Source organism: Faecalibacterium sp. Marseille-Q0746, from assembly GCF_017377595.1.
Lineage (GTDB): Bacteria > Bacillota > Clostridia > Oscillospirales > Ruminococcaceae > Faecalibacterium > Faecalibacterium duncaniae.
This window is the reverse complement of the sequence record NZ_JAFREI010000007.1, coordinates 1-55,391: the sequence shown is the minus strand read 5'-3', so window position 1 is coordinate 55,391 and position 55,391 is coordinate 1. Positions and strand designations below refer to the sequence as shown.

The following is a 55,391-nucleotide window of genomic DNA, read 5'->3' as shown; positions in this document are numbered from 1 at the left end:
GGTGTACTCCTGGCCAAAGATGTAAATGTTGCGGAAATAGCCCAGGAACGGGTCGGTGATGACGTTCAGCAGCAGGCCGGAGCCGCCTGCCACGATGACCTTGAGCAGGTAGCCCTTGCTGTGGCGGTCGAGATCGCGCAGCTTGAACACCTTGTGAGCCACGGCACCGCAGGTGATGCCGATGATGAACTTCAGCACAAAGGTGGTCACGGCATAGCCCGGGTCACCGGCCAGGATATCGGCCAGAGCCAGACCGATCGCACCGGCCAGGCCGCCGGAAACGCCGTCCAGCAGCAGGGCGGTCAGGGCGGTGAAGGTGTTGCCCAGATGGAACGAGGAGCCGCCGTAGAACGGCACGCGGAAGAACAGGTATGCCACCAGGCTCAGCGCGGCCATAACGCCGGTCAGGGCCAGCTCCTTGGTGGTAAAGGTGCGCTTGTACAGCACACTGCCGAACAGGATGACAACGATCACCACGGCCAGCAGCAGCCACATTGCAGTTGTAGACATGATTTTTCCCTCCAAATTTTTTCGGGGCAAACCCCCTCTATCCTGCTCTGCAGGATCGTTCGCCCGTTTCAAAGCCACTTACCCATAAAACTACTTGACATTTGGGTGTGTGGTTGGTATGCTCCTATTATACGCAAAACTGGCACCATGAAAATACCCAGAATAAAGTTTTTTTATGGGGTCAGTTCGACAAAGCACCCAAAAAGGGGAGGGGTCTTATGTTTCATCTGACAACTGCACTGGATGCCGCCAGCGGGGTGCCGCTGTACGAGCAGCTCTATGAGAGCCTTGCCGCCGAGATGCGCAGCGGGGCCATTCCGGCGGGCACCCGGATGCCCGGCAAGCGGCGGCTGGCGGCAGAGCTGTCGGTTTCTGTCAACACGGTGGACGCGGCCTATCAGATCCTGGCGACCGAGGGCTACATGGAGCCGCGGGAGCGCAGCGGCTTTTATGTACAGGAATATCTTGCCCTGCCCACCCGGCCCGAGGAAGTGCCGCCCCCGGCATCTGCCGCTCCGCCGGAAGCAGCCGAGCCGCCCGTCCGGTTCGATCTGTCCACCCGGGGCGTGGACCCGGGGCTGTTCCCGTTCCGCACCTGGGCCCGGCTGCAGAAAGAGCTGCTCTATTCCTCGCCCCAGCTGCTGACCCATGGCGATGCGCAGGGGGATGTGGAGCTGCGGCAGGCGCTGGCGGACTATCTGGAGGAATACCGGGGCGTGCGGTGCACCGCCGAGCAGGTGGTGGTGGGTGCCGGTATGGAGTATCTGCTGAGCCTGCTGGCCCCGCTCCTGCCCGGCAAAACGGCGGTGGAAAACCCCGGCTACCAGCGCGCGAAGCAGGTGCTGGAAAACAACGGCGTGGCGTGCTGCTGCCTGCCTGTGGATGCGGACGGCCTTTCTGTTGAGGCATTGTCCGGCTCGGGTGCGGCGGTGTGCTATGTCACGCCCAGCCACCAGTTCCCCACGGGCGTGACCATGCCGGCGGGCCGCCGAACGGAGCTGCTCCACTGGGCCTCCCGCTGCCCGGGCCAGCGGTATATCATAGAGGACGATTACGATTCGGAGTTCCGCTTTGATACCCGCCCCCTGCCCAGCCTGCAGGGCATGGCCGGGGCCGACGGCCCGGTGGTCTACCTCTCCACCTGCTCCCGCAGTCTGGCCCCCGGCATCCGCATCGCCTACATGGTGCTGCCCCGGCAGCTGCTGCCCGCCTGGCGGGCAAAGTACCGGATCTATTCCGGCACCGTCAGCCGGTTTGAACAGCAGACCCTGGCCCGCTTCATCCGTGAGGGCTACTTTACCCGGCACCTTGCCCGGGAGCGCGTGGCCTACAAGGCCCGGCGGGATGCTCTGGCTGCCTCTCTGCGCGCTGCTTTTGCGCTGGATGAGCTGACCCTGACTGGCCTGCATACCGGCCTGCATCTGTTGGCAAGGCTGAAAAATGCCCCGCCGGATGCCGCCCTTCACGCCGCCGCAAAGGCGCAGGGCGTGGCCCTGAGTCTGCTGAGCGATTATGACCTGACCGGCGGGGAACAGGATTTTTCCGGTACGTTTGTACTGGGCTATGGCTCCCTGAGCGAGGCGTCATTCCCCGAGGCGGGTGAAACGCTGAGGAAGGTCTGCACCGCCGCCCGGGAAGCGTCTGTGACCGTGTAAGTGCCCGCCTTTGCATCCCACGCCCCGGGCAGGGCCTCGGCGTGGGGGAGGGCGCTGTTGTTGGCCAGAAACTCCAGGACCGTGCCCAGCAGGGTGTAATCTTGCGCCGCAAAGTCGGTGAGCAGGGCCGTGCTGCTGGCCCGCAGGGCATCCGGCAGGGTGGCGGGCAGCAGGGCGAGGTCCTGCCGGAAAAAGGCTTCCCACACTGCCGCCCGGGCAGCGGCCCGGCGGGCAGGCGGCAGGGTGCCGTCCGCATCCCAGCCGGAGAGCAGAGCGTGGGCCTCCTTGGCTGAAATGCTCTGCACGGCGGCGGAAAGCCCGGTTTCGGCCAGCTCATCGGCAGTCAGTGCCCCCGAAAACCCCACCCGCACCGGCCCGTAACGGGAAGCGGTCTTTTCCAGCACGGCGGGGGACAGCGCCAGATAAAGCATATCCTCCGGCAGGCCCAGCACCTCCAGAAGCGCCTGACGGCACCGGGCGGGCCCCGCCGCTCCGTAGCAGTGGGCAAGACTGGCAGTCTCTCCGTTGAAGGGCACGGTCAGCTCCCCCGGCACGGCCAGCAGGTTCAGACTGTTCTGGGCGGCGTTCAGGTAGACCAGCAAAAAGCCCGGCTGCTCCCCGGCGGTGCAGAGAAGCAGGGTCATCCGGTGCTCGGCCCGGGGCAGCTGGATGGGCACCCCGCTCTGGGGCTGGGCGGTCTGGATGCGGGTACGCACCATCTGCCGGGTGAGCAGGACTGTGCCGCCCACCAGCGGCAGCAGCACCAGAAGTGCCGCCCCCAAAGCAGCCCAGAAGGGCCTCCAACCGTTCTTGTGCATCCCGTGTTCCTCCGTTCCGTTTTGGAACAGGGTGGGCCGGGATGCGCTTTTTTATACAGAAACCGCTGCCCGGGCATGAAAACGCCCCCTGTGCCATACAGTAGAGCACAGGGGGCGTTTGTGTATGTGGGAGAGCTTGGCGCGGGTGAATGCGGTGGTCGGCGGTGTGGTATGGGGGCCGGTGGGGCTGGCGCTGCTGTTTGGCACCGGCTGCCTGCTGACAGTGCGCACCGGATTTTTCCAGCTGCGGTATTTCGGGTACTGGATGCGGCACACCATCGGGGCCATCTTCCTGGACCGGAATGTGACCGCCCACACGGACGATGAAGCCATCAGCCAGTTTCAGAGCCTTTGCACAGCGCTGGCGGCGACCATCGGCACCGGCAACATCGTGGGTGTGGCGGCAGCCATTCTGGCAGGCGGGCCGGGGGCTGTGTTCTGGATGTGGGTCATGGCCCTGCTGGGGATGATGACCAGTTATGCCGAGAACGTGCTGGGCATCTGCTACCGCCGCCGGGATGCCGCCGGAAGATGGTGCGGCGGGCCCATGTACTATCTGGCCGAGGGGCTGGGCGGCGGCTTTGGCCGGGCACTGGCGGTGCTGTTTGCCTGCTTTTGCGTGCTGGCCAGCTTCGGCATGGGGAACATGAGCCAGATCAACTCCATTGCGGGCAATCTGCAGGCGGTGTTCCGGGTGCCGCCGGTGGCAACGGGCATCGTACTGGCCCTGCTCACCGGGCGGGTCATACTGGGCGGGCTGAAGCGGGTGGCCGCAGTCACGGAGGCCATCGTCCCGCTCATGGCCCTGTTCTACCTGTTCGGGGCGCTGACCGTGGTCTGTGTCCATGGGGCGGCTGTCCCGGCGGCATTCGCGGCCATCTTCCGGGGGGCGTTTGGCTTGCAGGCCGCCGGGGGCGGGGTGCTGGGCTACGGCATGGCCCGGGCCATCAGCTGGGGATTCAAGCGGGGAGCCTTTTCCAACGAAGCAGGACTGGGCGCGTCGGTGCTGGTGCACTGCGCGGCCAATGTGGAGGAGCCTGTCCAGCAGGGAATGTGGGGCATGTTCGAGGTGTTTGCAGATACCATGGTGGTCTGCACCCTCACGGCCCTTGTGGTACTCACCAGCGGCCTTGTGGATCTGGACACCGGTGCGGCCCTGACCGGCGTGGAGGGCTCCGCACTGGTGGGGCAGGCCTTTTCCACGGTGTTTGGGGCGTTCGGGCCGCAGTTCATCGCGGTGTCGGTCCTGTTGTTTGCCTATTCCACTACGCTGGGGTGGAGCCATTACGGCACCCGGGCAGTGGTGTATCTGCTGGGGGAGCGTGCCGCCGCAGGATATAAACTGGTGTTTGCGGCCATGGTGCTGGTGGGTGCTGTGATGAAGCTGGATCTGGCCTGGGCGCTCTCCGATACCTTCAACGGCCTGATGATGCTGCCCAATCTTGTGGGCGTGGTGGGGCTTTCGGGAGTGGTGGTCCGGGAGACACAAGCGTATCTGAAACGAAAATGACCCTCTCCGTCCCTGCAGTCTGTCTGTCAGATGCGGGATGGAGAGGGTCATTCTTTATCGCTTCTTTTTATTCGGCTTCGGGGCAGGCCGCTTCAGGCTCCGCACCGCGTCACGCCCGGCGGCGATGCCGCTGCCAAAGGCCCAGTGCAGGTTGAAGCCGCCGCAGCTGCCGGCGCAGTCCAGCGTTTCACCCACAAAGTAAAGGCCGGGGCAGCCCTTGAACTGGAAGCTGGGGGTCACTTCGGTCAGGCTCAGGCCGCCGCCGGTGGTCTGGGCCTGCTTCCAGCCGCAGGGGGTCAGACCCTCGAACAGCCAGTGCTTGGCCGCGTTGGCCAACACCTGCCAGGCGGCATCCGGCAGGGTGTCCACCGGTTTTTCAGGCAGCTTTGCCGCTGCCCACAGGGCGCGGCCCAGCTTGGGATTGAGCAGACCTGTCCAGAAATCCGCAGGTGCCTTGCCCGGCAGCAGGGGCACCCGGGCCGCAAACAGGGCGGTCAGGGCAGTCTCATCCAGCATGGGGAAGAGGTCCAGCTCAACGGCCGGGCGCTTTGGCCCCCGCCCCGGGGCCAGATGGCCGGACAGCTGCATGATGCAGATGCCCGAAAGCCCGTAGTCCGTGAACTGCACCTCGCCGTTTTCCACAGCCACGGTGCAGTGGCGGTCGAGGTCCAGCAGGGTGGCAGCGGCCTTGGCCCGGATGCCGGCCAGAGATCGGTTGGGCTTTGCTGTCTGCAGGGCGGTCAGGCAGGGGTACAGCGGCTCCAGCTTTCCGCCGCACTGGGCGGCGAATCGGGTGCCGAAGCCGTCGGTGCCGAACTGCGGCCCGGCATTGCCGCCCATGGCGCAGATGACGGCATCGGCCCGCAGGGTCTGGTCCTGACCCTCGGCATCCTCGCACAGGATGGTGTAGCCGCTGCGGTTCTGGCTCAGGGTCTGCACAGTGCAGCCGGTACGCACCTCCACGCCCAGCCGGGCAAGGTGGCCTTCCAGCAGGGCCAGCACGTCTGCGGCCTGGTTGGAGTAGGGGTACACCCGCCCGGCCTCATCGGTGCGGGTGTACAGGCCCAGCGCCGCGAACCATTCCAGCGGTGCGGCGGCATCCACCGCGGCCAGCAGGGGCCGCAGGGCGGCGGGATCAGCGGTGAAATACTGCTCCGGTGCAATGCCGGTGTTGTCCAAATTGCAGCGGCCGTTGCCGGTGGCCAACAGCTTTTTGCCGCACCTGGGGTTGCGGTCCAGCACCGTCACCCGCACTGCCCCTGCCGGGGCAGACTGGGCGGCGGCCAATGCGGCGGCAAGGCCCGCTGCACCGCCGCCCAATATCACGATCTGCTGCATAAGAGCACCCCCTCAGAAATCCATACATTTTATTATAACATACACAGCAGCAAAAGGATAGAAGAATGCCCCAAATTTGCAGCGAATAATCTTTGACGAAAGCCTTGACAGAAAAAGCAGAATTTGGTAGTGTTGATTCGACGGAATTGCGTGGTTTCGCAGGCTGTGGAAATGCGGCCGGAAAAGGGCAGAGAGTTGGGACTCTGCTGAGGAGAAGCTGAATATGTGGAAGAAAAAAGAAAGATGGACGGCAGCTGCGCTGCTGCTGGCGATGGTCGTGGTGACAGGTCTGTGCTGGTACGTCCTGTACATCCGGCAGCAGTTCTATGACGAAGGCACCCGCAACCTGCTGGAGACCTATGAGCAGGTGGATAAGGCGTTTACCATCTTCAGCCGGAGCAACTGGAACATGCTGAACGAGTGGGGCAAGAGCCTGCAGGCTGCCAATGAGGAGGGCCTGGCGGAGGAACGCCTGCGCAGCTATGAGGCCGAGCGGGAGATCTGGCGGTACAGCAGCGTGTATCTGTTCAATGAAAACTGCGAATATTGGAGCATCCGGGGCAAGCATGAAAAAGTGGATCACCTCTGGACAGCCTTTGAGGAGATGTACCGCACCGGCAAGCCTACGGTGTCCAGCTACATCATGCGGAGCGGGGAGCGCCGGGTGGTATACTCTGCGCCCATTGCGCCGGTGGAGATCGACGGCACCACCTACACCAGCCTTGCCGTGAGCTATCGGAATAAGACCATAGAGGAATTGATCGGCGGCAGTGCTTACGGCGGCCAGAGCGACTGCTACATCATCCATCCCGATGGCGATGTGATGCTCTCGGAGGAGCCCAAGAGCGAGATCGAGGACTGGATGGACAACCTGTTCGACTACCTGCAGAAGCATGCGCAGGTGGATGCGGGCACACTGACCCGAGCCCGGCAGGACGTGGCAGAGGGCCGCAGCGGCAGCCTTTCCTGCTGGCTTGAGGGCAAGAGCTATTATCTGGTCTACCAGCCTGTGGGCTTTCAGGATCTGTCCATTGTGGGCATCGTCGGCCGTGACGTGGTGGACAGTGGAATGCGGAAGATCCAGAACGCCACCATCCTGCTGCTGGCTGGGCTGTTCTTTTGCGCAGGCATCGTGCTGGTGCACGGGGTCCGCATCGATGCCCGTCTGCGCGTGGAGGAAAAGGAGCGCGCCCTCCGGCAGGAAGAGGAGGCCCGCCAGCAGATGGAGGACCTGGCCAACACCGACGGCCTGACCGGACTGTATAATGAACGCTATTTTGACGCATTGTTGAAAGAAAACGAGCTGAACAGGACACCGTTTGTCCTGTTCTACCTCGACCTTGACCGTTTCAAGCCTGTGAACGACCGTTACGGCCACGATGTGGGCGACCAGCTGCTCAAGGAGGTGGCCAGCCGCCTGCGGGGCTGCGTGCGGGAGAGCGATGCGGTGTTCCGCATCGGCGGGGATGAGTTCGCCCTCATCGTCAACGGAGCCGTAACGGAGGGGTTCTGCAAGAGCCGGGTGGAAAAGATCAAGGCAGCCATCCGGGAGCCTTACCGCCTGAAGGATGCAGAGGTGCAGGTCGGCACCAGCTGCGGCTGTGCGGTCTACCCCTGCGACAGCGACGATGTGCGCACCATCCGCATCCTGGCCGACCACCGGATGTATGAGGATAAGCAGCGCTCCGGCAGGGGCTGCGAGTGACGAGAACGATAAAAGATTTCTCCCAGTTTCTTGTGCTTTCTCCCAAAATGAGCGTATAATTGGGAGAAGGAAGAACGGGCTGGGAGAAGGAATGGGTGAATCATGCGTACATTTGATTATAAAAAGATTGCAGAATACTCCTGGGATAATGAGGTCTTGTCTTATGTTGCGAAGATCCATGAATGCAAGGGGCGGCAGGAACTATATCTGAAACAAAGGCCCGCTGAATTGGAGCGGCTGGTGGAGATCGCAAAGATCCAAAGTACAGAGTCCTCCAATCGGATCGAAGGGATCATCACGACCAATGCGCGCCTGAAACAGCTGGTTGAAGATAAAACGACTCCACATAACCGGGACGAAATGGAGATATTGGGATATCGGAATGTTTTAAATCTCATCCACGAGAACTATGCCTATATTCCGGTAGAGCCGGGGTACATCCTGCAACTGCACCGTGATCTGCTGAAATATACGAATTTGACCTATCGAGGACATTTTAAGACTACACCCAATGAGATCGATATGACCCTGCCCAGCGGGGAACGCCGCGTGCTGTTCCGCCCGCTGGAACCATACGAGACACCGGGTGCTGTGGAAGCACTTTGCTGCACTTATCAGGATGTGCTGCACAGAGAACTCGTTGATCCCCTGCTTTTGATCCCCTGTTTTATCTTGGATTTTCTCTGTATCCATCCTTTCAATGATGGTAACGGCAGAATGAGCCGGCTGCTGACCCTTTTGATGCTGTATCAGAATGGATATGTTGTGGGGCAGTACATCAGCATTGAAAAAGCAATTGCAGAGACTAAGGATGAGTACTATGCAGCATTGGCGCAGGCTGATCAGCACTGGCATGAGGAGGAAAATGACCCGACACCGTTCATCAAATATATGCTGGCGGTGATCTGCTCCTGTTATCAGGATTTTGAGCAGCGGGTCGATCTGGTTGGCGGGGGACAGAAGCGCGTGACGGCGTACGAACGAGTGCGCAGTTATGCGATGGAAAAGCTGGGAGCCTTTACAAAACAGGAGGCCGCAGAGGCCTGCCCGGGCTTTGGTACAAGCTCGATTGAAAGCGCGCTGAAAAAACTGACAGAGGAGGGCGTTCTGGAGAGGATCGGCGCGGGTAGAAAGACGCAGTATGTGCGCAGGTAAGGCTCCGGCAGGAGCTGAATGAATAATTCCCTTCCTGTTTCCACAGAATAACCATACTTCACAGAAATCTGGAAGCAAAACCGGAACATGGAAAGGAAGGGAACCTTATGAAAGCAACCGGCATCGTGCGCCGCATCGATGAGCTGGGGCGGGTGGTCATCCCCAAGGAAATCCGCCGCACCCAGCGCATCCGCAGGGGAGACCCGCTGGAGATCTTCACAACAGGGGACGGCGAGGTCATCTTCAAAAAGTATTCGCCCATGGGGGAACTGAGCGGGGTGACGGCCCAGTATGTGGATGTGCTGAGCAAGTGCTTTGCCCTGACGGCCTTTGTCTCAGACCGGGACCGCATTCTGGCGGCATCCGGTGCGGGCAGGCGGGATCTGGCAGACCGCAGCGTGAGCCAGCCGCTGGAAAAGCTGATGGACAGCCGCAAGCCCTACCAGAGCGATGGCAGCCCCGAAAAGGCATTGCTGCCCTGTGAGGGCTCGCCCCGGGCGCTGTTGTGTGCCGTGCCCATCATTGCGGCGGGAGATGTCACCGGCAGTGTGGGCCTGCTTACGGAGGACCGCACTGCCCAGCCCGATGCCGCCCAGCTCAAGGCGGTGAACGTGGCGGCGGCATTTCTGGCAAAGCAGATGGAGGAATGATCTATTATATAGGAGAGCCGCCGCAGGGCGGCTCTTTTTTGTGCGGCCTTTATGACAGAATTATGAATCTTTCAAAACTTTTCTGAGAAGCTATTGACAGCGCCGCAAAATTGGATATAATGGTCTTAGCACTCAGGAAGAAGGAGTGCTAAAGAACAAAAAGCGAACAAAGGAGGCAGGCGCTATGACGATGGATGCACGCAAACAGCGTGTCTTGCAGGCGATCGTTGCGCTGTATGGCCTCGAGGGCGAGCCCGTGGGCAGCAGTGTGCTGGCAAACTACTTTGATATGGCAGTCTCCAGTGCCACGCTGCGCAACGAGATGGCCGCGCTGACCAAGCTGGGTCTGCTGGAGCAGCCCCACACCAGCGCAGGCCGTGTCCCCAGTGCCAAGGGCTACCGTTATTATCTGGATCATCTTCTCACCGATGACCAGCCGCTGGACCGTGTGACCCGCGCCCGTGTGGACGCGGTGTTCGCAAGCCTTGACCACGAGCCGGAAAAGCTGGCACAGGGTGCCGCCAAGGCGCTGGCCGCCATCAGCGGCTGCACCGCCGCCGTCAGCACCCCCTGTGCTGAGGATCTCTGCATCGCCCACTATGAGGTGGTGCAGGTGGGCCGCAGCGCTGCAGCAGTGCTGGCTGTGACCACTGCCGGTTATGTCCGCACCCGTGTTGCGCGGGTCCGCACCGGTCTTTCCCGGGAAAATGCAGCGGCGCTTGCCGCCCTGCTCAACCGGAACCTGACCTTTGTGGCTCCTGTTGATCTGTCGCCCCGGCTCCTTGCAGAGCTGTGCAGCCAGATCAGCCCGGAGCTGGTGCCGGTGATCAGCGCCGCCGCCGCCATCCTGCAGGATTCCACCCAGCCCCATGTGTATCTGGGTGGTGAGCAGTACCTGCTGGACTGGCCCCAGCTGGACGGCAAGGTGGGCAGCATCCTGAGCCTGCTGAACGACGAAGAGCAGGCTGCCGCCCTCATTGCACCCCCGGCAGAGCAGAGCGAAAGCATCCTGCTGGGCGAGGATCTGGAACCTCAGATCCCCGGCCTGTGCATCGTGAGTGACCGGTATCTGGTGGGCGGAGGCCTCTGGGGCTCCGTGGCCCTCATCGGCCCCACCCGGATGCCCTTCCAGAAGCTGATGCCGCTGCTCCACACCTTTGCCGATCAGCTTGGCGAAGGAATGAGCGGCAAACGAAAAGATACCCCGCAGGCAGCCGCACCCCGGCGGACTGTGATCTATAAGGAGGACCTGGAATGAGCGAAGAAACAAAAAAGACCCCGCAGGCAGAAGAACCTGCCGTGGAGCCCAACACCGCCGAGCAGGCCGCCCCGGAAACTGCACCTGAGCAGGCAGCGGCTCCCGAGACGAACGCTGAAGCGGCAGACCCCAAGAAAAAGGATGGCTTCTTCAACAAGAAGGCCCGGGAGCTGGAGGCCGTGAAGGCAAAGCTGGACGCGGCTGAGAAGAATGCCAATCAGGCCAAGGATCAGCTGCTGCGGATGGCCGCCGAGTATGAGAACTACCGCAAGCGCTCCACCCGTGAGGCTGACCAGAAGTTCAACGACGGCGTGTCCTTTGCCGTGAACCAGATCATCCCCATTCTGGATACGCTGGAGATGGCGGCCAACGCCCCCACCACCGACGAGAATTACAAGAAGGGCGTGACCATGACGCTGGACAAAGCCGCCAAGGCGCTGAATGCCCTCCATGTGGAGGAGATCGAGGCGCTGGGCAAGCCCTTTGACCCCAACTTTATGAATGCCGTGCAGCAGATCCCCGCCCCCGATGGACAGGAGAGCGGCACCGTGATCACGGTTTACCAGAAGGGCTACAAGCTGGGCGATAAGATCGTCCGCCATGCCACCGTTGTTGTGGCAGAGTGATTTTGCAAGACCCCGCAAGGGTTTTCAAATATAACATCCGCTTGGTAACATTTGAGCATCATATAAACAAAAAACGTTCTGAATTTGAGAGGAGCTTTCATTATGAGTAAGATCATTGGTATCGACCTTGGTACTACCAACAGCTGCGTGGCTGTTATGGAGGGCGGCGAGCCCGTTGTTATCGCAAACTCTGAGGGTGCACGCACCACCCCGTCTGTTGTCGGCTTCACCAAGACCGGCGACCGTCTGGTGGGTCAGGTCGCAAAGCGCCAGGCCATCACCAACCCTGAGAACACGGTGGCTTCCATCAAGCGTTATATGGGCACCGACCACAAGGTGACCCTGAACGGCAAGGAGTACACTCCCCAGCAGGTCAGCGCTATGATCCTGCAGAAGCTGAAGGCAGATGCTGAGGCTTATCTGGGCGAGACTGTCACCGATGCAGTCATCACCGTTCCTGCATACTTCAACGACAGCCAGCGTCAGGCAACCAAGGACGCAGGCACCATTGCCGGCCTGAACGTCAAGCGTATCATCAACGAGCCCACTGCCGCGTCTCTGGCATACGGCATCGATAAGGAAGAGGACCAGAAGATCATGGTCTACGACCTGGGTGGCGGCACCTTCGATGTCTCCATCATCGAGATGGGCGACGGCGTGACCGAGGTTCTGGCCACCAACGGTGATACCCACCTGGGCGGCGATGACTTCGACCAGCGCATCATCGACTGGATGGCAGATGCGTTCCAGAACGAGAACGGCATCGACCTGCGCAAGGATAAGATGGCTGCACAGCGCTTGAAGGAAGCTGCTGAGAAGGCAAAGATCGAGCTGTCCAGCGCAATGAGCAGCCAGATCAACCTGCCCTTCATCACTGCTGACGCTACCGGCCCCAAGCATCTGGATATGACCCTGACCCGCGCAAAGTTCAATGAGCTGACCGCTGATCTGGTCGACCGCACCATGACCCCTGTCCGCAAGGCTCTGCAGGATGCAGGCCTGCGTCCCTCTGACCTGAAGAAGGTCCTGATGGTCGGTGGTTCCACCCGTATCCCCGCTGTCTACGATGCAGTCAAGAAGGAACTGAACTGCGAGCCCTTCAAGGGCATCAACCCCGATGAGTGCGTGGCTGTGGGCGCTGCCATCCAGGGCGGCGTTCTGCAGGGCGATGTCAAGGGCCTGCTGCTGCTGGATGTCACCCCGCTGAGCCTGGGCATTGAGACCCTGGGCGGCGTGTGCACCAAGATCATCGACCGCAACACCACCATCCCCACCCACAAGAGCCAGGTGTTCTCCACTGCTGCTGATAACCAGCCCTCTGTTGAGATCAATGTTCTGCAGGGCGAGCGTGAGTTTGCCCGCGACAACAAGAGCCTGGGTGTGTTCCACCTGGATGGCATTGCCCCGGCTCCCCGTGGTGTGCCTCAGATCGAAGTCACCTTCGATATCGATGCAAACGGCATCGTGAAGGTCAGCGCGAAGGATCTGGGCACCGGCAAGGAGCAGAACATCACCATCACCGCTTCCACCAATATGTCCAAGGAAGATATCGACAAGGCTGTGAAGGAAGCTGAGCAGTTTGCTGCCGATGATAAGAAGAAGCGTGAAGAGGTCGATATCCGCAACGGCGCTGATCAGATGGTGTTCCAGACTGAGAAGATGCTGAAGGAGAACGGCGACAAGATGCCCGCTGACGTGAAGAGCGAAGCTGAGGCAAAGCTGGCCGACCTCAAGACCGCTGTTCAGTCCGGCTCCATCGATGAGATCAAGGCAAAGCAGGATGAGCTGAGCCATGTCTTTGAGAAGATGTATCAGGCTGCCGCTGCTGCCCAGCAGGCTGCAGGCGCACAGCCCGGCCCCGATGCTGGCGCAAACAACCAGCAGAAGCCCAACGATGACGGCGTTGTGGACGCTGACTTCAAGGAAGTCTAAGTTCTGACACAAACGGCAGATGCCCGGCCAAACCGGCGGGCAGGCGTGCCGGATAAAAGCAAAAGCCGCTCCGGTTTTGCCGGGGCGGCCTTTGCTGGTTTTATAGAGGTATGGTTATGGCACAGGAAAAGCGCGATTACTACGAAGTGCTGGGAGTATCCAAAACGGCCACCGATGCGGAGATCAAAAAGGCTTACCGCAAGCTGGCCATGAAGTACCACCCGGACTACAACCCCGGCGATAAGGATGCCGAGGAAAAGTTCAAGGAAGTTAATGAAGCCAACGAGGTGCTTTCGGACCCGAAGAAGCGCCAGCTGTACGATCAGTACGGCTTTGCCGGTGTGGACCCCAGCTATGCAGCCCAGAACGGCGGCGGCGCGGGTGGCTTCAGCGGCTTTGGCGGCGATGGGGTCGATCTGGGCGATATCTTCGGTGATATCTTTGGCGGCGGTTTCGGCGGCTTTGGCGGCTCTGCCCGTCAGGCAAACCCCAACGCCCCCCGCAAGGGTCAGGATATCCGTGTGCGGATCACCCTGAGCTTTGATGAGGCCGTGCATGGCTGCAAGAAGAACATCACCATCACCCGCCAGCAGGAGTGCACGGAGTGCCATGGCAGCGGCTGCGCCGCCGGCAGCAGCCCCGAGACCTGCCCGGACTGCGGCGGCCGCGGCTATGTCATCCGGCAGCAGCGCACTCCCTTTGGCGTGATGCAGACCCAGCAGCCCTGCTCCCGCTGCGGCGGCAAGGGCAAGCTGGTCAAGAACCCCTGCAAGGTCTGCCACGGCAGCGGAAAAACTGCCGCCAGGAAAACGCTGGAGGTGTCCATCCCCATGGGCATCGACGACGATCAGAGCTTTGCACTGCGCGGCATGGGCGATGCCGGTGCCAACGGCGGCCCTGCCGGTGATGTGATCGTGATGGTCACGGTCCGGCCCAGCGAGGTGTTCCAGCGCGACGGCTATGATGTCTGGGTCACGGTGCCCATCACCTACAGCCAGGCGGTTCTGGGCGACAGCATCACCGTGCCCTCCATTGACGGCAAGGTGGAGTACACCGTGCCCGAAGGCACCCAGAGCGGCACCACATTCCGTCTGCGCGGCAAGGGCATCCAGTATCTGAACGGCCGCGGCCGGGGCGATATGTACGTCAAGTGCGAGGTGGAGATCCCCAAGAAGCTGAACAAGGCCCAGCGCGATGCCCTGAAGAAGTTTGAGGGCACCCTGAAAGAGGAGAACTACGAAAAGCGCAAGGGCTTCTTCAAGAAGTTGAAGGATATGTTTGCTTAAAAACATAAGGCGTATCAAAAAAGAGCGAAGATTCGGTTGAATCTTCGCTCTTTTTGTTTGCAGTCTGATCAGCCCATATAGCTGATGTTCACATCGATCTGGCCGCCGTAGCCGGGGATGCGGGCGGTGCAGGTGCCCTGCCACATGTTGCAGGCAATGGGGCTGGAGGCCACGTTGTAGTGGGCGTTCCAGATGTAGTAGTTGGACAGCTGGCTCATATCCAGCCGCTTGCGGAACCAGGTGGTGGAGGCGTACACGCCGGGCTTGTAGCCCAGTGCCTTGACCTCTTCGCAGAAAGCCACAGCACACTTGGTGCGGTCTTCCACGCCCAGACCATCGGCACGACCGTTGCCTGCACCGGAAGCCTCAGTATCAAAGTAGATGGGGTAATCGAGCTGGCGGCCATTCAGCACATAGGCGCAGGCCTGTGCTTCCTCGCGGGCCTCGTTCTCGTTGACAGCCTGGCTGAAGCAGTAGATGCCCACCCGCAGCCCGGCGTTGCGGGCGTTGGTGAAGTGCTCCTCAAACTTGGGATCCTGCACCAGGGCACCGGAGCCGTAGCCGCGGTAGCCGATACGGATGATGGCAAACTCCACACCTGCCGTTTTCACCTTGTCCCAATCGATGCTGCTCTGGTACTTGGAAACATCGATGCCGAAAGTGGCGGGCTGCTGCACGCCGGAGGCATCAAAATAATAGAGCTTGTTGTCGATGCTCTGGATGCCGGTGACGGGCTGGTGGGTGTTCTGGTCGTAATAATAGGTCTTGCCGTTTTCGGTGCGCCAGCCGGAATACTGGGGCGTTTCTTCCTCATCCTTGCCGAAGAAGAATTCCCACAGCCACTGCAGCAGGCCGTTTTCACCGGTCAGGCAGGTGGGGTCGATGCTCTCCTCGTCCAGCGTGCCGCTGTCCAGTGCCTCCCGGATCTCCTCAGGGGTCAGCAGAACGGTGCCGTTGATATCCTTGATCTGGGCTTCGGCCAGCACATCCTCGCCGTTCTCGGAAGCGGCAGGCGCTTCCTCGGCTACGGGGACGGTCTCCTCCGTTTCGGGCAGGATGGCGGCCTCTTCAGGAGCGGCCATCGGGTCTTCGGCAGCCAGCGCCTCGGTCTCTGTCAGGAAGTGGGGGAAGGAGTTCTCGTTCTCGATTTCCGAAGCATCCCCGGCCATGGGGTCGGCGGGTGCGGCCTCCGGCTGCACAGCGGGCTCCGCAGCGGGGGCGGTGCTCTCTGCCGGGGCGGCGGTGTTCTCTGCCTTGGTCACGGGTGCGGCAGGGGTGCTGGCTGCGGCCTGCTCCTGAGAAGAAGCGCTCTCCTCCGGCTGGGTGCTCTCGGCCTTTGCCTCGCTCCTGTCACTCTTATGATCGAACCTGGGCAGAGTCACTCTGCCCTCAGTCTGCAGGGCGGCGGGCTCGACCGTCAGGCCCGCAGGCTGGGATGCCAGCAGGAAGGTGGTGCCCGCACCGCCAATGGTGATGGCTGCCGCCATCACAAGGCACGCAACAGCCTGGCCGATGCTGCGGCCGGTGCCGTTCTTGCTTGATTTTTTGAAAGATGTTGGTTTCATGCCGCTTGCTCTGCCTCCAAGCTGGACCGGGCAGGATACACGAACTGCACCGGCCCGCCAATATAGTCTCGCATAATTGCGGATAAAGCTATTTTTACTCTCCCAGTATACACCCAAACCCGTGTCGCCGTCAATCAGTTCGCTGTGCTCCGGCATCGCGTCAGGCAGAAAAAGCGGAGAGAAAAACACGCTCCACAGTAAAAACGAGCAGGAAAGCAGAATCATTGCATCCAAAGCTGTGAAATTTGTCGCTTTGGACGAAAAACGCGGCTTCCTCTTGCTGTCTTGACAGGTGTATGGTATGATACTTGACACGGAAAGCTCCCGCGCAATGGGCCGGGAGAGAAAGGTTAGGAAGAGTCTATGTCAAGTGTAAAGGACTTTTTGAAGCGGAAGGATATCGTTATCACTCCGCAGCGTTATCTCATCGAGGCTCTGGGTGCCATGGCACAGGGCCTGTTCGCCAGCCTGCTGATCGGCACCATCATCAAAACGCTGGGCCAGCAGACCGGGCTGGAGGTGCTGGTCGATCTGGGCGGCTATGCCTCGGCCATGAGCGGTCCGGCCATGGCCTGTGCCATCGGTTGGGCACTGCACTGCCCCCCGCTGGTGCTGTTCAGCCTGATCACCGTGGGCTACTCGGCCAATGCGCTGGGCGGCGCCGGCGGCCCGCTGGCTGTCCTGATCATTGCCATTGTGGCTGCTGAGATGGGCAAGGCCGTGAGCAAGGAGACCAAGGTCGATATCCTTGTCACCCCGCTGGTGACCATTTTTGTGGGCGTGGGCCTTTCCATGCTCATCGCGGCTCCCATCGGTGCTGCCGCCAGCCAGGTGGGCACCCTGATCATGTGGGCCACTGAGCAGGCCCCGCTGGTCATGGGCATTCTGGTGTCTGTCATTGTGGGTGTGGCGCTGACCCTGCCCATCTCCTCTGCCGCCATCTGCGCGGCTCTGGGCCTGACCGGTCTGGCGGGCGGCGCTGCTGTGGCAGGCTGCTGCGCCCAGATGGTCGGCTTTGCCGTGATGAGCTATAAGGAGAACGGTGTGGGCGGCCTGGTCAGCCAGGGCCTGGGCACCAGTATGCTCCAGATGGGCAATATCATCAGGAACCCCCGCATCTGGATCGCCCCCACGCTGGCCTCGGCCATCACCGGCCCGCTGGCGACCTGCCTGTTCCACTTTGAGATGAACGGCGCGGCGGTCTCCTCCGGCATGGGCACCTGCGGTCTGGTGGGCCAGATCGGCGTGTACACCGGTTGGGTGAACGATATCGCCGCCGGCACCAAGGCCGCCATCACCCCCATGGACTGGGCTGCCATGGCCCTCATCTGCTTTGTTCTGCCCGCAGTCCTGAGCGTTCTCTTCTGCGAGATCGAGCGCAAGCTGGGCTGGATCAAAGAGGGCGATCTGAAGCTGAATTAAACTCCCTCCGTCATCGCTTACGCGATGCCACCTCCCTCAATGAGGGAGTTATAAAGGTTTCCCGTCCAACACGGCTTCAGCCAGCGTATCATCTTCATATCGGAGTTTGAGCGAGAAAAAGGGTCTGTTCTCCTCGAGCAGGCGGAAGAAGATCTTGTCGCCCTCCCAGATGGGCAGCTGCTCCACCTGCTCCTTGGGCACCCATTCCAGAATGCCCTCGTTCCGGGCGGCATCCTTTACCAGTGTGCCTGTCCAGGCATCGGCGGTGTAAAGGAACATGTATTCGGTCAGCTCGCCCAGAAGAAAGGTCACTACGCCCCGGCAGCGGTAGGAGGTCAGGGTGAGGCCGGTCTCCTCCTGCACTTCCCGCAGCAGGCAGTCCTCCGGGCTTTCAAACGGCTCAAACTTGCCGCCCACGCCGATCCATTTGTCGTGGTTCAGGTCGTTCTTCTTGGTCACGCGGTGGAGCATCAGGTAGGCATCATCCTGTTCCAGATAGCACAGGGTGGTGTTGCGCATGGGAAATTTGGGATCCATCAGCAATTCTCCGTTTCTGTCAGCATTACAAAAAGCGTCCCACAGGGAGCCCCCTGTGGGACGCTTTTATCGTTTCTTATTTCCGTGCGGCCCGGCCTTTTCCGGCGTTGTTCAGCTTCCGCACCAGATCATTCTGGTGTTTGCGCTGGGAGGGCGTGGGCTCCGGGTCCCGCTTTTCCTCGGCACGGGCGTTGGTCTGCGCGGTGTCGGGGTCAACGCGCACCAGGTTCCATTCCTGATTGCCGCCCGAGACGTAATTCCAGATCTGGGCCTGTGCACCGTTGGAGGTGTTCATGCCCACAAGGTCGATGTACTTGTCGGCCAGCACGTTGCGGATGCGGGTGCGGCCGTTCCGGGTGGACTCCAGCTCCCAGCACTGGCTCAGCCCGCTGGTGCGGCCCCACTGGTGCAGCCAGGTGCCCTCGACCACGCCGCCCAGGGCCAGATCGATGAACTTGCCTGTAAAGCGGTTCCTGATCCGCCAGCGTCCCTCGCCAGCATCCACGAACTGCCACTGCTGCCACGGATGCCCGGCGTAGTCCCACAGACGGATGGCCGCGCCGTTCTCCGTGTTGAAGTTCTTGATCTCCAACACCTTCCCATTGGGTGCCTTGATGAGGTAAAACTCATTTTCCAGTAAAACGACCTGAGATGCCTTTGCCATACGTCCGTGTCTCCTTTCCGGTAAAATCTGGTTTGACGCTTCTATTATAGCGGATTTCCCGGTGCGCAACAAGATTGATACTTGACGAATTTTTTTCTTTTTATTGTGCATTTTGCACTTTCCGCAGCTTTCGACAGAGCCACGGCCCGGCGTACCACAGCACCAGACAGACAAGCCCGATCAGCCGGATCTGCGTGTTGGTGCAGTGGGTGTTCAATTCCAGCCCGATGCCGAAGGAAAGGAGATTGGCGGTCAGCGCATAGAGGATGGGGTGAGGTTTTTTGCCCTCCGGCCAGGGCAGATACCGGTTGTAGACAAAGGCTTCCACGGAGAACACCAGCACCTCCAGTGCAAAATAAAGGAAATTGCCCCACATCGGCCCGAGATAGAGCGTGCCGTAGCACAGCCCGAGGTTCAGGATGATCTGCGTGGCAAGGTTGACCTTGCCGATGAGATCTCGCTGGGCGGGGCCGCGCAACCCGAAAAGCAGGATGCCCCACGTCAGCTCTAAAATCAGGGTGATGAGCACCCGGGCGGCAAAGGAGGAAAGGATGTCGGAATCGTTGCGGTTGTGGTAGACCCGCAGGCCGTCTTGGGAATCGAGAAGCACCTGCCACTCGCTGGAAAAGGCGTAGCGCTCCACCGGCTCCTCGCTGCGGTAGAATGTACCAGTCTCTATATTATAGAGCAGAACATAGAACTTGTTGGGCGGGTAGTAGCCCCAGACGAACTCTGCATCGGCATCGCCGGGGTATTCCTGAAAATAGCCCAGAAAGTAGTAGCCCTCGGGGGCGGGGTAGTTCCGGAAGGCCTCCCAGGCCTCCCGGGAACCCATCCGCTCCCGGTACTGGTCTGCAGAGCCCCACGGCCCGCTGACCCTGGTATTGCCCAGCAGGGTGACCGCATAGCGCTGGCCCGGGGTGTAATAGAGCTTGAGCGTGACCGAGGGCTTGGGGCCCATGTCCGCAAAAACGGGCAGAGAAAGGGCCAGCACCAGCAGGGCCGAAAGGAAAAAAGCAAAAATTTTTTTGCGAAAAATTTTCTTCATGGCGGTGTCCTCACTTCAAAAAACAAAAAATTCCGACACGTCTTTCCTTAACCTGTAAACGTATGAAAAACAGCTGTTATTGCAGGGCGCTCTGCACAAAATTGCAGAGGGAGCTTTGTGCACCGTTTCCTGTTTTTCTTACAAGTACAAAACGCCTGTTTTCGGCCTCTTTCAGGGCAGAATATGAACAATTTGTTTCCGGCTCACGGCCAATTCAGGACACTGACTTCACATTTATAAAGCAAAGCGAACTTTACTGCTTTATTTACATGAACAAAACGGCTTTCAAAAGAAACTTTAATTTGTTTCACGTTTTTGGATATTGACTTTATATCAAAACTGCGGTATAGTAAGAATGCGGAGAGCGGAAAACGCCCCGCCGACACATGAGCTTCAGGCGTAAGCCTGTGAGAAAAATATAGGAGGTTTGACTTATGTACTATTACATTCTGGGTTGCGGCATTGCTTGTCTGGTTCTGTTCGGCATCAACAGCATGGATACGGTGGATGTCAAGCCGGCCGAGATCCTGGGTAAGGTCATTCTGTGGCCCGTTGCCCTGATGGAAGCAGTTGTTCGTTACAGCTCCACGCATCACAACATCAAGACCGCGCTGTAAAACATCTCGTTCCAAACCAACGAAGAGCAATCAGGCGGCTGCGCTTTCAAAAAGGAAGGCGCGGCCGCCTTTTTGTTTTGCACTTTACGGCGTTGTATGGTACAATAACACCAGAACTTTTAGGGAGGGAAATTGCTATGACCAATGAGACCTTACATACCCTTGAGACCCGCCGCAGCTGCCGCGCCTACAAGCCGGAGCAGATCACGAAAGAGGAGCTGGAAGCCGTTCTGCGCGCAGGCACCTTTGCCCCCAGCGCTATGAACCGCCAGAGTGCAAAGATCGTGGTGGTGCAGGATGCCGAGACCCGCGCCCAGCTCACCCGGATGAATGCTGCCGTGATGGGCAACACGGGCGACCCCATGTACGGTGCCCCCACCATTCTGGTGGTGCTGGCCGATGCCAACGCCCGCTGTGGCGTGCAGGACGGCAGCCTTGTGATGGGCAACCTGATGAACGCAGCTGCCGCCATCGGGCTGGGCAGCTGCTGGATCAACCGCGCAAAGGAAGAGTTCGAGACCGAAGAGGGCAAGGCCCTGCTGAAAAAGTGGGGCATTGAGGGAGATTACGTCGGCGTGGGCCACTGCATTCTGGGCTACCCGGCAGAGGAACCCCGGCCCGCCGCCCCCCGCAAGCCGGATTATATCGTATACGCATAAGGAGCACTATGAAACCCGATTACAAGCTGGTCGCAAAGGCCAAATACATTCACGCCAACGCTGACCTTGCCAGTGAGATCTGGCACGAGGTCTACAAGCGCTATTACCCTGCAAAGCAGCTGGACACGCTGGTGGAAACACTGCAGAGCGCCGATGCCATTGAGGCAGACATCGACAACGATGTGAACTATTTCCTCGTGGTGCTGGGCGGCAAGACCATCGGCTACTTTGCCTGGAAGATGGAGAACACGGCCCTGCACCTGCTCCACCTCTACCTCAAGCCCGAGTACCGGGGCAAGGCACTGGGCCGGGATATCCTGGCTACCTGCGAGCGCCTGGCCCGGGGTGAGGGCCGGGGCCGCCTGTACTGCGAGGTGCACACCAAGTGCCTGCCGGTGCTGCAGTTCTTCAAGACCAAGGGCTACCGCGTGCTGGGCCCCGCCGAGGCAGAAGCTGCGGGCATTTCCATGCAGCTGACCACGCTGGAAAAAATGCTGTAAATTTCCCGTTGATTTTTTGCCGCGTTTGCACTACAATAAAGTAGTGTATTGAAGTGCCCCGCGCGGGCCAGACCCAACCTGAACGATAGGGGAGGAACAAGCCATGGCAAAAGATCATCCCACCGGAGAGTCCGGCCTGTATTCTGCATTGCTGGAGCTGAAAACGCCTGAGGAGTGCTACCGCTTTTTGCAGGATGTGTGCAGCTACGCCGAGCTCAGTGCAATGGAGCAGCGGTATAACATCGCGGAAAAGCTGGTCAACAAGCAGAGCTATACCAGCATCATGGGCAACATTGGTGCGTCCAGCGCCATCATCAGCCGGGTGAGCCGGGTCATCAGCAAGGATGACAGTGTGCTGCGCCGCCTGCTGGAAGAAAAGGCGGAACAGCCCGCCGAAGAATAACACGGACCGCGCGCCGCGGGGCAGGGGAGCACCCGCCCTGCGGTGCGCTTTTTTAGAAGGGAGTCTGTAAAGATGAGTAAGGCAGTTGTATTTTTTGCCGATGGCACCGAGGAGTGCGAGGCTCTGCTGGTGGTAGACCTGCTGCGCCGCGCCAAGGTGGAGGTCATCGTGGCCTCTGCCATGGGCCGCAGGGAGCTGGTGAGCAGCCATAAGATCCACCTGACCGCCGATGCGCTGGCCGAGGAAGTGGATTATTCCGATGTGGACATGGTCGTTTTGCCCGGCGGGATCCCGGGCACACCCAACCTTGCCGCCAACAAGACGGTCACCGAGACCTGTGCCGCCTTCGCCAAGGCGGGCCGGAAGGTGGCCGCCATCTGTGCCGCCCCCAGCATCCTGGCCTCTCTTGGCCTGCTGGAGGGCAGGAACGCCACCGCCCACGCTGGCTTCCAGGATCAGCTGGCCGGTGCCATCGTCCACGATGAAGAGGTCGTGGTGGATGGCAACATCACCACCAGCTATGGGCTGGGCGGTGCCATCCCCTTTGCACTGGAACTGGTGCGCCAGCTGGCCGGTCAGGCAGAGGCGGAGCGTATCCGGAACGCCATTGCGTATCGGCACTGAGAAAGGGGATACGGTATGCGCTTTATTACCTGCCGCTTGCCGGACGGCGTGGAAGACCCGGCGATTTTATCGGAGGATGGGCGGCAGGTCTGGCCGCTGAGCTGGCTGGGCCTGAGCTATGAGACCCTGAGCGAGGCCATCCCGTTTCTGACCCCGCAGGTGCGGTATGGGCTGTCGCTGGCCATTGCGGGCATTCCCGCTCTGCCTGTGGAGGCCGTCACGCTGGAAAGCCCCATCCCGGCCCCGGCACAGGATGTCATCTGCCTGGGCATCAATTATATGGCCCACTCCGATGAGGCGGAGAAATACTCTGCCGCTGCCTTTGCCACCAAGCACGAGGATGCCATCTACTTTTCCAAGCGTGTGACCCGCGCCGTGCCGGACGGCGGCCCCATCGAGGCCCACACCGATCTGGTGAAAAAGCTGGATTATGAGTGTGAGCTGGCTGTGGTGCTGGGCAGGGATGCCAGGGATGTGCCCGCCGGTCAGACCCGGGACTACATCTTCGGCTATACCATCCTGAACGATGTCTCAGCCCGGGATGTGCAGACGGCGCACAAACAGTGGTACTTTGGCAAGAGTCTGGATGGCTTTACCCCCATCGGGCCCTGCATCGTCACGGCAGATGCCTTTGCCGACTACCCGCCCAGGCTGGGCATCCGCAGCTTTGTCAACGGCGAGAAGCGGCAGGATTCCAATACCGCCCTGCAGATCTTTGACATCGACCATGTCATTGCCGAGCTTTCGCAGGGCATGACCCTGAAAGCGGGCACCATCATTGCCACCGGCACCCCGGCGGGTGTGGGCATGGGCATGGACCCGCCGCAGTTCCTCAAGCCCGGAGATGTGGTGCGGTGCGAGATCGATGGTATTGGTACGCTGACCAATCCGGTCAAGTGATTCCGAAATGCAATATCTAAGTGAAAATATCCGAGTGGTTATATAATTGATGACAAAATTGCTCTTGTTCATATACTGTTCAAAATAAGTTCATTTGAAGTTCACACACTTCCGGTATACATAGGGCAACAAAGGCGCACACCGCGCCGCATCCCCTGTGCAGTAACAGCACGGCAGGCCGCAAAGGATGCCTGTTGTGTGAGAGGAAAGGAATTGGAACGCTATGAAAATTGGTTTTACAGAGCTGATCCTGGTGGCCATCGTGGCCTTCGTGGTCATCGGCCCCGATAAGCTGCCCGAGTACGCCCGCAAGCTCGGCAAGATGCTGCGGGAGCTGAAGAAGTACACCGGTGCCGCTTCCGAGGAGATCCAGAAGAATGTGGTGGAGCCCCTGAACGAGATCCAGGCCCCCATCAAGGAAGCCGTTGCTCCCCTGACCGACATCAAGAAGGACATCGACGACAGCATGAAGGATGTCACCAAGAGCTTTACCAACATTGGTAAGACCAGCAAGGAAGAAGCCAAGAAGGCCGAAGAGGTCGAGGAAGTGGCCGAGCTGGAGGATACCGTGGAGGAGCTGCCCGAAGAGCCCGCTAAGGCGGAGGAGCCTGCTGCTGAGCCTGTGAAGGCAGAGGAAAAGGCAGAAGAGCCTGCCGCAGAGGAAAAGCCCGAGGAGGCCCCCGCTGCAAACGAAGCCCCTGCCGAGGCTGCTCCCGCTGAGGAGGCTGCCCCTGCCGAAGAGGCAAAGGTCTAAGTACATGGATACACCCGCGCCCGCGGTTGTAGGATAAAAACTGGAATCCAGCCCGCCAGAGCGGCGCGGCAAGAGTAAAAAGGAGATTATTATTATGAGAATCGGACCTCAGGAGCTTATCATTGTTCTGATCATCGTTCTGGTCATCTTTGGACCCAAGAACCTGCCGAAGCTGGGCAAGATGTTCGGCAAGACCATGAAGAACTTTAAGGAAGGTATGGAAGACGTGGATGAGAACGGCGACGCCAAGCCTGCCGAGACCAAGACCGAGGAAAAGGCTGAGAAGAAGGACGAGGAGTAATTTGTGGCTACCAACGTGAAGCGCAAAAAGAAAGCCGAAGTCATGTCGGACGACGGCAGCATGACGCTGACCGGACATCTGAAAGAGCTGCGGAACCGGCTGATCATCTGCGCGGCGGTGTTTGTAGTGGGCGTGATCGGCTTCCTGGCAATTTCGGATAAGCTGATCGACCTGCTGACGGCCATGGCAATGAATGCGAACTACACCTTCGTGTTCCTGGCCCCGCAGGAAAAGCTGATGCAGTATTTCCGGGTGTCCCTGATCGCTGCGGTGATCGTGACCATTCCGGTGGCGCTGTATCAGGTCTACGCCTTTGCAAAACCCGGCCTGAAACGGAGCGAGAGATTCTTCTTCCGGCTGGTGCTGCTGTTCGGTCTGGCTCTGTTCTGCGTGGGTGTGCTGTTCGCCTACAAGGTCACCCTGCCGTTCATGCTGAACTTCCTCGTTACGCTGGAGGGTACCGATTACATCACGGCATCCATCAGCATCGAGAGCTACATCAACCTCTGCCTGACCATGTTCATCATCTTCGGCTGTGTGTTTGAAATGCCTCTGGTCACCATCATTCTGGCCAAGATGGGCATTGCAAACCCCGAGATCATGAAGAAGGGCCGCGGCGTTGCCATTGTCCTGATCTTCCTGGTCGCAGCCATCATCACCCCGCCCGATATCGTGTCGCAGTGCTTCGTGGCTGTGCCCATGTGCCTGCTGTACTTTATCAGCATCTTCCTCAGCGGCATTTTCTATAAGCCCAAGACGGATGATGACGACGAGGATGAGGATGACGAAGAGGAATCCTCTGACGAGGAGTAAGTTCTCCCAAGGCTTTCCGGCCCTCCCACTGCGGGAGGGCCTTTTGCTTTGCCAAAAATCGAAACGGATTTTCGGCTTTTTGCATAAATCCTGTTTCAGCCTCTGTCTTTTGCAAATGGATATGCTATAATGATAACGATGAGAAAACCGGCGGCCTGACCGCCGCAAAGAAGGGGTAAATGAATATGAAAGAGTACGCATTTGGCATCGACCTGGGCGGCACCACGGCCAAGGTGGGCCTGTTCACCACGGCGGGCGCTCTGCTGGAAAAGTGGGAGGTGCCCACCGACACCTCCAATGCAGGTGAACACATCCTCGGGAACCTGGCCAAGGCCGTGAAGGACAAGATGCAGGAAAACGGCATCACTGCCGAGCAGGTGGAGGGCGTGGGTGTCGGTGTGCCCGGCCCTGTGCTGGACAGCCGCATCGTGCCCATTGTCTGCGCCAACCTCGGCGGCTGGGGTGAGCGGAACGTCTCCATCCAGCTGTCCGGCCTGCTGGACGGCATCAAGGTGCTGGTGGGCAACGATGCCGATGTGGCCGCGCTGGGCGAGATCTGGATGGGCTGTGCCAAGGGCTGCCGCAGCGCGGTGATGGTCACGCTGGGCACCGGTGTCGGCGGCGGTGTCATCGTCAATGGCAAGATCATCGAAGGTGCACACGGTGCAGGCGGCGAGATCGGCCACATCACCGTCAACCCCCACGAGACGGCGGTCTGCGGCTGCGGCAAGCACGGCTGTCTGGAGCAGTATTCCAGCGCCACCGGCGTGGTCCGCTGCATGAAGAAGCTGCTGGACGAGAACCCGGACACCCCCTGCACCCTGCGCGGCACCGACTTTGCCGCCAAGGATGTCTTTGATGCCGCCCGTGCAGGCGATGCACTGGCCGCCCGTGAGGTGGACGAGATGACCGACACCCTGGGCATGGCGCTGGCCTCTATTGCCTCCACCACCGACCCCGAGATGTTCATGGTGGGCGGCGGTGTCGCCCGTGCCGGAGATGTCCTTTTCAACCCTCTGCGGGAGCATTTCAAGACCTATGCCTTCAGCTCCTGCCGCGAGACCCCCATCGTTGCCGCTACCCTCGGCAATGATGCCGGCATCTATGGTGCTGTGCGGCTCATTGTGGGAGAATAAAACCTGATATTTCATGGCCCCATGCCTGCATCTCAATCGTGTGGGCATGGGGATTTTTATTTTATAAGAAGAAGGAGCTGAATCAATGAATTATACCCCTATTACAGAGGAAAATGTTGAAAAAGTAGCAACGCTTTATATGAACCACTACAACCAACATTCTGGCGGGTGCTGGACCTATGAAAAGGCATATAAGCGAATCCGTCAGATGGTAACGATGGAGGATTCCCTCTGCCTGATGCAAGAAGATGACAACGATATTCCAACAGGGCTTGTCATCGGCTATTTGGAAAGCTACGATGATTTTACATTCTATTATCTTGACGAGATCCTGATTTTCGGGGAGTATCAGAACAAGGGGTATGGCAGATTACTTCTCCAAGAAGTGGAACAGCGTGTGCGGGAACGTGGTGCACAGATGATTGAACTGGTCTGTCCGGATGATGCGCACCACATGCACTTTTACGGCGGCTTCGGGATGGCGGAAGCAACGAACCTGAAGCTGATGAAAAAACGATTGTAAATCTGCCGTGGTTATTTTTGAGGCAAAAACGGACGAACTGGAACAGCACTATCTCCGGGATTTTGGAGCGCGTCCGGTTGCATCCTTACATCCTGGCGGGCCGAGAACATTTATGATTGCGGATCAGGCAGCCAAGGATATATTTTCATCGTATCTTTTTGAAGAATAGGGGGAAAGCAAATGAAACCATATGATAAGGATATCGACATTGTTTTTTCTCCAATGTCTGATGAAACCATGTCGTGGTTGGATGAACTGCTTACAACCTGTAAGCGGTTCGGTGTGGATTACTACAATGCCTCTGAAAAAGACCGTGCATTTGTGGAAGCAGTGGCGCGGAAAAATTATGGAATAAAGCAGGCGAAAATGAATGGAGTATCTGTCTCCACAGTAGAGCCCTTCTTTGGGATTCATTGAGCAGTATAAAAAGAGAACAAAGGAAGCGTGACCTCATCGGGCCGGGAACGTTTTTCTGAAATCATTGCAAAGCCCCGTGCCGGTGCGATATGCCGGACACGGGGCTTTTTCTATTTTTGAAATATAAAATACAAGACAAAAAGTAAATTATACTTGACATAATGTCTGGCAAGTGCTATTCTGTATCCAGAGGGAATGAGCTTGCCCTCACAGGAAATAGACGAGGTGACAGGATGCCGAAGAATCTGAAACTGAAAGCTGCCCGCGCGGAAAAAGATATGACGCAGGGGGCATTGGCAGAAGCGGCTGGGGTCTCGCGCCAGACCATCAACGCGATTGAAAAGGGCGAGTACAACCCCACCATCAATCTCTGCCGCAGCATCTGCAAAATTCTGGGAAAAACACTGGATGAACTGTTCTGGGAGGAATGAGAAATGAAATTTTCACTGTACAGCAAGAAAAATGTTCTGGATGAGATGCAGGAGCAGACCATGTCCAAAATTGAGAGGCGTGGCTTCTGGCTGATGTGGGGCGGTCTGCTGGCCGCAATGGTGATTCAGCAGCTGACGGGCAATGCAGAGAAAGCGACCGGAGAAGGGGTCGTTTTTATGGCCGGATGTGTTTACACCGTTGCAGAGTGCGTCCGGAATGGCCTGTGGGACCGCCATCTTTCTTCCAGTATGGGAGCCAATGCGGTTTGTTCTCTGCTGGCGGCTGTGGCGGTTACGGTGCTTCATGGCCTGACCTATGGCTATTGGATGGGCGCTGCGTTTACTGGTGTTTCGACAGGTCTGCTCTGCTTTGCGCTGCTCCAATTCTGTGCACATCTGGTGCAGAAGAATCGGAAAAAGCTGGACGATGAACCGGAAGAAAAATAACACCTGATTTTCCACGAGAAAAAGCGGAACCGTTGAAAACTCAGCGGTTCCGCTTTTTGTTGTTGCAATTATTTCTGATACCGGATGCTGTCTTTTTCGGTGATAGGCCGCAGCACCTTACAGGGGTTGCCCACGGCCACCACGCCGGAGGGAATATCCTTTGTGACCACGCTGCCTGCACCGATGACCGTGTTGGAGCCGATGGTGACCCCGGGCAGGATGGTGACATCACCGCCCAGCCAGACGTTGTCCCCCAGTGTGATGGGGGCTGTGGTCTCAAGGCCGCTGTTGCGCTCTTCCGGCAGCATGGGGTGGATGGCAGTGTACATGCCGCAGTTGGGGCCGATGAAGCAGTGCCTGCCCAGTGTGATTTTTGCGCAGTCCATCAGGTAAGCACCGTGGTTGATGTAGGTGCCCGCACCGATGAAGCAGTGATAGCCGTAATCCACATACAGGTGCGGCAGAATGACCACATGTTCTTCCATGTGGGGCAGCAGCTGACGCAGAAGCTCTGCCCGCTTTGCTTTTTCAGAGGGGCGGGTCTGGTTGAACTCGGTGTAGAGCTCCTCGGCTTTCTCTCGTTCGGCACAGAGCTCCGGGGTGTAGTTTGCGTCGTACCAGAGACCTGCTTCCCATTTTTCACGTTCTGTCATAAACGTTCTCCTGTTATAAGGTGTCCTCACCGGGCAGCTGGTTCCACAGGCGGTAGTACACGCCCTGCTTTGCCAGCAGCTCTTCGTGAGTGCCGGATTCCACAATGCCCTCGGAGCCAAGCACCAGGATACGGTCGTAGTTCTTGATGGTGGTCAGGCGGTGGGCAATGGTCAGGGTGGTGCGGCCATGGGCCAGCTTTTCCAGGCTCTGCCCCACAAGGATCTCGCTCTCGTTGTCCAGTGCACTGGTGGCCTCGTCCAGGATCAGGATGGGCGGGTTCTTCAGGAAGACACGGGCAATGGCGATGCGCTGCTTCTGGCCGCCCGAGAGCTTGACACCGCGCTCGCCGACATAGGTGTCGAAGCCGTCCTTCAGGGCCATGATAAAGCGCTCTGCACCGGCCAGACGGGCAGCTTCGATGATCTCCTCCCGGGTGGCATCGGGCTTGCCGTAGGCGATGTTATCCGCCACAGAGCCGCTGAACAGGTACACGTCCTGCTGGACGATGCCGATGTCCTCGCGCAGGCTCCTGAGGGTGACCTGCTGGATGTCCTGCCCGTCGATGTAGATGTGGCCGCTGGTCACATCGTAGAAGCGGGGGATGAGGTTGCACAGGGTGGTCTTACCGCCGCCGGAGGGGCCGACCAGAGCCAGCCGCTCGCCTGCCTTGATGTCCAGACTGACATGGTGGAGCACCTTGTTGTGGTCGTCCGGGTACTCAAAGCTGACATCGTCAAAGCGGATGGCACCGGGGCCGGGCTGCAGGGGTTTTGCATCTGGAGCATCGTGGATGGGCACGGGGGTGTCCATGATCTCGGCAAAGCGCTCGATGCCGGTCATGCCGCGCTGGAACTGCTCGGCAAACTCGACGATGCGGCGGATGGTGGCGATGAGGGTGGTGACATAGAGCATGTAGGCCACCAGGTCACCGGCGGTGATCTTGCCGTTGACCAGCGACAGGCCGCCCGCCAGAATGACCACCAGATACATCAGGCCGTCGAACAGGCGGGTGGAGGTGTTGAAAGCCGCCATGGCGTAGTAGCCCAGCGTTTTGATGTGCTCAAAGTCCTTGTTGCCCTGCTCGAACTTGGCACGCTCCTGCTCCTCGGCGGCAAAGGCTTTTACCACGCCCTGACCCAGCAGGCTGTCCTCGATGGTGGCGTTCAGCTCACCGATCTGGATGCGCTGCTGCCGGAACCGGGCACGCAGACGGCCGTTCAGGTAAACGGAAACCACGCCCATCAGGGGCACGCAGGCGAACACCGCCAGCGTCAGCGGGATACTGGCCTGGCACAGGATGATGAAGGAGGCCAGGATCTTGATAAAGGCGATGAAAAATTCCTCGGGGCAGTGGTGGGCAAACTCGGTCACATCGAACAGATCGTTGGTGATGCGGCCCATGATGGTGCCGACCTTGGTGTTGTTGTAGTAGGTGTGGTCGAGCAGCAGCAGGTGGTCGAAGGCATCCCGGCGCATATCGGTCTCGATGTGCACGCCCATGATGTGGCCGATGCCGGACATGAAATACTGGGCCGCACCGTCGATGATGCGGAGCACAAAGTAGATGCCCGCCAGCTTGAGCACGATGCCAGTGGTCAGGGTGATGCCCACGCCCATGGCCGAGTTGGTGATGGTGCTCATGATCTTGGGCAGGAAGATGTCACACAGGGTGGTCAGCGCGGCACAGAACAGGTCGAGAAAGAGCACTGCCTTGTGCTTTGCCAGATAGGGTAAAAAGCGGCGGATGAGCGCGCCGCTGCTGTTGTGATGCGCACCGGGGTCTTTGATGTTTTGCTTTGCCATGGTTCCTCCTTTTTAACGGGCTCACCCTCTCCGTCATTGCTGACGCAATGCCACCTCCCCCAAAGTGGGAGGCTTTGGCAGGATTTGCAAGCTTCATCTTTATGCCAAGGGCTCTCCCTTTGGGAGAGCTGGCGAGCGAAGCGAGACTGAGAGGGCGAGCAATTTTATCTTTTCCTATAATCCCGTTCGCCGTAGATCGCAGTGCCGATACGCACCAGCGTTGCGCCTTCGCGGATGGCGTTCTCATAATCGCCGCTCATGCCCATGGAGAGGGTCTGCATCTCCACGTTGGCATAGCCGCGCTCCCCGGCCTTTACGAACAGGTCATGGACGGCGGCGAGATACCGGCGGTTCTGTGCATCGTCATCATTGACCGGGGGAATGGCCATCAGGCCCTTGACCCGGATGTGCTCCTGCGCGGCAGCGGCATCCAGCAGGGGCCAGAGCGCTTCCGGCGAAACGCCGCTCTTGCTCTCCTCTCCGCCGATGTTCACCTCCAGCAGGACGTTCTGCACGATGCCTGCTTTGGCGGCTTCCTTCTCGATGGCGGTCAGAAGGTGTTCACTGCCCACGCTCTGGATCAGGCTGGCCCGGCCCAGGACTTTTTTGATCTTGTTGGTCTGCAGGTGTCCGATGAAATGGCTGGGCTTGCCGCAGTAAGCGCCTGCGTCAAAGTTTGCGCAGAGCTCCTGCACATGGTTTTCGCCAAACACGTCAATGGGCAGGGCGGCACTTGCGGCCACGGTTTCAGCGGTGCGGGTCTTGCAGGCGGCGCACAGCTGGACCTCGGCAGGGTCACGGCCTGCCTCCCGGGCAGCGGCGGCCATCTTTTCACGGATGGCCAGCACGGCCTCCCGCATCTCTTCCGGTGTTTTTTCTGCCATAAGGCATCAGTCCTCCTCGGTATATTTTGCGCGCTCTCCGCCAATGAGCTTCGGACGGGTGCGGGCGCAGAGAATGTTTGCTTCCCCGATCCGGTTCAGGCTCAGCCGCACCGGCACGGCCACCCGGCGCAGGTGCATCCCGATCAGGGTGCCGCCGATGTCGATACCGGCGTGGGCGCGGATCTCCTCCACAGCAATGGGGTCTTTGCACTGCTTCCAGCAGGTGGTGGCCCAGCTGCCGCCCGCATGGGGCCGGGGCACGACACACACTTCCTCCCAGCCGTATTGTTCGGCGGCTTCCCGCTCAATGATAATGGCCCGGTTCAGGTGCTCGCAGCACTGTGCCGCCAGCCAGATGCCGCGCTGAGCCAGCACCGGCGCAATGCCTGCGTAGACGGCCTGTGCTGCCTCCAGACTGCTGTCCTTGCCGATGTGCCCGCCCACGATCTCGCTGGACGAGCAGCCCACCACGAACACGTCGCCTTTTTTCAGCTTTGCCTGTTCCAGCAGCTCTTCCACTGCCTGCCGGGCTTCCGCCTGGATCTGCTGTTTGAATGCGTCTGTCATATCAATTACCTCGTATCGATCGGTTGCCGCGATGACCCGATGTTCTGTGTTCGATTGGGCCCAAGCGTTTACAACAATTTTTTCAGGCTGCCAAGAGCGCCCCTGGCAGGGGAGCTGGCATGCGAAGCGTGATGGAGCGGTTCAGACCCGTACAGAATAAAGCGCTTTTTCTCCCGCAATGCCAAAATACACCCGATTCTCCACCGGGCAGAGGGCAGAGCTGCTGCCCTGAGGCTTGCCGGAAAAGCTCCACAGCCAGCTTCCGCTGGCGGTGGAAACGGCCTCGGCGCGGATGCCGTCGGCGGGCAGGGAGAACAGGTTCTCCTGCATCGATTCGCTCAGCCGCAGGGCCACGCCGCGCAGGAAGGTGCTGCCTGCATGGCGTTCCAGCCAGCTGGAGCTGGCCCAGCGGTAGCTGATGTAGAGGGTGCTGTCCTCATCCAGCGCCAGCGCGCCGGGATAGCCCGGCAGCCCGCTGAAGCTGCTCTGACAGCCCTTGCCCCCCGCAGTCAGGCCGCGGGCAGAGGTCGCCGCGCTCCAGATGCAGCGGCTGCCGAGGTCGGAGATGTAGAGGGTCTGGGTGCGCTCGTCCAGCGCAAGGCCGGACGCTCCGGCAATGCCGCCCACCACCTGCTCCACGGTGCGGGCAGCGGGATCATAAACGTATACCGCGCCTGTTCCGGTGTGGGCCAGCAGCTCGGTGCGCAGGGCACTTTCCAGCCCATGTTCCGCGCTCTCCTGCCCGACCACGGCAAAGTAGACCTTGCCGTCCGCACCGACCTCCACGGCAGAAAGGGCTCCCAGCGGGGCCCCGTCGATCTGCGTGACCACCTGCTCCACCGAAGCGCCCCAGCTGTCGTGCCGGGCGCGGCAAAGGGTGCCCCCGGCAGGGGTGAGGACTGTGAGCCACAGGTCTCCCGCAGCATCGAACGCAAAGCCGGTCAGCTCGCCCTCTACGCTCAGGATGACCGCAGCGTTGCCGCCGTCGGTGCGCACCAGATCGCTGGTGCGTTTTTTCAGGGAGGAGCCGTTCCACGCCGCCGCATAGACAAGGCCATCCCGGGTGCGGATGCAGTCCACACCCTGATACCCGCCCAGATCCCAGATCTCCCTGCGGTCGGTAGAAAGCTCTGCCTGCGCCGCGCCGGAGGCCTGCCGGTGATCCGGGGCGGTGTAGGTTTTGGGCGGGGCCTCAATGGGCCGGAGCACCAGCGCCCAGACCAGCGCAGCAACCGCGGCCAGCGTAAACACGATGCTCAATTTCTGGAACCTCTGGAGCACTTCCTCCCGCTCGGCGGCACGCTGGGCCTCCTGCACGGCCCGGCGGCGGGCAGCGGCGGCGCTGGCCCGGTTGGCGCGGCGAAGCCAGCGGTCTACCCACAGGGCCGCACTGGGCCCGATGGTCAGTGACGCGATGAGCAGGATGAGAAGCAGTTCAACGAATCCGATGCGCATAGGCAGATTTCCTTTGTTCTGATGGTTGTTTTTATCAAATCAGTATAGCACACTTTATAGCAGAGAAGCAAGCGGGCGGCAGGCTCCTGCTGTTTCTTGCAGAGCTTTTGTGGTATACTAAAAGAAATGGGGCGGCGGTTTTCCAAACCATTCACTTAAACTTCACAAAATTTTCCAATAATTATATTATGATACCCCTAGAAACTGGAGCTATTTTGATAACGAGGAGGAAACCTCAGATGGCAAAGATACTGATCGTTGATGATGAACCACGCATCCGGGAACTGATCCGGGAGCATTTACAATATGCAGGCTATGTCTGCGAGGAAGCGGGCGACGGCTCTGCCGCCCTTTCGCTGCTGAGCGGCGGCGGCTTTGATCTGGTGATCCTGGATGTGATGATGCCCTTTATGGACGGCATGACCTGCCTGCGCGAGATGCGCGCCCGCCACATCAACACGCCGGTGATCATCCTGACCGCGCGCGGCGAGGAATATGACAAGCTGGCCGGTCTGGAAGGCGGCGCGGATGACTATGTGGTCAAGCCCTTCTCCCCGCGGGAGCTGGTGGCCCGTGTCAAGGCGGTGCTCAACCGCACCATGCCCCGCTCCGAGGCATCGGACGGCACCATGACCTTCGGCGAACTGACCATCGACACGGCCAGCCACACCGTGCGGGTGGCGGGCGAGGATGTGAGCCTGACCCCCAAGGAGTTTGACCTGCTGGTGTTCCTGGCCTCCAACAAGGGCATTGCCCTGAGCCGGGAGAAGATCCTGCAGAAGGTGTGGAACTACGACTATTTTGGCGAGGACCGCACCGTGGATACCCATGTCAAGATGCTGCGCGGCCATCTGGGCAAATGCCGGGGCTATATTGCCACCGTATGGGGCATCGGCTATAAGTTCGACCCGGATGCAGCGCGTTAAACAGGAGGTTTGCGGTTGATGCGGCAACCCGAAAAAAAGCGGCGTACCGTGGGCATCCGCGGGCAGCTGATGTGGTTCCTCTGCTTCATCTGCCTGCTGCTGCTGGTGCTGTTCTGGTTTTTGTGCACCCAGCTGCTGGAGCCCCTGTACACCACCCATATCCAGAAGCAGCTGACCGAACAGGCAGATGCCATCGTGCAGAAGCTGGACGATGCCATTGCCGACGGCCAGACCCTCTCTTATTGGGGGTTCGGCAGTCAGCTCTATGTCAACAGCCAGTTTTTCAACCAGCTCAGCAGCGAGATCTACGAAAACGGCGGCATGAGCAGCTTCTGCGTGGATATCTCCGATGTCACGCTGCGGCAGATCTTCAAGGTGGAGAACCTCTCCTACTGCAACCTGCACCGCACCCGGCCCACCGATGAAAACAGCGAGCTGCCCTCTTACAGCACCGCCCGTGCCATGCGCCAGCTCTGCCGCGAGACCGGCAGCTGTGTGCGGAAGATCAACCCGCCCACGCCCTCGGGCACGGTGGAGCTGATGGTGGGCAGAACGACCTCCGACGGCAGCTATACCGTGCTGGTGACCACCAGCCTGATGCATGTCTCGGAGGCTGGCGAGGTGATGAGCACGGTGCTGCCGCTGGCGGCGGCGCTGATCTTTGCCTTTTCCATGAGCGCGGCGTGGCTGTTCAGCGAGTGGTTCACCAAGCCCCTGCGCCAGCTTTCGGGCGCGGCCCGGCAGGTGGCACAGGGCGACTACGCCGTTCAGGTGGAGACCAACCGCCGGGACGAACTGGGCGACCTGGCGCAGGAGTTCAACCACATGGCCAAGGAAGTCCAGCACGCGGCTCAGATGCAGCGCGACCTGCTGGCAAATGTCTCCCACGACCTGCGCACCCCGCTGACCCTCATCAAGGGCTATGCGGAGACGGTGCGGGACATCACCGGCGACGACAAGGCCCACCGGGACGAGCAGATGAACATCATCGTGGATGAGGCCGACCGGCTGACGGCGCTGGTCTCCAGCGTCATGGAGCTGAGCAAGGTGACCAGCGGCGCGGAAAAGTGCGAGAAGGTCCACTTTGATATGGGCCAGCTCTGCGATGAGGTCAGTGAGCGCTATGACGCGGTCTGTGCCCAAAATGGCTGGCAGCTCAAGCTGGAACTGCCGGAGGAAGAGCTGCCTGTCTATGCCGACCCCAACATGATGCAGCGCGCCCTCCACAACCTGCTGGGCAACGCCATGCACCACATCGGCGGGGACGGCATCTTCCTCCTGCGGGCCTCTAAGGTGCCCGAGGGAGTCCGGGTGGAGATCGAGGACCACGGCCCCGGCATCTGTGCCGAGGATCTGCCCTATATCTTTGACCGGTATTACCGCTCCCGCTCCGATGCGGGCAAGCAGGGCACCGGCCTGGGGCTTTCCATCACCAAGGCCATCTTCCAGCAGCACGGCTTCCGCTTCGGCGTGCAGAGTACGCTGGGCAAAGGCACGACCTTCTGGTTCATTGCAACGGATACAAAGTAAAGCGACCCTCTCCGTCATTCCGAAACAATGACGGAGAGGGTCGCTCTTTTTAAGCATCTGCTTTCCGGTAAATGCCCAGACTGTTGTCCGGTTCCGGCATCTTCACGCGGGAGGCGCGGTCGTTCACCTTGACCAGCATCCAGCCCATCAGGGCCAGCACCACCACGATAATGAGCCATTTTACGGCGTTGGGGAGTTTTTTCATATTCGTATTCCTTTGTTTTTGATCTCAGGGGCGGCAGAGCTTCCGCGCCCGGGCCAGCAAGGCGGCGGCATCGGCGGCAGAGGGCGCTGCGACCCAGTCCGGGCGCTGGCGTGCCCCCGGGCCGCTGCTTCCTGCCTCGGCAAAGCGGGCAAGGCAGGTGTCCGTGCGGTCATTCCAGCCGGAAAAGCCCTCCGGCGCAATGTGGGCTCCAAGGCGGCAGTCCAGCACGGCAGTCTTGCCGGTGGGCCGCCAAGGCCTGCCCAGATAGACCGTTCCGGCGGGGCAGTCGGAGACGAAATCGCAGTCCCAGAACACGAAGCCCAGCCCGTTGGCACTGCCCGAGGGGGCGGTGATGTAGCTGTGGGGAAGGTGGTTGTCTACCGTGCGCAGGATGCACTGCTCAAACAGGGCATCGGCCCCGCCAAAGATGAAGTCGATGTCCCCCGCGATCTCGCAGCTTTTGTAATACTGCGCCGAGGGGCGGCGGGGCGCAAACTTGCGGGGGCCCAGAAAGCCGTCCTTCTCCCGTTCAGCCTCGGGCAGGGGCGCGCAGAAGAGCGTGTCCTGGTTGCCCAACAGCCTTACCCGGCGGAACACGGCCTTTTCGGCATCCACATAGGCGGCAATGGCCTGCCCCACGGCACTGCCCGGACCGGCATCGTTGGCAATGGTCAGATCCTCCACCGTTACGCTGCCGCCGCTGAAAAAAGCGGTGTAGCTGCGGAAGGTGTGGGTGGGCCGCCCATCCGGGTGGGGCAGCTTGCCGCCGTCCCCAAAGATCAGGGTGGTGGCATCGGCTCCCGCGCCCCGCAGGGTGAGCGCCCGTTTTTCACAGACCAGCTTTTCCCGGTAGATGCCAGGCCCGATGCAGATCTCTGCTTCCAGCTCGTAGGGCACCGCCAGCACGGCCTCCGAGATGCTGGCAAAATCGCCGCTGCCATCCTGGGAAACGGTGAGTTTTAACATGGGCAGTCCTCCCTTGTAAAAGATAAGGCTATTATATGCCCCTTTTGTGAAATTTTCAATGTCCGCAGGGCTCTAACCGGAGCACGGCGGCGGTGATATCATCGGGTCGGCCGGTCTGTTCGGCGCGGGCGCGGGCGGTCTCCACAAGGATCCGGGCCACCTTCTCGGGCGGGTCGCCTGCGGCGGCGGAGAGTTCCAGCTGCTTTGCCACCCAGCCGGGGCCGTCCACCAGCAGACCGTCCGAGACCAGTACGGCATAGTCCCCGGCGGCGAGATGAACCACCCGGCTCTGGCCGTTCACACCGCCCAGAATGCCGATGGGCAGGCTGATATCGCCCACCGGACGGGCGCGGCCCCCGTGCACCAGAAAGCCCGGGGCGGCCCCGGCCTTGAAGATCCGTGCCGTGCCGGTGTAAAGATCTACGCTGATCAGGTCGAGGGTGGCCCCGCTCTCCTCATCGCTTTTCAGGGCCAGCGCCACATTGACCAGCCGCGCTGCCAGCTCAGCGGTGAAACCGGCTTTCAGCAGGCGGGCAGTGAGCTCGGCGGCAAGGCTGCCATCCACGGCGGCCGGGCGGCCTGTGCCCATGCCGTCACACAGGATCATCTGGGCAGCGGCCGGGCTGCAGAACTGCTGGACCGCATCCCCGGAGACAGTGCCCTTTGCCGCTGTGCCCGCAGTTCCGAACACGGCCCGGAGGGCGGGCTTTTCGCAGAAGAGCAGGGTGGTCATCCCTTTGCAGGAGAGCACCTGCGGCGGGTCGAAGTCCCGGCGGCAGATGCGCCCGGTCTCCTGCGCCAGCGCGGCCAGCTCGGGGGAAGAGAAGCGGGTGCGGGGCAGAGTGACCGCCGCCCGTGCCCGGCCCAGGTCGTCCAGTGCGACAGCGCATTCCAGCGGCGGCGTGCCCAGGCTGGCAAAAAACGCCGCCACCCGCCCGGATTTGTAGGGCTCCGGGTTTCCGGGGCGGCCCAGCTGCTCACTGAGCACACTCAGAGCATCGGCCATGGCGCTGTATTGTTCGGTCAGGGCGGTGCGCATGGCCTCGGCGTGGACATGGGCTTCCTTCCGGCTCCGGTAGAGCGCAAAGGAGCGGTTTACCGCCGCGCAGAGCGCTGCCGGGTGGATGCATCTGGACAGCTGGCCGGGCAGGTCGCTGGCCTGCAGGTGTCCCTGCTGTTCCAGAATGGGCCGCAGGGCGTTCATCCCCTCCAGCGTGGCGGTGTATTCCTGCTTCCAGCAGGTTTCCCGCCGCCCGCAGTTGAAGCACAGGCTGTCGTGGGTGTTGTCGATGACCCAGCGGAAGGTGTCGCACCGGCGGGGAAACGCATCGTACACAGCGTTCACCGTCTCGGCCAGCGAGGAAAGGCTCTCGGCCACTGCTTCCAGCCGGGTGGCGGCGGCAGAAAGCCGGGGCGGCTCCTCGGGCGGCGCTGGGGCTTCCGGCACCGGTGTCAGCCAATGTTTTGGGAAAAAGGCGGGGGCCGCAAAGCCCAGCCCGGCGCTGAGGAGCAGGGGCAGAGCCGTGCCGGGGGCGGGAACACAGAGCACCCCCAGCACACACCCGCCCGCACAGGCGGCAAGGGTCTCAGCCCGCCGCCCGGGGGCCAGCAGGACCGCTGCCGCCGTGCCGCAGCAGAGCCCCACTGCGGCCGGGGCAAGGGAAGGGTCTGCGGCGCAGAGCGCGGCTCCGGTGAAGGCAGCAAAGGCCAGCGCGGGCTTTTCCTGACCACGACAGCAGAGGGCGGCATCCACCATGGCGCAGGCTGCTGCCCCGGGGCAGAGGGGGCCGAAGCGCAGCCCGCCCAGCGCTGCCGCCACGGCAGAAGCAGCCAGCAGGGTGCCAAAACCGGGCTTTTCGGGCGGGAAGCGCTGCAGTGCATAGCCGAAGCCGCCCGCCAGCAGGGCATCTGCCCCGCAGAAGAACACCAGCGTGAAGCCTGCCCCGCCGGGCCCCAGCGCAAAGCAGACACCTCCCAGCACCAGCGCCCCGCACCCGGCCAGAAATGCCGGGCGGAGCCTGCCGGGCCAGAGCCATCGGGCGGCCACAGCTGCCCCCACGGCGCAGAGCAGGCAGAGGCTGTCCAGTGAAAACGCCCCGAACCCGTGGAACAGGATGCTCAGTGCGGCCCCGGCTGCGCAGGCGGCAAAGCAGTCCGCAGGCAGGCCCAGTGTCAGCCCCAGCCCAAAGGGGAGCAGGGCCCCGTAGAGAACGGCCCAGCCCCCGGCAAGGCCCAGCGCAAAGGCCCCGCCCTGCCGCAGGGCCGGGCGTACCGCCGCCCGGGAGGCCAACGCGGCGGCAACAGGCTGCTTCGGGTGCAGTTTTGTGGTTTCCGGCATGAAAAAATCCCCGCTTTCCGGCGGGGATCTTTTGCAATGTTCTGTTTCCCGCGCCCTTTGCATATACTGTAGCGCGGGCGCGCGGCGTTTTATGGGGTCATGCGGGGAAGCGGCTCAAATCAGCAGAAATAGCGCACTTCACCAAAGAAATTCATCCATTTGGCAATCACTTCATCGCTTCGTGCTTCGATGATAGCCATGATGTTTCGCAGAACACGGGGCGGAATGTTGGAATTGTTGTGGCACAGATAGCATTTCCCGGCCCGCGTGATCCAGATCTTGGTCGCGTTGCTGCTGGGAGCACCCTGTGAAACATGGACATGAATGGGTTCCAGCGGATCATTTTCGTTGGCCCAGAAGTAGACCCAGTAGGAGCCGATCTTAAAAACCTGCGGCATTTTCTACCCCTCCTTCCTGGGAAAACTGCAGGATCAGATGTGCAGTGGATTCCAGGAACTTCTGGTAGCGGTCGATCTCAGCAGGGGTGAAGCCGCTGACAGCCTCCCAGGTATAATCCGGCAGATAGCAGACCGCAGAGTGGAAACAATCCTTCTCGTCGGGCTTTTCGATGTAGACTTTTACACGGTGGTCTGGCTGCATCTCGGAATGCACGATCTCGGTGTTGTCGTCCAGTGTCATAAACGGGTACATCATAAAAACACCTCCGTGGATATGATTGCGAAAAGGGGAAGGAAGATCAGCCGTTCAGCTTTTCAATGGCAGCCTTGACACGGGCAAGGGTCGTCTCGCGGCCCATCATGCAGGCAAGGTCGGTGCCGCCGCCGGGGGTGCGCTGCTTGCCGGAAAGGGCAATGCCCAGCGGGTAGAGCAGCCAGCCGTTCTTCTTGCCCAGCTCTTCGGCCTTGGCCTTGCAGGCGTTGAACACGGTGTCGCGGTCAGAGAAGTCCAGACTCTCGTCGCTCAGCAGGGGCAGCAGGGCTTCCAGTGCCTCCCGGGCGGTTTCCGGGGTGGTCTTCTGCTTCTTGTTGGTGTACAGGCTCACATCGTAGTCGGGCATTGCGTCAAAGAAGTCCAGCTGCTCGGGGATCTCGCCCAGCACCTCACAGCGGGGCTGCAGGTTGGCGCAGAGCAGCTTCTTGTCGATGGGAGTGTGCACGGCCTGATCGATCCAGGGCTCGGCCTTCTTCTGGAACTCCTCGGGGCTCAGGCGGCGGATATACTCCGCGTTGATGGCCCGCAGCTTGAGGGGGTCGAAGATGGCGGGGGACTTGGAGATGCCGTCCGGGCTCCAGATCTTGATGAGCTCTTCCAGGCTGAAGATCTCCTGCTCGGCGTATTCGCCCTTGGGGCTCCAGCCCAGCAGGCAGATGTAGTTCATCACGGCCTCGCTCAGGTAGCCCTTGGCCACCAGATCCTGATAGCTGGCATCGCCGTTGCGCTTGGACAGCTTGTTCTGCGCGTCCTTCATCACGGGCGGGCAGTGGATATAGGTGGGGATCTCCCAGCCAAAGGCCTGATACAGCAGGTTGTACTTGGGGGTGGAGGACAGATACTCGCTGCCGCGGATGACATGGGTGATGCCCATCAGGTGGTCGTCCACAACGTTGGCAAAGTTGTAGGTGGGCATTCCGTCGGTCTTGATGAGGATCTGGTCGTCCATCTCGCTGTTCTCGACCTCGATGTGGCCGTAGACCACATCGTCAAAGCCGGTCACGCCCTCCTTGGGGATCTTCTGGCGGATGACGTAGGGCTCACCTGCGGCCAGACGCTGCTTGACCTCCTCCTCGGGCAGGTCGCGGCAGCAGCCGTCGTAGTGGGTCATCTCACCGTTGGCGCGCTGTTCGGCGTGCAGTGCCTCCAGCCGCTCCTCGGTGCAGAAGCAGTAGTAGGCCTTGCCCTCTGCCACCAGCTGCTCGGCATACTGCTTGAACATGCCCATCCGCTCGCTCTGAACGTAGGGGCCCACAGGGCCGCCGATGTCCGGGCCCTCGTCCCACAGCAGGCCGGTCTCCCGCAGGGTGTTGTAGATGACATCCACAGCGCCCTCAACGTAACGGCCCTGGTCGGTGTCCTCAATGCGCAGGATGAAGGTGCCGTCCTCGTGCTTGGCCATCAGGTAGGTGTACAGCGCGGTGCGCAGGTTGCCAACATGCATGTAGCCGGTGGGCGAGGGGGCAAAACGGGTGCGGACTTTATTGCTCGGCATAAAAAAACGCTCCTTTATATTTACAGGCAAAAAATTGCGGATAGCTACCTTTTAGTTTAATCGCTGTGCGCTGTTTTGTCAACGAATCGGCCGCAGATTTGGCAGAATGGGCGTTTGGAAGCAAAAGAAAAATCTTTTTGTCGAAACCGCACGCAATCATTGACGAATGATTGGAAATTTTGTATACTGAGTGGGAGAGATGGCACAATTTTCCTTTGAAGGCTCTGAAGGAGAGATCAGGGCCGGGAGAAAATTGGGAAATGGCTGTCTGAGGTGTAAATGACAAAGGAGAAGAAAAAACTATGAAGAGTACCGGAATCGTCCGCGGCGTTGACGGCCTGGGCCGTATCGTCCTGCCCAAGGAGCTGCGCACCAGCATGAAGCTGGACAACGATGCCAAGCTGGAGATCTTTGTGGAGGGCGATGAGATCATCCTCAAAAAATACCGCCCCACCGGCAGCTGCGATTTCTGCGGCGAGGTGGACGACAACGCCATCCAGTATGCAGGCTACTGCATCTGCACCTCCTGCCGCAAGAAGATCGGCAGCATGAAAAAATAAAGCGGAGAAGGAGGGCAGCCCATGAGCCAGATGATCGACTTTACCCTGCCGTCCTGCCAGCCGGGGCGGACGCTCCACGCGTTCCGCTGTGTGCCGGAGGGAGAGGTGCGGGCTGTGCTGCAGCTCTCCCACGGGATGGTGGAGTTCATCGACCGCTATAAGCCGCTGGCCGAGAATCTGGCCGCCCGGGGCATCCTTGTCACCGGCAACGACCACCTGGGCCACGGCGGGTCTATCCGCACCAAAGAGGATTACGGCTACTTCGGCGAACCCGACGGCAACCGCGCCCTGCTGGAGGACCTGCACGCTGTGACGACCCTGACAAAGCAGCTGTATCCCGGCGTGCCCTATTTCCTGCTGGGCCACAGCATGGGCTCGTTCTACGCGCGGCAGTACCTCTGTGAGTGGGGCAATGAGCTGGACGGTGCCATCATCATGGGCACCGGCTACCAGCCCAAGGCGCTGGTGCAGCTGGCCAGAACCATCTGCCGGGTGCTGGCCGTGTTCCATGGCTGGCACTACCGCAGCAAACTGGTGGCCAGACTTTCGTTTCTGGGGTACAACAAGGGGCTGGAGGGCCGCACGGCCCACGACTGGCTCAACCGTGACCCGGTGGAGGTGGACCGCTACCGCGCCGACGAGCGCTGTACCTTTATCTTTACCCTGAACGCCTATTACAGCATGTTCAGCGGCATCCTGCGGCTGTACGACCCGGCCCTTCTGGCCCGGGTGCCCAAGGATCTGCCCCTGCTGTTCCTGGCAGGCGATGCCGACCCGGTGGGCGAACAGGGCGCAGGCGTGAAGCGGGCGGTCAAGAGCCTGCTGGATGCCGGTGTGAAGAACATCGAGGTCAAGCTGTACCCCAGCGCCCGGCATGAGCTGCTGGTGGAGCTGAACCGCGAAGAGGTCTTTGCTGACATTGGTGACTGGCTGGAACGCCGGCTGTAAAAACACGAACACGCAAAAAAAGAACCGCCGCCCGGAAATTTCGGGCGGCGGTTCTTTGCACACACGATCAAAAAGGAGAAGGGAGGAGAGTTTTTGTCAGAGCATGGGGGGCAGGGGGATTACTCGCCGCGGACGGCTGCGAAGCCTGCTTCCAGATCGGCGATGATGTCATCGATGTGCTCGGTGCCGATGGACAGGCGGATGGTGTTCTGATAGATCTGCTGCTCGGCCAGCTCCTGCTCATTCAGCTGGCTGTGGGTGGTGGAGGCCGGGTGGATGACCAGGCTCTTTACGTCTGCAACGTTTGCCAGCAGGGAGAAGATCTTCAGGTTGTCAATGAACTTGAAGGCTTCTTCGCGGCCGCCCTTGATGTTGAAGGTGAAGATGGATGCGCCGCCGTTGGGGAAATACTTCTCGTACAGGGCGTGATCCGGGTGATCGGGCAGAGAGGGATGGTTGACCTTCTCCACCTGAGGATGGTTTGCCAGGAATTCGACCACCTTCTTGGTGTTCTCCACATGGCGCTCGATGCGCAGGCTCAGGGTCTCGGTGCCCTGCAGCAGCAGGAATGCATTGAACGGGGAGATGGTGGCACCGGTATCGCGCAGCAGGATGGCGCGGATGTAGGTAACGAAGGCAGCAGGGCCTGCGGCATCGGCGAAAGAAACACCGTGGTAGCTGGGGTTGGGATCAGCGATATTGCCGAACTTGCCGCTGGCTTTCCAGTCAAATTTGCCGCTGTCCACGATGATGCCGCCCAGGGTGGTGCCGTGGCCGCCGATGAACTTGGTGGCGGAGTGGACCACGATGTCTGCGCCGTGCTCGATGGGACGGATCAGGTACGGGGTGCCGAAGGTGTTGTCGATGACCAGCGGCAGGCCGTGCTTGTGGGCAATGGCGGCGATGGCATCAATGTCGGGGATATCGCTGTTGGGGTTGCCCAGCGTCTCCAGATAGACGGCCTTGGTGTTGGGCTGAATGGCGTTCTCCACTTCGGCCAAATCGTGAGCGTTGACAAAGGTGGTGGTCACGCCGAACTGGGTCAGGGTGTGCTCCAGCAGGTTGTAGCTGCCGCCGTAGATGGTCTTTTGTGCCACGATGTGGTCACCGGCCTGTGCCAGCGCCTCGATGGTGTAAGTGATGGCGGCAGCGCCGGAAGCGGTGGCCAGAGCAGCCACGCCGCCCTCCAGAGCAGCGATGCGCTTCTCGAACACGTCCTGTGTGGAGTTGGTCAGGCGGCCGTAGATGTTGCCCGCATCGGCCAGACCGAAACGGTCAGCGGCGTGCTGGCTGTTGCGGAACACATAGGAAGTGGTCTGGTAGATGGGCACGGCGCGGGAATCGGTTGCGGGATCGGCCTGCTCCTGGCCAACGTGAAGCTGCAGGGTCTCAAATTTATAGTTAGACATAGTAATTAACCTCTCTATCTGTACTTAAAGTATAATTCTGACGCATAAAAAATCCCGGTCACTGACACCATTTCAGTGCACCGGGCAAAATTCGGGTTTAGCGCTTTGGCAGCTTTGCCATCACATTCGCACACACATTCGGTCTGCAGAGGGCAATGCACAGCGCTCGGTCCCATATTCTGCCCGGGTGGTGTACATTCGCCCACAACGGAAGTTCGCATGGAGCAGGTTTTTCCAGATCAGCGTCATTTTGGTGCCCTCCTTTCAACGATTTTCCCAATCCTCTACGACCCCGGGAAACTTGATCTCAATTTCCCACTAGGTTGGTGGATTTGTTGTCTGGATTATATCCCTATTTACCCAGATTGTCAATAGGTTTATTGCAAAAAAGTTGGAAATTTTGAAATCGTTGACGGCTGGCCCCCGGTGCTGTATACTAAATCTATTCTTTATTCTTGTAAAGGAGGGCGGGCAGATGAGCATTGGGCCAAGTATGCCGCTGCGGCTGGAAAAGCCGGAGAGCATTGATCTTGCACAGGCGGCGCGGTACTTCGGGGCCCGGGGCGGCGCGGACGCGGCCACCCAGGCACTGCTGGAAAAATACGCCGTGCCGCTGCTGGCGGCGGCCACGCCCCGGGCAGTCTGGCTGGAGGCCGACCCCGACAGCCTGACAGCGGCTGGCATTCTGGCGGGGGAAGATGTGGCAAAGCATCTGGAAGGCTGCACCGCCGCCCTGCTGCTGGCCGTGACGCTTGGCCCCGGTGTGGATGCCCAGATCCGCCGGGCCGGTGTGGGCGATATCGCCGCCGGTGTGGCATCGGATGCGCTGGGCTCCGCGCTGGCCGAACAGGCTGCGGAGGCCGCTGAGGCTGAGCTGCGCCAGTGGGCCGCCCGGCAGGGCAAGTATCTGACGGGGCGCTATTCCCCGGGCTACGGGGATTGGCCCCTTGCCGTGCAGCCGCTGTTGGCGGCCGCGCTGGACACCGTCCGCCGCGCCGGGCTCTGTGTCACGGAAAACAACCTGATGATCCCCCGCAAGAGCATCACGGCCATTCTGGGGGTCAGCGATCACCCGGTCCGGGGGCATCTGGCGGGGTGCGGGCACTGCGTGCTCCGCACCCGGTGCGAATATAGAAAGAGGGGGATCACCTGTGCAAGCGAATGAACTGTTTGACCGGCCCAATACCATCCTGCTGGATGGCGGCATGGGCACCATGCTGCAGGCTGCGGGCCTGAAACTGGGGGCCCGCCCCGAGGAGCTGAACATCACCGACCCGGCGCTCATCGAGAGCATCCATGCCCGGTACGCCGCCGCAGGCAGCCGCATCATCAATGCCAATACCTTTGGCGCTTCCGCCCACAAGCTGGCGGGCAGCGAGTACACGCTGGAGGAGATCATTGCGGCGGGTATTGCCAACTGCAAACGGGCCTGTGCCCCTTACGGTGCATTGGCTGCGCTGGATGTGGGCCCGCTGGGGGAGCTGCTGGAACCCAACGGCACCCTTGCGTTTGAGGATGCCGTGGCAGAGTATGGCCGCATCGTCCGGGCAGGCGTGGCCGCCGGGGCTGACCTCGTGTTCCTTGAGACCTTTACCGATCTGTATGAGCTGAAGGCCGCCCTGCTGGCCGTCAAGGAGAACAGCAGCCTGCCCGTGCTGGCCAGCATGAGCTTTGAAGCAGGCGGCCGCACCTTTACCGGCTGCACGGTCGAGAGCTTTGCCGCCACCGCCCGGGGCCTGGGTGCCGATGCCGTGGGTATCAACTGCTCTCTTGGCCCCAAGGAGATCTTCCCCATGGCAAAGCGGCTGACCGAGGCCCTGCCCGGCAGCTTCCCGGTGTTCGTCAAGCCCAACGCGGGCCTGCCCCGCGCCGATGGCTCGGGCTACGATATCACCCCGCAGCTCTACGCCATGCAGATGAAGCCCTACCGGGAACTGGGCCTGTTTGCTGCAGGCGGCTGCTGCGGCACCACCCCGGAGTTCATCCAGCTGCTGAACGGCGTGTTTGCCGATTGCAGGCCGGGCCGCCCTGACCACCCCATGAAGTCGGTGGTGTGCAGCCCCATGGACTGCGTGAATGTGGACGGCATCACGGTGGTGGGGGAGCGCATCAATCCCACCGGCAAAAAGCGGTTCCAGCAGGCCCTGCGGGAAGGGGATATGAACTATGTGCTGGAACAGGCCGTGAGCCAGACCGAGGCCGGGGCCCAGATCCTGGATGTGAACGTGGGTGCGCCCGGCGTGGATGAGCCTGCCCTGATGGAGCAGGTGGTCAAGGCCCTGCAGAGCGTGGTCAGCCTGCCGTTGCAGCTGGATTCCTCCCATGCCGAGGCGCTGGAACGGGGCCTGCGGGTCTACAACGGCAAGCCCATCGTCAACTCGGTGAACGGCGAGGCGGAAAAGCTGAACACCATTCTGCCCCTGTGCAAAAAGTATGGCGCGGCGGTGGTCGGCCTTGCCATTGACGAGCGGGGCATCCTGCCCAAAGCCGAGGACCGCGTGGCCATTGCCCGCCGCATCCGGGACGCGGCGCTGGCGGCAGGCATCCCGCAGGAGGACATCTATATCGACTGCCTGACCCTGACGGCCAGCGCCCAGCAGGAGGATGTGCTTGCCACGGTGCAGGCCCTTCACGCCTGCAAGGAGGAGCTGGGGGTGCGCACCATTCTGGGCGTGTCCAACATCAGCTTCGGCCTGCCCTGCCGCTCTTACCTGAACACCACCTTCCTCACCATGGCCATGTATGCCGGGCTTGACCTTGCCATTATGAACCCCTCCAGCGAGGAGATGATGGCGGCGGTCTACGCTTACAACGTTCTGACCAACCGGGACCGGCAGAGCACGAAGTACATTGAGCGGTATGCCAACCGGGTGCCCGCTTCTGCCGCACTGGTGCAGGCCGTGCAGAATGCCCAGACCGCCCCGGCAGCAGGCGAAACACCGGAGGCCGCCGGCCCCTATGCCCCCTTGATGAAGGCGGTGGAAAAGGGCTTGAAGGGCGAGGCAGCTGCCCGCACCCGGGCGCTGCTGGAGGAAAAGGAGCCGCTGGAGCTGGTGGACGAAGCCCTCATTCCGGCGCTGGATATCGTGGGCGCAAAGTATGAAAAGGGCACCCTCTTCCTGCCGCAGCTGCTGCAGGCGGCCACTGCCGCGCAGGGGGCTTTTGAGGAGATCAAGACCGCCATTGCCCAAAAGGGCGAGGGCAGCGCCAGCAAGGGACGCATCGTCATTGCCACCGTCAAGGGCGATGTCCACGACATCGGCAAGAACATTGTCCGGGTCATCCTAGAGAATTATGGCTTTGAGGTCATCGACCTGGGCCGTGATGTGCCGGTGGAAACGGTCGTGAACACCGTCCGGGAGAAGGATGTGCATCTGGTGGGCCTTTCCGCCCTGATGACCACCACCCTCAAGAGCATGGAGGAGACCATCCGGGCCCTGCACGATGCCAAGCTGGACTGTAAGATCATGGTGGGCGGCGCTGTGCTGACCCCAGAATATGCAAAAAAGATCGGTGCCGACTGGTACGCCAAGGATGCCAAGCAGAGTGCCGATATTGCCAAGGAGTTCTTTGGCGTATAAGTTGGAATATTAAGAGAAAACGACCCTCTCCGCATTGCAATTCCCGGAGAGGGTCGTTTTTTGGTTTACTTTTTGATCCAGTTGTCTACTGCGCTCACCAGAGCCCTGCCCCGGCGGCCCAGGAGCTTGGGCAGGAGCATCCGGGCCATGGCCCAGACACCTGCAAAGTTGAACAGGATGATGGCGGCGGTCAGGAGGCCTGTCCACAGGCCGTAGAGCGGAGGCTCGGCCAGCAGGAGCAGGGCCTCGCCCGCCAGCACGCCGAAGTTCACCGCCACCCGGCCCGGGTGGATGGACATACCGATCATGTTGTGGGCATCCAGCGCGCGCAGCACGAACACGATGCCCAGACCGAAGAAGGAAGCCACCGTTGCGCCGATGGGCCCCCACCACTTGATGAAGAAGTAGTTCATAATGCAGTTGCTCACGGCACCGGCCAGCATGGTCCACAGGCTGTGGGTGGACTTTTTGTTGACAACGTATGCGCTGTTGAGGAACTGGTTGAAGCAGCTGCAGGTGGAAGCCAGCGTAAGGAAGGGCACAAAGTGCCAGGCGTAGTAGTAGTTGGACTTCATCACGTGCATGACCGGGCGGCAGAGCCAGATGATGCCTGCCGCACAGCAGAACAGCACCGAGGAATAGGTGCGGAAGATCTTGGTAAAGAACCGGGCGCGGCCCTCCTCCTCAGTCACAGCGGAGAGCTGCCAGGCATCGTAGAAGATCAGGCCCAGCGTGGTCAGGATGGTGGGCAGGAAGTAGCCGGTGGAAAGCAGGCCGCTCCAAGCGTCACCGCTGTGGCCGTCCAGCCCGCCGCACATCTCGCGCACGAAGAACAGGTCCGATGCGTTGATGACCCAGAAGCTGATCTGGGCCGGGATCATGGGCAGGGAAAAGCGGAGCATCTGCTGCCAGAGATCCCGGTTCAGGCCCTTGAGCTCCACATAGTTCCACAGCCTGCCGGTGATGCAGAGGAAGAGCACGCTGACCAGGTCACCGCTGATGATGGCCAGCAGATAACCGTTGGCCCCCCAGTGGAAGCCTACAAGGTAGAGCACATAGAACATCAGGGTGGCAAAGGTGCACAGGATGCCGTCCACGGCCACCAGCTTGTTCCACTGGCGGCTGCGCACGAACTGGGTGCAGAGGGTGCGCAGGCAGCTCATCAGGACGTAGATGTAGATGAGGAAGCCGTACTGCGCCATATCGGGCAGGAACTGCGCCACAGGCCAGCAGAGGATCAGGATGCCGAAGCCCCCCAGAATGGTCAGCAGGCCGTTGGTGAACACCTGCTTTTCGCTGTTGCCCTTGTCCAGGCCAAAGCGGATGATGGCGTTGGACATGCCCATCGAGACAAAGGGGATGAGCAGGTTTGCGTACTGACTCAGGATCTTCGCCAGGCCCAGATCGGCGATCTCGGCCATGGCGTAGGTCAGGAACGGCTGCACCAAAAGGGTCAGCAGCTTAGATGAAAAGCTCGAAATGGCAAAGATAATGGTGTTTCCGGCCAGCTTTGAATATTTATCGCCGCCGGAGGTCTTTTTTTCACTTTCCACGAAAGGTACACACTCCTAATAGTTTCTATATACTTTAGGGCAAAACCTCTCAGCTTCGCTTTGCAGCTCTCCTGATAGGAGAGCCAAGAAAACAGTGGTGCCTGACTTGCCTCCCCTACCAGGGGAGGTGCCGCCATAGGCGGCGGAGAGGTTATTTCAATAAAGCCCGTCGTTCTTTCCAGTCCGGCAGCAGCTTTTCCACCTCGGCCCAAAAGGCCGGGCTGTGGTTGGGCTGCAGGAAGTGGCAGTACTCGTGCACCACCACATAGATCTGTGCGGCGGGCGGCATGTTGTAGAGCTGCAATGCAAAGGTGATCTGCCGCCGTTTCATGTAGCACACGCCCCACCTGCTGGTCATGTCCCGCACCTTGATGGTGGGCTTCTGCCCGCCCAGAACCCCGGCAAAGGCAGGGTAGACCTTATCGCTCATGGCGGTAAAGCAGGCCAGTGCCTCCGCCTGGGAGGGCAGGGGCTGGTCATTCCGGGCGTTCCGCCGCAGCTGGCGGGAGACCGCCTCCCGGATCCACTGAGCCTGCTCTGTCACAAAGGCATCGGCAAAGCCCACCGTGTAGGACCACGGGATGCTCACGGCTACGGTGCCGTCCCGCCGGATGTGCAGGTTGAGCCGCTTGACCTTTTTGCGGGTCAGCTCATAGGGAATGCCTGCGGCGGTGCGCCGGGTCACTTCCGGCTTGCGCTGCGGCATTTCAGCCAGTCCTCCACGGGCAGCTGGGCCAGAACCACCGCTGCAAAGATGAGGGTACAGCCAAAGACCTCCCGCATGGAAAGGCTCTGGTGGAGCAGCAGCCAGCCGCCCAGCGCGCTGAACACGCTTTCCAGACACATGATGAGGCTTGCAATGGCGGGGTTTACGTCCCGCTGGCCCAGGATCTGCAGGGTGTAGGCCACGCCGCTGGACATCACGCCGCAGTAGGCCAGCGGGAGCCAGTTGGCCCCGAACTCGGCCAGGGTGGGATTCTCGAACAGGAGGGCGGCAGCGGTGCTCTCCACAGCCACCACAAAGAACTGCAGCAGGCTCAGGCGGACACCGTCCACCTGCGGGGCAAAGTGGTCCACCGTCATAATCTGAAAGCTGAACAGCACGGCGCAGGAAAGCAGGATCCAATCGCTGGTCTCAATGCCGCCAAAGCCGTTTTTCATGCAGAGCAGATAGAGCCCGCCCACGGCGATGACCATGCTCAGCCAGAGCCGGGCACTGCCCCGCCGCCCCAGAAACAGCCCGAACACCGGCACCAGCACCACATACATGGCGGTCAGGAAACCAGCCTTGGCCGTAGAAGGGTTGAGCGTGATGCCGATCTGCTGGGCAGCGGAGGCCGCAAACAGCAGGGTGCCACAGCAAAGCCCCGCCGTCAGCAGATGTCTGCGGTCGGCAGGGGCTTTGGGCCAGCCATAGGCTGCGCCGTGCCTGCGGTGGAGGGCATCGAAGGCGCGGACGGTGGGCAGCAGCACCAGCACCGCCAGCCAGCTGCGCCCGGCCAGAAAAGAATAAGCCCCCATGCCGGAGCCTGCGCTCTGGGCCACGAACGCCGTGCCCCAGATAAAGGCGCAGAGCATCAGCATGAGAGAGTGTTTTGTTTGTGTGTTCATCTTAGCCGATGCCCTCCACTTTCATCAGACCGTAGAGGTAGTAACGGCTGGAATCGTAGGAAATGGTAACGCGGTAGCTTGCGTTGGGGTCAAGGTTGCCGATGTCGCAGTGGTAGTTCTGGCCGTCGGCGGTGAAATAGAAGGTGGTGTTGTCCACGTACTGCGCGCCGCCGTCCACCTTTTTCCAGAGGGAGACCTTGAACTTCTGGGCACCGCCGTCGGTGGTGCCGCAGCCGTAAATGCTCAGCAGGCCGCTGGGCACGGTGAAGTATTCGGTCTTGCGGCTCCAGATGCCGTTGAACACGATGTTCAGCGCCCCGTTGGCCCGGGCTGTGGCGTATTTGGCCGTGGTATCGGCAATGCCATCGAGCATCAGCGGGTCAGAGCTGAGCACGGCCCACTGGGTGGTGTCATCCTCCTGCACCTCGTTGGAAGACCCGAACACCTTTTGGGCAATGCTCTTGCAGCCGCTCAGGACGACAACGGCCAGCACAGCTGCCAGCGCAAAGGCAAGGATTCGTTTTGTTTTACTCATGTTTTTCTATCCTCAAAAACAGCAGGTGAAAAATGCGATATTTTTGCATGATACCATAGTATACCGCATTTTTTTCCTGCTTACAAGGGATTTCCTGTGTCTTAGCCGTCCAATGCCGTCAGAGCGGCACGTTCGGCGGCGGCAAGGCCGCTTTCGTCGGAGCGGAACAGGGAGCCATAGCGGTAGAGCGCCCAGCCCCCGGCACCGGCGCTGCGCAGGTCGGTCACCTGCCGGGCCAGCGCGCTGCCGGTGCACCACTGGCTGACGCTGTCGGCGTTGGCTCCACCGTCTCCCACGCCGACCCGGTAAGCGCCCAGCCCGAAATAGAGGGCCGTGCTCTCTGCCCGGGGCAGGGCCAGCCACTCGGCGGTGATGTTCTCAAAGGCAAAGCGGGTGCTGCCGGAGGAGAGGGTATAGCCGTAGCCCCAGTAGATCTGGGGGCAGAGGTAATCCACAACGGCATCCGCACCGGAGGCCGTCAGCCAGACGGAGAGATCGGTGTACTGCTCGTTCCGGTCGTTGTCCGGGTTGCCCTGGGGGCTGACCCCGAACCGCAGGGTCGGGTCGGCGGCCTTGACGGCATCGTGGGCTGCCTTGACCAGCCGGGTCACGTTGGCACGCCGCCATGCGGTCAGGTCGGTTTCTCCGCTGGCTGCAAACTGCGCCGCATCAATGGAAGGATCGGTGGTGGGGTAGAAGTAGTCGTCAAAGTGGATGCCGTCCACGGCGTAATTCTGCACCAGCTCTGCCACGCCCTGCACCACATAGTCGGCAGCCTCCGGAATGGCGGGGTTCAGGTAAGCCCCCTCGTTCACGGTGCAGACCCACTCCGGGTGGGCGTTCAGCAGGCTGCTCTCTGCAAGGACGGGGGGCATGGAGGCCGAGCTCCTGAGCCGGTAGGGGTTGACCCAGGCCTCCAGCGAAAGCCCCCGGGCGTGGGCCTCGGTCAGCAGCACGTCCAGCGGGTCAAAGCCCGGGTCCTGCCCCTGCACGCCGGTGCACAGGTGGCTCCACGGGAAGAGGCTGCTCCGGTAAAGCGCATCCCCGAAGGGCCGCACCTGCGCAATGACGGTGTTCAGCCCAAGGGACAGACAGTTGTCCATCAACGCGGCGGCATCGGCCCGGAACGCGCTTTCTGAGGAAAAGTCCATCTCTGCAAATTCGAGATAGCTCACCCACACCGCCCGCCACTCGCCGCTGGGCAGGGCAGGGTTGGGGGCAGCCTGTGGTGATGGCGCAGGCTCCGCATTGTTTCCTGCCGGGATAGAACGCAGCAGATAATACGTCAGGGCGGCAGATACAGACCCGCCCAGTCCGATCAGGAAGGCGCGGCGGCCAACCCGGCGCTTGCGGTGCCGGTTCCGCCGCCGCTGGGTCATGCGTCTTCCTCCTGCATCTTGTACAGGCTCAGTGCCGCCCAGCCCCGGGCGCAGGCCAGCAGCACCCAGAGCAGATTGGCCCAGAAGCTCAGGCCTGCCATGCCGCCGTAGACCGTGAGCAGGACAAAGAGCAGGTGGAACGCCTCAGCGGCACCCACCAGCTGCAGCTGGCGCTGGATGGGCCTGCCCTTCTGGTACTCCAGTGCCAGCAGGGCGGGCCAGACCAGTGCGGAAAATAAGTAGGCTGCCCAGCCGCCCAGCACATAGCTGAGCATGAGCAGGACAAAGATCAGGAAATAGTTGCGCTTGTTCTTGGGGTCAGAGCCCTTTTCAGCGGCCAGAAACAGGATGGTGATGCCGGTGATGCAGAACGCCACCATCTCCAGAAAAGAAAAATCCATGCCGCCCAGCACGGCAAAGCCGTTGAGCATGGATGCCGCTGCCGCGCACAGCAGGAAGAAATACCAGGTCTTATGGGTGAATTTGAGCTTCATAGGGGAAGTCCTCCAGCAAAAATTTGGATTGTTTCAAATATTATAACACAATTTTCCGCAGGTTGTGTTACAATAAGGAAAACATGATTCAAAATCTGCGGAGGGACCCATGAACGTTGTATTCTCACTCATCCTGCTGGCGGCCGCTCTGGGCTGCATCGTTTTTCTGCTCACCCGGCGGGAAAACGCCCGCCGCAGCCAGTATGGCCCCAGCGGCCTTTCCGAATTCCGCACCGACCTGCCGCTGGACGACTGCTTCGACCGGCTGGACCAGCACAGCCCGGACGACGAGTTCGCCTACGAGTGCCGCCGTGAGAACGATGGCGGTTTCCTGCTCCACCTGACCCTGCACCAGCCTACCCAGCAGCCGCTGGACACCCTGTATACCCTCCGGCTTGACCCCGGGCGGCAGACCATCGCCACCCTGATCTTCATCCGGGAGGCCTTTGGCTACAAGGAGCCGCTTTTTCCGCAGGAAATGCTGGACAAGTTCATGCAGCAGAAGCTGGAAGCCCACCGCACAAAATAATTTTGCCCGAAACGCTTTTCATTTCGCGCGTTTTTTGTTATACTTACTTGTGCGCCCGGCAAACCGGGCAATGGGGGCTAGTAGCTCAGTTGGTCAGAGCTGGCGGCTCATAACCGCTTGGTCCCGGGTTCAAGTCCTGGCTGGCCCACCATACAGTTCGTACTCGAACCCAATTCTCTATGAGAAAGGGTTCGGGTACGTTTTTTGTTTACAGGAGGTTTTGAGAAAGGGCTACTCGGCCCATAAGCCGGAATGTGAAAGGATGAGAAGATGACCTTTTTAGAAACAAATCGGCTCAGACTAAGAAATGTAAGTCCTAAAGATACGATTCAGATGGTTGATTATCGAAATAACGAGCGATGCTCGAAATATCAACGAGGCCAGACGAAAGATTATAAGGATATTGTTGCTTTGATCGAGCGTAATAAAGACAATGCCCTGAATATCGCATCGCCGACTATGATTAGTGTTGCATTAAGAGAAACGGATGTCATGATTGGCGAAATCGTCGTTATGCCTAACGAGGGCACAATTTCTTTAGGGTACACATTTTCTTATAAAGTTCACCGAAACGGTTACGCCTATGAAGCCTTGTCCTCTTTAATTGAGTATTTACACAAGCACTATCCTCAGTGGGATTTTATCTGTTTTACTGAAAGAGAGAACATTCCAAGTATGAGCCTTTTGAAGAAGCTGGGATATACGAATTTGGGTTATCTGCCGTCAAAGAATTCTCAAGTATTTGGAAAGTGGCTTCGCCAGGACACATTAGAAGAAATCACAAGTGCGGTTCGATAACTCCTGGTTTGTCGCAACCTCAACAGCAGGGTTTGGGGCACCGCACACCCCAACAAGAAGCTGTTCCAAAGGGAGCAAGAATTTTCAACAACTGAAAATTTGTGGCCACGGGACGGTTCTTGCGCTCACACTTTCACTCTCTTTGCGATTTTCTTTCTTGAAAGTCTGTCGTTCTTTCGTTATAATAAAACTGAAAGAAGGTGGGCATTATGACTTTGCAATATTTTGTCACAGCATCCGATACGGGCAATAGGATTCCGATTGAGGTTGACAAGTCAACTCCCGCTGACCTTGC

Annotated in this window: 57 protein-coding genes and 1 tRNA gene (1 of these 58 running past the window's edge); 33 read left to right on the top strand and 25 right to left on the bottom strand. The window is 60.2% G+C overall.

Translation table 11 applies throughout. The features are described from left to right. Positions 1-510: the 5' portion of an ECF transporter S component gene (locus tag J3351_RS05695; protein ID WP_157747404.1), read on the bottom strand. Its footprint begins 162 nt before the window's first position; 510 of the gene's 672 nt are visible here — the first part of the coding sequence; its start codon is at positions 508-510; the stop codon falls past the left edge of the window. 218 nt (positions 511-728) lie between these two features. Between J3351_RS05695 and J3351_RS05690 the strand changes: the two genes are divergently transcribed. Then, positions 729-2,165, top strand: coding sequence for a PLP-dependent aminotransferase family protein (locus J3351_RS05690; RefSeq protein ID WP_207697293.1), 1,437 nt, complete (start codon positions 729-731; stop codon positions 2,163-2,165). Here the strand turns inward: J3351_RS05690 and J3351_RS05685 are convergent. Then, positions 2,072-2,983 carry a hypothetical protein gene (locus J3351_RS05685; RefSeq protein ID WP_207697292.1) on the bottom strand — a complete coding sequence of 304 codons (912 nt, stop codon included), beginning with the start codon at positions 2,981-2,983 and terminating at the stop codon, positions 2,072-2,074. The genes J3351_RS05690 and J3351_RS05685 overlap by 94 nt on opposite strands. 124 nt (positions 2,984-3,107) lie before the next feature. On the opposite strand from J3351_RS05685, the gene J3351_RS05680 reads away from it, so the two are divergent. Then, on the top strand, positions 3,108-4,493 hold the full coding sequence (locus J3351_RS05680) for a sodium:alanine symporter family protein (RefSeq protein WP_207697291.1): 1,386 nt from the start codon (positions 3,108-3,110) through the stop codon (positions 4,491-4,493). Between the two features lie 54 nt (positions 4,494-4,547). On the opposite strand, the gene J3351_RS05675 is transcribed toward J3351_RS05680, so the two are convergent. After that, positions 4,548-5,831: an aminoacetone oxidase family FAD-binding enzyme gene (locus J3351_RS05675; RefSeq protein WP_097771361.1), complete on the bottom strand. Its 1,284-nt coding sequence runs from the start codon at positions 5,829-5,831 to the stop codon at positions 4,548-4,550. Between the two features lie 223 nt (positions 5,832-6,054). On the opposite strand from J3351_RS05675, the gene J3351_RS05670 reads away from it, so the two are divergent. The 7 genes from J3351_RS05670 (at position 6,055) to dnaJ (ending at position 14,443) form a co-directional block, all read left to right on the top strand. Beyond that, entirely contained in the window at positions 6,055-7,536 is a 1,482-nt protein-coding gene (locus J3351_RS05670; protein WP_207697290.1) for a diguanylate cyclase domain-containing protein, read from the top strand. A 102-nt stretch (positions 7,537-7,638) separates the two neighbouring features. Then, the gene (locus J3351_RS05665) at positions 7,639-8,691 is read left to right on the top strand and encodes a Fic family protein (RefSeq protein WP_207697289.1); all 1,053 of its coding nucleotides are present in this window, start codon (positions 7,639-7,641) and stop codon (positions 8,689-8,691) included. A 107-nt stretch (positions 8,692-8,798) separates the two neighbouring features. Beyond that, positions 8,799-9,341 carry a stage V sporulation T C-terminal domain-containing protein gene (locus J3351_RS05660; RefSeq protein ID WP_005934668.1) on the top strand — a complete coding sequence of 181 codons (543 nt, stop codon included), beginning with the start codon at positions 8,799-8,801 and terminating at the stop codon, positions 9,339-9,341. 184 nt (positions 9,342-9,525) lie between these two features. Then, positions 9,526-10,599, top strand: a complete 1,074-nt coding sequence (hrcA, locus tag J3351_RS05655; RefSeq protein ID WP_097771359.1) for a heat-inducible transcriptional repressor HrcA — start codon at positions 9,526-9,528, stop codon at positions 10,597-10,599. After that, entirely contained in the window at positions 10,596-11,225 is a 630-nt protein-coding gene (gene grpE / locus J3351_RS05650) for a nucleotide exchange factor GrpE (protein WP_117477060.1), read from the top strand. The genes hrcA and grpE overlap by 4 nt, the downstream gene beginning before the upstream one ends. A 102-nt stretch (positions 11,226-11,327) precedes the next feature. Then, the gene (gene dnaK / locus J3351_RS05645) at positions 11,328-13,157 is read left to right on the top strand and encodes a molecular chaperone DnaK (protein ID WP_005934665.1); all 1,830 of its coding nucleotides are present in this window, start codon (positions 11,328-11,330) and stop codon (positions 13,155-13,157) included. A gap of 116 nt (positions 13,158-13,273) precedes the next feature. Then, the gene (gene dnaJ, locus J3351_RS05640; RefSeq protein WP_035394621.1) at positions 13,274-14,443 is read left to right on the top strand and encodes a molecular chaperone DnaJ; all 1,170 of its coding nucleotides are present in this window, start codon (positions 13,274-13,276) and stop codon (positions 14,441-14,443) included. 68 nt (positions 14,444-14,511) lie between these two features. Here dnaJ and J3351_RS05635 read toward each other — a convergent pair whose 3' ends face one another. Beyond that, complete coding sequence (locus J3351_RS05635) at positions 14,512-16,008, bottom strand: glycoside hydrolase family 25 protein (protein ID WP_242699320.1); 1,497 nt, start codon at positions 16,006-16,008, stop codon at positions 14,512-14,514. A gap of 363 nt (positions 16,009-16,371) precedes the next feature. Between J3351_RS05635 and J3351_RS05630 the strand changes: the two genes are divergently transcribed. Then, positions 16,372-17,430, top strand: a complete 1,059-nt coding sequence (locus tag J3351_RS05630) for a PTS transporter subunit IIC (protein ID WP_207697287.1) — start codon at positions 16,372-16,374, stop codon at positions 17,428-17,430. Between the two features lie 48 nt (positions 17,431-17,478). Here J3351_RS05630 and J3351_RS05625 read toward each other — a convergent pair whose 3' ends face one another. The 3 genes from J3351_RS05625 to J3351_RS05615 form a co-directional block, all read right to left on the bottom strand. After that, positions 17,479-17,967, bottom strand: a complete 489-nt coding sequence (locus J3351_RS05625; RefSeq protein WP_207697286.1) for an 8-oxo-dGTP diphosphatase — start codon at positions 17,965-17,967, stop codon at positions 17,479-17,481. A gap of 76 nt (positions 17,968-18,043) precedes the next feature. Beyond that, complete coding sequence (locus J3351_RS05620) at positions 18,044-18,631, bottom strand: RICIN domain-containing protein (protein ID WP_035394617.1); 588 nt, start codon at positions 18,629-18,631, stop codon at positions 18,044-18,046. A 100-nt stretch (positions 18,632-18,731) separates the two neighbouring features. After that, entirely contained in the window at positions 18,732-19,679 is a 948-nt protein-coding gene (locus J3351_RS05615; RefSeq protein ID WP_207697285.1) for a hypothetical protein, read from the bottom strand. A 434-nt stretch (positions 19,680-20,113) separates the two neighbouring features. Here J3351_RS05615 and J3351_RS05610 point away from each other — a divergent pair, with 434 nt between their 5' ends. The 14 genes from J3351_RS05610 to J3351_RS05545 all read left to right on the top strand — a co-directional run bounded on the left by J3351_RS05610 (position 20,114) and on the right by J3351_RS05545 (position 28,204). Further along, on the top strand, positions 20,114-20,296 hold the full coding sequence (locus J3351_RS05610; RefSeq protein ID WP_005934654.1) for a hypothetical protein: 183 nt from the start codon (positions 20,114-20,116) through the stop codon (positions 20,294-20,296). Between the two features lie 137 nt (positions 20,297-20,433). After that, the gene (locus J3351_RS05605) at positions 20,434-20,955 is read left to right on the top strand and encodes a nitroreductase (RefSeq protein WP_207697284.1); all 522 of its coding nucleotides are present in this window, start codon (positions 20,434-20,436) and stop codon (positions 20,953-20,955) included. 8 nt (positions 20,956-20,963) lie between these two features. Then, complete coding sequence (locus J3351_RS05600) at positions 20,964-21,455, top strand: GNAT family N-acetyltransferase (RefSeq protein WP_097773195.1); 492 nt, start codon at positions 20,964-20,966, stop codon at positions 21,453-21,455. Positions 21,456-21,558: 103 nt separating this feature from the next. Continuing rightward, entirely contained in the window at positions 21,559-21,858 is a 300-nt protein-coding gene (locus tag J3351_RS05595) for a YerC/YecD family TrpR-related protein (protein WP_005934651.1), read from the top strand. 72 nt (positions 21,859-21,930) lie between these two features. Further along, the gene (locus tag J3351_RS05590; RefSeq protein ID WP_005934650.1) at positions 21,931-22,482 is read left to right on the top strand and encodes a DJ-1 family glyoxalase III; all 552 of its coding nucleotides are present in this window, start codon (positions 21,931-21,933) and stop codon (positions 22,480-22,482) included. Between the two features lie 15 nt (positions 22,483-22,497). Beyond that, the gene (locus tag J3351_RS05585) at positions 22,498-23,382 is read left to right on the top strand and encodes a fumarylacetoacetate hydrolase family protein (protein WP_117533753.1); all 885 of its coding nucleotides are present in this window, start codon (positions 22,498-22,500) and stop codon (positions 23,380-23,382) included. Between the two features lie 223 nt (positions 23,383-23,605). After that, on the top strand, positions 23,606-24,136 hold the full coding sequence (locus J3351_RS05580; protein ID WP_097771348.1) for a twin-arginine translocase TatA/TatE family subunit: 531 nt from the start codon (positions 23,606-23,608) through the stop codon (positions 24,134-24,136). Positions 24,137-24,230: 94 nt separating this feature from the next. Then, positions 24,231-24,437: a twin-arginine translocase TatA/TatE family subunit gene (gene tatA / locus J3351_RS05575; RefSeq protein WP_005934643.1), complete on the top strand. Its 207-nt coding sequence runs from the start codon at positions 24,231-24,233 to the stop codon at positions 24,435-24,437. A 3-nt stretch (positions 24,438-24,440) separates the two neighbouring features. After that, a complete protein-coding gene (gene tatC, locus J3351_RS05570; protein ID WP_156066665.1) occupies positions 24,441-25,250 on the top strand; it encodes a twin-arginine translocase subunit TatC in 810 nt (269 codons plus the stop codon). 185 nt (positions 25,251-25,435) lie between these two features. Next, the gene (locus J3351_RS05565) at positions 25,436-26,386 is read left to right on the top strand and encodes an ROK family glucokinase (RefSeq protein WP_207697283.1); all 951 of its coding nucleotides are present in this window, start codon (positions 25,436-25,438) and stop codon (positions 26,384-26,386) included. A gap of 85 nt (positions 26,387-26,471) precedes the next feature. Continuing rightward, positions 26,472-26,909, top strand: a complete 438-nt coding sequence (locus J3351_RS05560) for a GNAT family N-acetyltransferase (RefSeq protein ID WP_207697282.1) — start codon at positions 26,472-26,474, stop codon at positions 26,907-26,909. A 180-nt stretch (positions 26,910-27,089) separates the two neighbouring features. After that, positions 27,090-27,326: a hypothetical protein gene (locus J3351_RS05555; protein WP_207697281.1), complete on the top strand. Its 237-nt coding sequence runs from the start codon at positions 27,090-27,092 to the stop codon at positions 27,324-27,326. A 233-nt stretch (positions 27,327-27,559) separates the two neighbouring features. Beyond that, on the top strand, positions 27,560-27,757 hold the full coding sequence (locus J3351_RS05550; protein WP_005934630.1) for a helix-turn-helix transcriptional regulator: 198 nt from the start codon (positions 27,560-27,562) through the stop codon (positions 27,755-27,757). A 3-nt stretch (positions 27,758-27,760) separates the two neighbouring features. Continuing rightward, positions 27,761-28,204 carry a DUF6773 family protein gene (locus J3351_RS05545; RefSeq protein ID WP_207697280.1) on the top strand — a complete coding sequence of 148 codons (444 nt, stop codon included), beginning with the start codon at positions 27,761-27,763 and terminating at the stop codon, positions 28,202-28,204. 68 nt (positions 28,205-28,272) lie between these two features. Here J3351_RS05545 and J3351_RS05540 read toward each other — a convergent pair whose 3' ends face one another. The 5 genes from J3351_RS05540 to J3351_RS05520 form a co-directional block, all read right to left on the bottom strand. Next, positions 28,273-28,857 carry a sugar O-acetyltransferase gene (locus J3351_RS05540; protein ID WP_098924203.1) on the bottom strand — a complete coding sequence of 195 codons (585 nt, stop codon included), beginning with the start codon at positions 28,855-28,857 and terminating at the stop codon, positions 28,273-28,275. 13 nt (positions 28,858-28,870) lie between these two features. Beyond that, positions 28,871-30,661, bottom strand: a complete 1,791-nt coding sequence (locus J3351_RS05535; RefSeq protein WP_207697279.1) for an ABC transporter ATP-binding protein — start codon at positions 30,659-30,661, stop codon at positions 28,871-28,873. A gap of 164 nt (positions 30,662-30,825) precedes the next feature. Next, the gene (locus J3351_RS05530; protein ID WP_207697278.1) at positions 30,826-31,545 is read right to left on the bottom strand and encodes a YggS family pyridoxal phosphate-dependent enzyme; all 720 of its coding nucleotides are present in this window, start codon (positions 31,543-31,545) and stop codon (positions 30,826-30,828) included. Positions 31,546-31,551: 6 nt separating this feature from the next. Then, on the bottom strand, positions 31,552-32,112 hold the full coding sequence (locus J3351_RS05525) for a TIGR01440 family protein (RefSeq protein ID WP_156066657.1): 561 nt from the start codon (positions 32,110-32,112) through the stop codon (positions 31,552-31,554). Between the two features lie 141 nt (positions 32,113-32,253). Then, positions 32,254-33,567 carry an SMP-30/gluconolactonase/LRE family protein gene (locus J3351_RS05520; RefSeq protein ID WP_207697277.1) on the bottom strand — a complete coding sequence of 438 codons (1,314 nt, stop codon included), beginning with the start codon at positions 33,565-33,567 and terminating at the stop codon, positions 32,254-32,256. Positions 33,568-33,806: 239 nt separating this feature from the next. Between J3351_RS05520 and J3351_RS05515 the strand changes: the two genes are divergently transcribed. Further along, positions 33,807-34,493 (top strand): response regulator transcription factor, encoded by a 687-nt coding sequence (locus J3351_RS05515; RefSeq protein ID WP_035394613.1) that lies wholly within the window; start codon positions 33,807-33,809, stop codon positions 34,491-34,493. A gap of 18 nt (positions 34,494-34,511) precedes the next feature. Then, positions 34,512-36,023 (top strand): cell wall metabolism sensor histidine kinase WalK, encoded by a 1,512-nt coding sequence (locus J3351_RS05510; RefSeq protein WP_005934608.1) that lies wholly within the window; start codon positions 34,512-34,514, stop codon positions 36,021-36,023. A 49-nt stretch (positions 36,024-36,072) separates the two neighbouring features. On the opposite strand, the gene J3351_RS05505 is transcribed toward J3351_RS05510, so the two are convergent. The 6 genes from J3351_RS05505 to gltX all read right to left on the bottom strand — a co-directional run bounded on the left by J3351_RS05505 (position 36,073) and on the right by gltX (position 41,699). After that, a complete protein-coding gene (locus J3351_RS05505; protein WP_166444380.1) occupies positions 36,073-36,228 on the bottom strand; it encodes a hypothetical protein in 156 nt (51 codons plus the stop codon). Between the two features lie 24 nt (positions 36,229-36,252). After that, entirely contained in the window at positions 36,253-37,194 is a 942-nt protein-coding gene (locus tag J3351_RS05500; RefSeq protein ID WP_207697276.1) for a pectinesterase family protein, read from the bottom strand. 55 nt (positions 37,195-37,249) lie between these two features. Continuing rightward, entirely contained in the window at positions 37,250-39,532 is a 2,283-nt protein-coding gene (locus J3351_RS05495; RefSeq protein ID WP_207697275.1) for a SpoIIE family protein phosphatase, read from the bottom strand. A gap of 119 nt (positions 39,533-39,651) precedes the next feature. Next, positions 39,652-39,930: a DUF4160 domain-containing protein gene (locus tag J3351_RS05490; RefSeq protein ID WP_097771336.1), complete on the bottom strand. Its 279-nt coding sequence runs from the start codon at positions 39,928-39,930 to the stop codon at positions 39,652-39,654. Beyond that, positions 39,914-40,186, bottom strand: a complete 273-nt coding sequence (locus tag J3351_RS05485; RefSeq protein WP_156074891.1) for a hypothetical protein — start codon at positions 40,184-40,186, stop codon at positions 39,914-39,916. The genes J3351_RS05490 and J3351_RS05485 overlap by 17 nt, the downstream gene beginning before the upstream one ends. Positions 40,187-40,229: 43 nt before the next feature. Further along, positions 40,230-41,699, bottom strand: coding sequence for a glutamate--tRNA ligase (gene gltX, locus J3351_RS05480; RefSeq protein ID WP_098924215.1), 1,470 nt, complete (start codon positions 41,697-41,699; stop codon positions 40,230-40,232). Between the two features lie 302 nt (positions 41,700-42,001). Here gltX and J3351_RS05475 point away from each other — a divergent pair, with 302 nt between their 5' ends. After that, complete coding sequence (locus J3351_RS05475; protein WP_097771333.1) at positions 42,002-42,259, top strand: AbrB/MazE/SpoVT family DNA-binding domain-containing protein; 258 nt, start codon at positions 42,002-42,004, stop codon at positions 42,257-42,259. 21 nt (positions 42,260-42,280) lie between these two features. Continuing rightward, entirely contained in the window at positions 42,281-43,207 is a 927-nt protein-coding gene (locus J3351_RS05470; RefSeq protein ID WP_207697274.1) for an alpha/beta fold hydrolase, read from the top strand. Between the two features lie 119 nt (positions 43,208-43,326). Here the strand turns inward: J3351_RS05470 and J3351_RS05465 are convergent, their stop codons facing one another. After that, positions 43,327-44,616, bottom strand: a complete 1,290-nt coding sequence (locus tag J3351_RS05465; protein WP_156062230.1) for an O-acetylhomoserine aminocarboxypropyltransferase/cysteine synthase family protein — start codon at positions 44,614-44,616, stop codon at positions 43,327-43,329. Positions 44,617-45,091: 475 nt separating this feature from the next. On the opposite strand from J3351_RS05465, the gene J3351_RS05460 reads away from it, so the two are divergent. Beyond that, positions 45,092-45,781 (top strand): methionine synthase, encoded by a 690-nt coding sequence (locus tag J3351_RS05460; RefSeq protein WP_207697273.1) that lies wholly within the window; start codon positions 45,092-45,094, stop codon positions 45,779-45,781. Next, positions 45,768-48,197 (top strand): homocysteine S-methyltransferase family protein, encoded by a 2,430-nt coding sequence (locus J3351_RS05455; RefSeq protein ID WP_207697272.1) that lies wholly within the window; start codon positions 45,768-45,770, stop codon positions 48,195-48,197. Before J3351_RS05460 ends, J3351_RS05455 begins: the two co-directional genes overlap by 14 nt. 65 nt (positions 48,198-48,262) lie before the next feature. On the opposite strand, the gene J3351_RS05450 is transcribed toward J3351_RS05455, so the two are convergent. The 6 genes from J3351_RS05450 to J3351_RS05425 form a co-directional block, all read right to left on the bottom strand. Next, positions 48,263-49,750 carry a lipopolysaccharide biosynthesis protein gene (locus tag J3351_RS05450; RefSeq protein ID WP_186851235.1) on the bottom strand — a complete coding sequence of 496 codons (1,488 nt, stop codon included), beginning with the start codon at positions 49,748-49,750 and terminating at the stop codon, positions 48,263-48,265. A gap of 151 nt (positions 49,751-49,901) precedes the next feature. Next, entirely contained in the window at positions 49,902-50,456 is a 555-nt protein-coding gene (locus tag J3351_RS05445; protein ID WP_097771326.1) for a M48 family metallopeptidase, read from the bottom strand. After that, the gene (locus J3351_RS05440; protein ID WP_207697271.1) at positions 50,432-51,361 is read right to left on the bottom strand and encodes a DMT family transporter; all 930 of its coding nucleotides are present in this window, start codon (positions 51,359-51,361) and stop codon (positions 50,432-50,434) included. The genes J3351_RS05445 and J3351_RS05440 overlap by 25 nt, the downstream gene beginning before the upstream one ends. Before the next feature lies 1 nt (position 51,362). Next, a complete protein-coding gene (locus J3351_RS05435; protein ID WP_005934566.1) occupies positions 51,363-51,896 on the bottom strand; it encodes a hypothetical protein in 534 nt (177 codons plus the stop codon). A 101-nt stretch (positions 51,897-51,997) separates the two neighbouring features. Then, complete coding sequence (locus J3351_RS05430) at positions 51,998-53,275, bottom strand: glycoside hydrolase family 10 protein (RefSeq protein ID WP_154277143.1); 1,278 nt, start codon at positions 53,273-53,275, stop codon at positions 51,998-52,000. Continuing rightward, positions 53,272-53,769 (bottom strand): conjugal transfer protein TraD, encoded by a 498-nt coding sequence (locus tag J3351_RS05425; RefSeq protein ID WP_207697270.1) that lies wholly within the window; start codon positions 53,767-53,769, stop codon positions 53,272-53,274. The genes J3351_RS05430 and J3351_RS05425 overlap by 4 nt, the downstream gene beginning before the upstream one ends. 109 nt (positions 53,770-53,878) lie before the next feature. On the opposite strand from J3351_RS05425, the gene J3351_RS05420 reads away from it, so the two are divergent. From J3351_RS05420 to J3351_RS05410, 3 genes are all read left to right on the top strand, one after another. Next, the gene (locus tag J3351_RS05420; protein WP_005934560.1) at positions 53,879-54,298 is read left to right on the top strand and encodes a hypothetical protein; all 420 of its coding nucleotides are present in this window, start codon (positions 53,879-53,881) and stop codon (positions 54,296-54,298) included. Between the two features lie 74 nt (positions 54,299-54,372). Continuing rightward, a tRNA-Ile gene (locus J3351_RS05415) sits at positions 54,373-54,449 on the top strand. Between the two features lie 119 nt (positions 54,450-54,568). Further along, complete coding sequence (locus J3351_RS05410; RefSeq protein WP_207697269.1) at positions 54,569-55,096, top strand: GNAT family N-acetyltransferase; 528 nt, start codon at positions 54,569-54,571, stop codon at positions 55,094-55,096. The last annotated feature ends 295 nt before the right edge of the window (positions 55,097-55,391 follow it).

Bases quoted from the DNA above. Each gene is read 5' to 3' on its own strand.
- J3351_RS05690 (WP_207697293.1), top strand. From the start codon at position 729: ATGTTTCATCTGACAACTGCACTGGATGCCGCCAGCGGGGTGCCGCTG.
- J3351_RS05685 (WP_207697292.1), bottom strand. From the start codon at position 2,983: ATGCACAAGAACGGTTGGAGGCCCTTCTGGGCTGCTTTGGGGGCGGCA.
- J3351_RS05520 (WP_207697277.1), bottom strand. From the start codon at position 33,567: ATGCGCATCGGATTCGTTGAACTGCTTCTCATCCTGCTCATCGCGTCA.
- grpE (WP_117477060.1), top strand. From the start codon at position 10,596: ATGAGCGAAGAAACAAAAAAGACCCCGCAGGCAGAAGAACCTGCCGTG.
- J3351_RS05485 (WP_156074891.1), bottom strand. From the start codon at position 40,186: ATGATGTACCCGTTTATGACACTGGACGACAACACCGAGATCGTGCAT.
- J3351_RS05435 (WP_005934566.1), bottom strand. From the start codon at position 51,896: ATGAGTAAAACAAAACGAATCCTTGCCTTTGCGCTGGCAGCTGTGCTG.
- J3351_RS05555 (WP_207697281.1), top strand. From the start codon at position 27,090: ATGAAACCATATGATAAGGATATCGACATTGTTTTTTCTCCAATGTCT.
- J3351_RS05675 (WP_097771361.1), bottom strand. From the start codon at position 5,831: ATGCAGCAGATCGTGATATTGGGCGGCGGTGCAGCGGGCCTTGCCGCC.
- hrcA (WP_097771359.1), top strand. From the start codon at position 9,526: ATGACGATGGATGCACGCAAACAGCGTGTCTTGCAGGCGATCGTTGCG.
- J3351_RS05510 (WP_005934608.1), top strand. From the start codon at position 34,512: ATGCGGCAACCCGAAAAAAAGCGGCGTACCGTGGGCATCCGCGGGCAG.
- J3351_RS05585 (WP_117533753.1), top strand. From the start codon at position 22,498: ATGCGCTTTATTACCTGCCGCTTGCCGGACGGCGTGGAAGACCCGGCG.
- J3351_RS05430 (WP_154277143.1), bottom strand. From the start codon at position 53,275: ATGACCCAGCGGCGGCGGAACCGGCACCGCAAGCGCCGGGTTGGCCGC.
- J3351_RS05525 (WP_156066657.1), bottom strand. From the start codon at position 32,112: ATGACAGACGCATTCAAACAGCAGATCCAGGCGGAAGCCCGGCAGGCA.
- J3351_RS05600 (WP_097773195.1), top strand. From the start codon at position 20,964: ATGAAACCCGATTACAAGCTGGTCGCAAAGGCCAAATACATTCACGCC.
- J3351_RS05505 (WP_166444380.1), bottom strand. From the start codon at position 36,228: ATGAAAAAACTCCCCAACGCCGTAAAATGGCTCATTATCGTGGTGGTG.
- J3351_RS05680 (WP_207697291.1), top strand. From the start codon at position 3,108: ATGTGGGAGAGCTTGGCGCGGGTGAATGCGGTGGTCGGCGGTGTGGTA.
- dnaJ (WP_035394621.1), top strand. From the start codon at position 13,274: ATGGCACAGGAAAAGCGCGATTACTACGAAGTGCTGGGAGTATCCAAA.
- J3351_RS05670 (WP_207697290.1), top strand. From the start codon at position 6,055: ATGTGGAAGAAAAAAGAAAGATGGACGGCAGCTGCGCTGCTGCTGGCG.
- J3351_RS05565 (WP_207697283.1), top strand. From the start codon at position 25,436: ATGAAAGAGTACGCATTTGGCATCGACCTGGGCGGCACCACGGCCAAG.
- J3351_RS05560 (WP_207697282.1), top strand. From the start codon at position 26,472: ATGAATTATACCCCTATTACAGAGGAAAATGTTGAAAAAGTAGCAACG.
- tatA (WP_005934643.1), top strand. From the start codon at position 24,231: ATGAGAATCGGACCTCAGGAGCTTATCATTGTTCTGATCATCGTTCTG.
- J3351_RS05550 (WP_005934630.1), top strand. From the start codon at position 27,560: ATGCCGAAGAATCTGAAACTGAAAGCTGCCCGCGCGGAAAAAGATATG.
- J3351_RS05605 (WP_207697284.1), top strand. From the start codon at position 20,434: ATGACCAATGAGACCTTACATACCCTTGAGACCCGCCGCAGCTGCCGC.
- J3351_RS05465 (WP_156062230.1), bottom strand. From the start codon at position 44,616: ATGTCTAACTATAAATTTGAGACCCTGCAGCTTCACGTTGGCCAGGAG.
- dnaK (WP_005934665.1), top strand. From the start codon at position 11,328: ATGAGTAAGATCATTGGTATCGACCTTGGTACTACCAACAGCTGCGTG.
- J3351_RS05460 (WP_207697273.1), top strand. From the start codon at position 45,092: ATGAGCATTGGGCCAAGTATGCCGCTGCGGCTGGAAAAGCCGGAGAGC.
- J3351_RS05425 (WP_207697270.1), bottom strand. From the start codon at position 53,769: ATGAAGCTCAAATTCACCCATAAGACCTGGTATTTCTTCCTGCTGTGC.
- J3351_RS05580 (WP_097771348.1), top strand. From the start codon at position 23,606: ATGAAAATTGGTTTTACAGAGCTGATCCTGGTGGCCATCGTGGCCTTC.
- J3351_RS05660 (WP_005934668.1), top strand. From the start codon at position 8,799: ATGAAAGCAACCGGCATCGTGCGCCGCATCGATGAGCTGGGGCGGGTG.
- J3351_RS05530 (WP_207697278.1), bottom strand. From the start codon at position 31,545: ATGGCAGAAAAAACACCGGAAGAGATGCGGGAGGCCGTGCTGGCCATC.
- J3351_RS05470 (WP_207697274.1), top strand. From the start codon at position 42,281: ATGAGCCAGATGATCGACTTTACCCTGCCGTCCTGCCAGCCGGGGCGG.
- J3351_RS05495 (WP_207697275.1), bottom strand. From the start codon at position 39,532: ATGCCGGAAACCACAAAACTGCACCCGAAGCAGCCTGTTGCCGCCGCG.
- J3351_RS05500 (WP_207697276.1), bottom strand. From the start codon at position 37,194: ATGTTAAAACTCACCGTTTCCCAGGATGGCAGCGGCGATTTTGCCAGC.
- J3351_RS05595 (WP_005934651.1), top strand. From the start codon at position 21,559: ATGGCAAAAGATCATCCCACCGGAGAGTCCGGCCTGTATTCTGCATTG.
- J3351_RS05630 (WP_207697287.1), top strand. From the start codon at position 16,372: ATGTCAAGTGTAAAGGACTTTTTGAAGCGGAAGGATATCGTTATCACT.
- J3351_RS05535 (WP_207697279.1), bottom strand. From the start codon at position 30,661: ATGGCAAAGCAAAACATCAAAGACCCCGGTGCGCATCACAACAGCAGC.
- gltX (WP_098924215.1), bottom strand. From the start codon at position 41,699: ATGCCGAGCAATAAAGTCCGCACCCGTTTTGCCCCCTCGCCCACCGGC.
- J3351_RS05615 (WP_207697285.1), bottom strand. From the start codon at position 19,679: ATGAAGAAAATTTTTCGCAAAAAAATTTTTGCTTTTTTCCTTTCGGCC.
- J3351_RS05490 (WP_097771336.1), bottom strand. From the start codon at position 39,930: ATGCCGCAGGTTTTTAAGATCGGCTCCTACTGGGTCTACTTCTGGGCC.
- J3351_RS05420 (WP_005934560.1), top strand. From the start codon at position 53,879: ATGAACGTTGTATTCTCACTCATCCTGCTGGCGGCCGCTCTGGGCTGC.
- J3351_RS05665 (WP_207697289.1), top strand. From the start codon at position 7,639: ATGCGTACATTTGATTATAAAAAGATTGCAGAATACTCCTGGGATAAT.
- J3351_RS05625 (WP_207697286.1), bottom strand. From the start codon at position 17,967: ATGGATCCCAAATTTCCCATGCGCAACACCACCCTGTGCTATCTGGAA.
- J3351_RS05515 (WP_035394613.1), top strand. From the start codon at position 33,807: ATGGCAAAGATACTGATCGTTGATGATGAACCACGCATCCGGGAACTG.
- J3351_RS05475 (WP_097771333.1), top strand. From the start codon at position 42,002: ATGAAGAGTACCGGAATCGTCCGCGGCGTTGACGGCCTGGGCCGTATC.
- J3351_RS05410 (WP_207697269.1), top strand. From the start codon at position 54,569: ATGACCTTTTTAGAAACAAATCGGCTCAGACTAAGAAATGTAAGTCCT.
- J3351_RS05540 (WP_098924203.1), bottom strand. From the start codon at position 28,857: ATGACAGAACGTGAAAAATGGGAAGCAGGTCTCTGGTACGACGCAAAC.
- J3351_RS05590 (WP_005934650.1), top strand. From the start codon at position 21,931: ATGAGTAAGGCAGTTGTATTTTTTGCCGATGGCACCGAGGAGTGCGAG.
- J3351_RS05610 (WP_005934654.1), top strand. From the start codon at position 20,114: ATGTACTATTACATTCTGGGTTGCGGCATTGCTTGTCTGGTTCTGTTC.
- J3351_RS05635 (WP_242699320.1), bottom strand. From the start codon at position 16,008: ATGAAACCAACATCTTTCAAAAAATCAAGCAAGAACGGCACCGGCCGC.
- J3351_RS05545 (WP_207697280.1), top strand. From the start codon at position 27,761: ATGAAATTTTCACTGTACAGCAAGAAAAATGTTCTGGATGAGATGCAG.
- J3351_RS05620 (WP_035394617.1), bottom strand. From the start codon at position 18,631: ATGGCAAAGGCATCTCAGGTCGTTTTACTGGAAAATGAGTTTTACCTC.
- J3351_RS05445 (WP_097771326.1), bottom strand. From the start codon at position 50,456: ATGCCGCAGCGCAAGCCGGAAGTGACCCGGCGCACCGCCGCAGGCATT.
- J3351_RS05440 (WP_207697271.1), bottom strand. From the start codon at position 51,361: ATGAACACACAAACAAAACACTCTCTCATGCTGATGCTCTGCGCCTTT.